63 protein-coding genes (2 of these 63 cut by a window edge) are annotated in these 57,671 nt (G+C 37.9%); 4 read left to right on the top strand and 59 right to left on the bottom strand.

The window, feature by feature from the left end:
- The 42 genes from KI343_RS02780 to smc all read right to left on the bottom strand — a co-directional run.
- A protein-coding gene (locus KI343_RS02780) for a flagellar biosynthetic protein FliO (protein WP_212924916.1) crosses the window boundary here: on the bottom strand, window positions 1-436 show its 5' portion. The gene continues 182 nt to the left of window position 1, outside the view; the window shows 436 of its 618 coding nt (coding positions 1-436); its start codon is at window positions 434-436; its stop codon lies off the left edge, out of view.
- A gap of 252 nt (window positions 437-688) precedes the next feature.
- On the bottom strand, window positions 689-1,051 hold the full coding sequence (locus tag KI343_RS02775; RefSeq protein ID WP_212924915.1) for a response regulator: 363 nt from the start codon (window positions 1,049-1,051) through the stop codon (window positions 689-691).
- Window positions 1,052-1,079: 28 nt separating this feature from the next.
- Window positions 1,080-2,273: a flagellar motor switch phosphatase FliY gene (gene fliY, locus KI343_RS02770; protein ID WP_212924914.1), complete on the bottom strand. Its 1,194-nt coding sequence runs from the start codon at window positions 2,271-2,273 to the stop codon at window positions 1,080-1,082.
- Window positions 2,270-3,256 (bottom strand): flagellar motor switch protein FliM, encoded by a 987-nt coding sequence (gene fliM / locus KI343_RS02765; protein WP_212924913.1) that lies wholly within the window; start codon window positions 3,254-3,256, stop codon window positions 2,270-2,272. The genes fliY and fliM overlap by 4 nt, the downstream gene beginning before the upstream one ends.
- A gap of 31 nt (window positions 3,257-3,287) precedes the next feature.
- A complete protein-coding gene (fliL, locus tag KI343_RS02760) occupies window positions 3,288-3,710 on the bottom strand; it encodes a flagellar basal body-associated protein FliL (protein WP_212924912.1) in 423 nt (140 codons plus the stop codon).
- Window positions 3,703-3,921, bottom strand: coding sequence for a flagellar FlbD family protein (locus KI343_RS02755; protein WP_212924911.1), 219 nt, complete (start codon window positions 3,919-3,921; stop codon window positions 3,703-3,705). The genes fliL and KI343_RS02755 overlap by 8 nt, the downstream gene beginning before the upstream one ends.
- Window positions 3,922-3,988: 67 nt before the next feature.
- Window positions 3,989-4,783, bottom strand: a complete 795-nt coding sequence (gene flgG / locus KI343_RS02750; protein WP_212924910.1) for a flagellar basal body rod protein FlgG — start codon at window positions 4,781-4,783, stop codon at window positions 3,989-3,991.
- An 87-nt stretch (window positions 4,784-4,870) separates the two neighbouring features.
- Window positions 4,871-5,236, bottom strand: coding sequence for a TIGR02530 family flagellar biosynthesis protein (locus KI343_RS02745; protein ID WP_212924909.1), 366 nt, complete (start codon window positions 5,234-5,236; stop codon window positions 4,871-4,873).
- The gene (flgD, locus tag KI343_RS02740) at window positions 5,236-5,727 is read right to left on the bottom strand and encodes a flagellar hook assembly protein FlgD (RefSeq protein ID WP_306432535.1); all 492 of its coding nucleotides are present in this window, start codon (window positions 5,725-5,727) and stop codon (window positions 5,236-5,238) included. The genes KI343_RS02745 and flgD overlap by 1 nt, the downstream gene beginning before the upstream one ends.
- Before the next feature lie 42 nt (window positions 5,728-5,769).
- Window positions 5,770-7,305 (bottom strand): flagellar hook-length control protein FliK, encoded by a 1,536-nt coding sequence (locus tag KI343_RS02735; RefSeq protein ID WP_212924908.1) that lies wholly within the window; start codon window positions 7,303-7,305, stop codon window positions 5,770-5,772.
- Between the two features lie 31 nt (window positions 7,306-7,336).
- The gene (locus tag KI343_RS02730) at window positions 7,337-7,969 is read right to left on the bottom strand and encodes a MotE family protein (protein WP_212924907.1); all 633 of its coding nucleotides are present in this window, start codon (window positions 7,967-7,969) and stop codon (window positions 7,337-7,339) included.
- Between the two features lie 5 nt (window positions 7,970-7,974).
- Window positions 7,975-8,421 carry a flagellar export protein FliJ gene (gene fliJ / locus KI343_RS02725; protein ID WP_212924906.1) on the bottom strand — a complete coding sequence of 149 codons (447 nt, stop codon included), beginning with the start codon at window positions 8,419-8,421 and terminating at the stop codon, window positions 7,975-7,977.
- Between the two features lie 28 nt (window positions 8,422-8,449).
- On the bottom strand, window positions 8,450-9,760 hold the full coding sequence (gene fliI, locus KI343_RS02720; RefSeq protein ID WP_212924905.1) for a flagellar protein export ATPase FliI: 1,311 nt from the start codon (window positions 9,758-9,760) through the stop codon (window positions 8,450-8,452).
- Complete coding sequence (fliH, locus tag KI343_RS02715) at window positions 9,757-10,494, bottom strand: flagellar assembly protein FliH (RefSeq protein WP_212924904.1); 738 nt, start codon at window positions 10,492-10,494, stop codon at window positions 9,757-9,759. Before fliH ends, fliI begins: the two co-directional genes overlap by 4 nt.
- A complete protein-coding gene (gene fliG, locus KI343_RS02710; RefSeq protein ID WP_212924903.1) occupies window positions 10,487-11,497 on the bottom strand; it encodes a flagellar motor switch protein FliG in 1,011 nt (336 codons plus the stop codon). Before fliG ends, fliH begins: the two co-directional genes overlap by 8 nt.
- A 12-nt stretch (window positions 11,498-11,509) precedes the next feature.
- On the bottom strand, window positions 11,510-13,108 hold the full coding sequence (gene fliF / locus KI343_RS02705) for a flagellar basal-body MS-ring/collar protein FliF (protein ID WP_212924902.1): 1,599 nt from the start codon (window positions 13,106-13,108) through the stop codon (window positions 11,510-11,512).
- 48 nt (window positions 13,109-13,156) lie between these two features.
- Window positions 13,157-13,459 carry a flagellar hook-basal body complex protein FliE gene (gene fliE, locus KI343_RS02700; RefSeq protein ID WP_212924901.1) on the bottom strand — a complete coding sequence of 101 codons (303 nt, stop codon included), beginning with the start codon at window positions 13,457-13,459 and terminating at the stop codon, window positions 13,157-13,159.
- A gap of 26 nt (window positions 13,460-13,485) precedes the next feature.
- Complete coding sequence (flgC, locus tag KI343_RS02695; RefSeq protein ID WP_212924900.1) at window positions 13,486-13,941, bottom strand: flagellar basal body rod protein FlgC; 456 nt, start codon at window positions 13,939-13,941, stop codon at window positions 13,486-13,488.
- A 2-nt stretch (window positions 13,942-13,943) separates the two neighbouring features.
- Window positions 13,944-14,336 (bottom strand): flagellar basal body rod protein FlgB, encoded by a 393-nt coding sequence (gene flgB, locus KI343_RS02690; RefSeq protein WP_212924899.1) that lies wholly within the window; start codon window positions 14,334-14,336, stop codon window positions 13,944-13,946.
- Between the two features lie 616 nt (window positions 14,337-14,952).
- A complete protein-coding gene (gene codY, locus KI343_RS02685) occupies window positions 14,953-15,732 on the bottom strand; it encodes a GTP-sensing pleiotropic transcriptional regulator CodY (protein ID WP_212924898.1) in 780 nt (259 codons plus the stop codon).
- A gap of 32 nt (window positions 15,733-15,764) precedes the next feature.
- Window positions 15,765-17,162, bottom strand: coding sequence for an ATP-dependent protease ATPase subunit HslU (hslU, locus tag KI343_RS02680; RefSeq protein ID WP_212924897.1), 1,398 nt, complete (start codon window positions 17,160-17,162; stop codon window positions 15,765-15,767).
- A 209-nt stretch (window positions 17,163-17,371) separates the two neighbouring features.
- Window positions 17,372-17,917, bottom strand: a complete 546-nt coding sequence (gene hslV / locus KI343_RS02675; RefSeq protein ID WP_212924896.1) for an ATP-dependent protease subunit HslV — start codon at window positions 17,915-17,917, stop codon at window positions 17,372-17,374.
- A 13-nt stretch (window positions 17,918-17,930) separates the two neighbouring features.
- Complete coding sequence (xerC, locus tag KI343_RS02670) at window positions 17,931-18,824, bottom strand: tyrosine recombinase XerC (RefSeq protein WP_212925035.1); 894 nt, start codon at window positions 18,822-18,824, stop codon at window positions 17,931-17,933.
- Window positions 18,825-19,185: 361 nt separating this feature from the next.
- Window positions 19,186-21,264 carry a type I DNA topoisomerase gene (gene topA, locus KI343_RS02665; protein WP_212924895.1) on the bottom strand — a complete coding sequence of 693 codons (2,079 nt, stop codon included), beginning with the start codon at window positions 21,262-21,264 and terminating at the stop codon, window positions 19,186-19,188.
- An 84-nt stretch (window positions 21,265-21,348) separates the two neighbouring features.
- On the bottom strand, window positions 21,349-22,248 hold the full coding sequence (gene dprA / locus KI343_RS02660; protein WP_244856681.1) for a DNA-processing protein DprA: 900 nt from the start codon (window positions 22,246-22,248) through the stop codon (window positions 21,349-21,351).
- Between the two features lie 212 nt (window positions 22,249-22,460).
- Complete coding sequence (sucD, locus tag KI343_RS02655; protein WP_212924894.1) at window positions 22,461-23,363, bottom strand: succinate--CoA ligase subunit alpha; 903 nt, start codon at window positions 23,361-23,363, stop codon at window positions 22,461-22,463.
- Between the two features lie 51 nt (window positions 23,364-23,414).
- Window positions 23,415-24,575 (bottom strand): ADP-forming succinate--CoA ligase subunit beta, encoded by a 1,161-nt coding sequence (sucC, locus tag KI343_RS02650; protein ID WP_212924893.1) that lies wholly within the window; start codon window positions 24,573-24,575, stop codon window positions 23,415-23,417.
- Window positions 24,576-24,661: 86 nt separating this feature from the next.
- Window positions 24,662-24,943, bottom strand: a complete 282-nt coding sequence (locus KI343_RS02645) for an EscU/YscU/HrcU family type III secretion system export apparatus switch protein (RefSeq protein WP_212924892.1) — start codon at window positions 24,941-24,943, stop codon at window positions 24,662-24,664.
- Complete coding sequence (locus KI343_RS02640; protein ID WP_212924891.1) at window positions 24,940-26,643, bottom strand: hypothetical protein; 1,704 nt, start codon at window positions 26,641-26,643, stop codon at window positions 24,940-24,942. Before KI343_RS02640 ends, KI343_RS02645 begins: the two co-directional genes overlap by 4 nt.
- Before the next feature lie 21 nt (window positions 26,644-26,664).
- Window positions 26,665-27,435, bottom strand: a complete 771-nt coding sequence (locus KI343_RS02635) for a ribonuclease HII (RefSeq protein WP_212924890.1) — start codon at window positions 27,433-27,435, stop codon at window positions 26,665-26,667.
- A gap of 178 nt (window positions 27,436-27,613) precedes the next feature.
- Complete coding sequence (ylqF, locus tag KI343_RS02630; protein WP_212924889.1) at window positions 27,614-28,453, bottom strand: ribosome biogenesis GTPase YlqF; 840 nt, start codon at window positions 28,451-28,453, stop codon at window positions 27,614-27,616.
- A gap of 112 nt (window positions 28,454-28,565) precedes the next feature.
- The gene (gene lepB, locus KI343_RS02625; protein WP_212924888.1) at window positions 28,566-29,114 is read right to left on the bottom strand and encodes a signal peptidase I; all 549 of its coding nucleotides are present in this window, start codon (window positions 29,112-29,114) and stop codon (window positions 28,566-28,568) included.
- 258 nt (window positions 29,115-29,372) lie between these two features.
- Window positions 29,373-29,717, bottom strand: a complete 345-nt coding sequence (gene rplS / locus KI343_RS02620) for a 50S ribosomal protein L19 (RefSeq protein ID WP_040980074.1) — start codon at window positions 29,715-29,717, stop codon at window positions 29,373-29,375.
- 129 nt (window positions 29,718-29,846) lie between these two features.
- Window positions 29,847-30,590 (bottom strand): tRNA (guanosine(37)-N1)-methyltransferase TrmD, encoded by a 744-nt coding sequence (trmD, locus tag KI343_RS02615; RefSeq protein ID WP_212924887.1) that lies wholly within the window; start codon window positions 30,588-30,590, stop codon window positions 29,847-29,849.
- On the bottom strand, window positions 30,591-31,103 hold the full coding sequence (rimM, locus tag KI343_RS02610) for a ribosome maturation factor RimM (RefSeq protein ID WP_212924886.1): 513 nt from the start codon (window positions 31,101-31,103) through the stop codon (window positions 30,591-30,593).
- A gap of 14 nt (window positions 31,104-31,117) precedes the next feature.
- On the bottom strand, window positions 31,118-31,507 hold the full coding sequence (locus KI343_RS02605) for a YlqD family protein (RefSeq protein ID WP_212924885.1): 390 nt from the start codon (window positions 31,505-31,507) through the stop codon (window positions 31,118-31,120).
- A 137-nt stretch (window positions 31,508-31,644) separates the two neighbouring features.
- Window positions 31,645-31,872, bottom strand: a complete 228-nt coding sequence (locus KI343_RS02600) for a KH domain-containing protein (protein ID WP_212924884.1) — start codon at window positions 31,870-31,872, stop codon at window positions 31,645-31,647.
- Between the two features lie 13 nt (window positions 31,873-31,885).
- Window positions 31,886-32,158, bottom strand: a complete 273-nt coding sequence (gene rpsP / locus KI343_RS02595) for a 30S ribosomal protein S16 (RefSeq protein WP_212924883.1) — start codon at window positions 32,156-32,158, stop codon at window positions 31,886-31,888.
- Between the two features lie 243 nt (window positions 32,159-32,401).
- Window positions 32,402-33,748 carry a signal recognition particle protein gene (ffh, locus tag KI343_RS02590; RefSeq protein ID WP_212924882.1) on the bottom strand — a complete coding sequence of 449 codons (1,347 nt, stop codon included), beginning with the start codon at window positions 33,746-33,748 and terminating at the stop codon, window positions 32,402-32,404.
- 13 nt (window positions 33,749-33,761) lie between these two features.
- Window positions 33,762-34,079 carry a putative DNA-binding protein gene (locus tag KI343_RS02585; RefSeq protein ID WP_212924881.1) on the bottom strand — a complete coding sequence of 106 codons (318 nt, stop codon included), beginning with the start codon at window positions 34,077-34,079 and terminating at the stop codon, window positions 33,762-33,764.
- 81 nt (window positions 34,080-34,160) lie between these two features.
- The gene (gene ftsY, locus KI343_RS02580; RefSeq protein ID WP_212924880.1) at window positions 34,161-35,177 is read right to left on the bottom strand and encodes a signal recognition particle-docking protein FtsY; all 1,017 of its coding nucleotides are present in this window, start codon (window positions 35,175-35,177) and stop codon (window positions 34,161-34,163) included.
- A 12-nt stretch (window positions 35,178-35,189) separates the two neighbouring features.
- Window positions 35,190-38,759, bottom strand: coding sequence for a chromosome segregation protein SMC (smc, locus tag KI343_RS02575; protein WP_212924879.1), 3,570 nt, complete (start codon window positions 38,757-38,759; stop codon window positions 35,190-35,192).
- Window positions 38,760-39,140: 381 nt separating this feature from the next.
- On the opposite strand from smc, the gene KI343_RS02570 reads away from it, so the two are divergent.
- Complete coding sequence (locus KI343_RS02570) at window positions 39,141-39,362, top strand: DUF1128 domain-containing protein (protein WP_212924878.1); 222 nt, start codon at window positions 39,141-39,143, stop codon at window positions 39,360-39,362.
- A 108-nt stretch (window positions 39,363-39,470) separates the two neighbouring features.
- Here KI343_RS02570 and rnc read toward each other — a convergent pair whose 3' ends face one another.
- From rnc to sdaAB, 9 genes are all read right to left on the bottom strand, one after another.
- On the bottom strand, window positions 39,471-40,157 hold the full coding sequence (rnc, locus tag KI343_RS02565; RefSeq protein WP_212924877.1) for a ribonuclease III: 687 nt from the start codon (window positions 40,155-40,157) through the stop codon (window positions 39,471-39,473).
- Window positions 40,158-40,255: 98 nt separating this feature from the next.
- Window positions 40,256-40,489, bottom strand: coding sequence for an acyl carrier protein (acpP, locus tag KI343_RS02560; protein ID WP_212924876.1), 234 nt, complete (start codon window positions 40,487-40,489; stop codon window positions 40,256-40,258).
- A 57-nt stretch (window positions 40,490-40,546) separates the two neighbouring features.
- Window positions 40,547-41,287 (bottom strand): 3-oxoacyl-[acyl-carrier-protein] reductase, encoded by a 741-nt coding sequence (fabG, locus tag KI343_RS02555; protein ID WP_212924875.1) that lies wholly within the window; start codon window positions 41,285-41,287, stop codon window positions 40,547-40,549.
- Window positions 41,287-42,225, bottom strand: coding sequence for an ACP S-malonyltransferase (fabD, locus tag KI343_RS02550; protein ID WP_212924874.1), 939 nt, complete (start codon window positions 42,223-42,225; stop codon window positions 41,287-41,289). Before fabD ends, fabG begins: the two co-directional genes overlap by 1 nt.
- Window positions 42,226-43,224 (bottom strand): phosphate acyltransferase PlsX, encoded by a 999-nt coding sequence (plsX, locus tag KI343_RS02545; protein ID WP_212924873.1) that lies wholly within the window; start codon window positions 43,222-43,224, stop codon window positions 42,226-42,228.
- A gap of 4 nt (window positions 43,225-43,228) precedes the next feature.
- Window positions 43,229-43,801 (bottom strand): transcription factor FapR, encoded by a 573-nt coding sequence (gene fapR, locus KI343_RS02540; protein WP_212924872.1) that lies wholly within the window; start codon window positions 43,799-43,801, stop codon window positions 43,229-43,231.
- Window positions 43,802-44,090: 289 nt separating this feature from the next.
- Window positions 44,091-46,127 carry an ATP-dependent DNA helicase RecG gene (gene recG, locus KI343_RS02535; protein ID WP_212924871.1) on the bottom strand — a complete coding sequence of 679 codons (2,037 nt, stop codon included), beginning with the start codon at window positions 46,125-46,127 and terminating at the stop codon, window positions 44,091-44,093.
- A gap of 96 nt (window positions 46,128-46,223) precedes the next feature.
- Entirely contained in the window at window positions 46,224-47,099 is an 876-nt protein-coding gene (gene sdaAA / locus KI343_RS02530; RefSeq protein ID WP_212924870.1) for an L-serine ammonia-lyase, iron-sulfur-dependent, subunit alpha, read from the bottom strand.
- Window positions 47,100-47,119: 20 nt separating this feature from the next.
- Window positions 47,120-47,782 carry an L-serine ammonia-lyase, iron-sulfur-dependent subunit beta gene (gene sdaAB, locus KI343_RS02525; protein ID WP_212924869.1) on the bottom strand — a complete coding sequence of 221 codons (663 nt, stop codon included), beginning with the start codon at window positions 47,780-47,782 and terminating at the stop codon, window positions 47,120-47,122.
- A 147-nt stretch (window positions 47,783-47,929) separates the two neighbouring features.
- Between sdaAB and KI343_RS02520 the strand changes: the two genes are divergently transcribed.
- Window positions 47,930-48,142, top strand: a complete 213-nt coding sequence (locus KI343_RS02520; RefSeq protein WP_212924868.1) for a hypothetical protein — start codon at window positions 47,930-47,932, stop codon at window positions 48,140-48,142.
- A gap of 99 nt (window positions 48,143-48,241) precedes the next feature.
- The gene (locus KI343_RS02515) at window positions 48,242-49,498 is read left to right on the top strand and encodes an NCS2 family permease (protein WP_212924867.1); all 1,257 of its coding nucleotides are present in this window, start codon (window positions 48,242-48,244) and stop codon (window positions 49,496-49,498) included.
- A 140-nt stretch (window positions 49,499-49,638) separates the two neighbouring features.
- Here the strand turns inward: KI343_RS02515 and KI343_RS02510 are convergent, their stop codons facing one another.
- Window positions 49,639-51,297 carry a DAK2 domain-containing protein gene (locus KI343_RS02510; protein WP_212924866.1) on the bottom strand — a complete coding sequence of 553 codons (1,659 nt, stop codon included), beginning with the start codon at window positions 51,295-51,297 and terminating at the stop codon, window positions 49,639-49,641.
- Between the two features lie 19 nt (window positions 51,298-51,316).
- On the bottom strand, window positions 51,317-51,679 hold the full coding sequence (locus KI343_RS02505; protein WP_212924865.1) for an Asp23/Gls24 family envelope stress response protein: 363 nt from the start codon (window positions 51,677-51,679) through the stop codon (window positions 51,317-51,319).
- A gap of 661 nt (window positions 51,680-52,340) precedes the next feature.
- Between KI343_RS02505 and rpmB the strand changes: the two genes are divergently transcribed.
- Complete coding sequence (gene rpmB, locus KI343_RS02500) at window positions 52,341-52,529, top strand: 50S ribosomal protein L28 (protein ID WP_212924864.1); 189 nt, start codon at window positions 52,341-52,343, stop codon at window positions 52,527-52,529.
- Between the two features lie 180 nt (window positions 52,530-52,709).
- On the opposite strand, the gene spoVM is transcribed toward rpmB, so the two are convergent.
- The 6 genes in view from spoVM to KI343_RS02470 are tightly spaced (at most 43 nt apart) and all read right to left on the bottom strand, a layout consistent with a single transcriptional unit that may run on beyond the window.
- A complete protein-coding gene (spoVM, locus tag KI343_RS02495) occupies window positions 52,710-52,793 on the bottom strand; it encodes a stage V sporulation protein SpoVM (protein WP_212925033.1) in 84 nt (27 codons plus the stop codon).
- A gap of 43 nt (window positions 52,794-52,836) precedes the next feature.
- Entirely contained in the window at window positions 52,837-53,484 is a 648-nt protein-coding gene (locus KI343_RS02490; protein WP_212924863.1) for a thiamine diphosphokinase, read from the bottom strand.
- Complete coding sequence (rpe, locus tag KI343_RS02485; protein ID WP_212924862.1) at window positions 53,481-54,137, bottom strand: ribulose-phosphate 3-epimerase; 657 nt, start codon at window positions 54,135-54,137, stop codon at window positions 53,481-53,483. The genes KI343_RS02490 and rpe overlap by 4 nt, the downstream gene beginning before the upstream one ends.
- Before the next feature lie 2 nt (window positions 54,138-54,139).
- Window positions 54,140-55,021, bottom strand: coding sequence for a ribosome small subunit-dependent GTPase A (gene rsgA, locus KI343_RS02480; RefSeq protein ID WP_212924861.1), 882 nt, complete (start codon window positions 55,019-55,021; stop codon window positions 54,140-54,142).
- Window positions 55,022-57,169 (bottom strand): Stk1 family PASTA domain-containing Ser/Thr kinase, encoded by a 2,148-nt coding sequence (gene pknB, locus KI343_RS02475; protein ID WP_212924860.1) that lies wholly within the window; start codon window positions 57,167-57,169, stop codon window positions 55,022-55,024.
- Window positions 57,166-57,671, bottom strand: partial view of a Stp1/IreP family PP2C-type Ser/Thr phosphatase gene (locus KI343_RS02470; protein ID WP_212924859.1) — the 3' portion only. 256 nt of this gene lie beyond the right edge of the window; the window shows 506 of its 762 coding nt (coding positions 257-762); the start codon falls outside the window, past its right edge; its stop codon occupies window positions 57,166-57,168. The genes pknB and KI343_RS02470 overlap by 4 nt, the downstream gene beginning before the upstream one ends.

Below are 57,671 nucleotides of genomic sequence, written 5' to 3'. Positions count from 1 at the left end.
CAATTGTTTCAGGATCATTAATCTCCTCTAAAAGCTCCACATTATCTCCAACACCAACAAGGTAATATTTTTTTCCTACGCGGATAATTTGAATAGATTTATTTGAACCAACGGAAATCCCGCCCACATTGCGAAGGATATTTGTTTGCTGATTAAACCCATTTTTCTTCCCCAGCAATTTCAATACCACGTAAACTAGTCCTAATACAAGCACTAAACCAACAATCAGCCTGACGATTTGTCCGAACATAGAAGGATTTGAAGTATCATCTTCTATCAACAATTCTCCATTGTTCTCCTCGCTATTATTTTGATCGTTTCTATCAGGCTGTTCACCGTTATTATTTAATGGTTCGGTACACTCCTCATCATTTTCAAGGCATTCTAATACATTTGCTTCTGCGTTTGCAGGAACTGGGAGCAGCATATAAATCATTATTCCTGCTCCCAATACATACATAAGCCATGATAGCTTCTTCAATTTCGTCAACTCACTTTTTAATACGTTTCATACATCTGTAAAACTTTCCTCATATAGAAAACATAGCAAACCAAGCCTTCAAAAGCGCAGGGTTGGCTTGGTTGGGGCCTGGACTGGGATTACTCATCCCTGCGAAAATATTTGCATTTACTTGTCCTATTCACCAGTGAGAAAAGAGTGCATCGTTTCACTGAATGAAGTTGTCATTTATCCTAATACTTTTTGAATTGCTTCAATTACTCGATCTGCTTGGAATGGTTTAACAATAAAGTCTTTCGCTCCAGCCTGAATTGCGTCAATAACCATGGCTTGCTGTCCCATTGCGGAACACATGATTACTTTTGCGTCTGGGTTCACTTGTAGAATTTCTTTTAAAGCTGCTAAACCATCTTTTTCCGGCATCGTAATATCCATGGTAACTAAATCAGGTTGACACTCTTTATATTTTTCCACTGCCTCATTACCATCTTGTGCTTCAGCGGCTACTTCATATCCATTCTTCACCAAAATATCCTTAATCATCATTCGCATAAAAGCTGCATCATCTACTATTAAAATCTTTTTACCCATTTTGTATTCTCTCCCTCATCTTATAAATCTATTTTTTTAAATGTTGAATTCTATCTGATTGACTAACTACATCCGTTACACGGACGCCAAAGTTTTCATCGATTACAACGACTTCCCCTTCAGCTACCAATTTTTCATTTACAAGAATATCTACCGGTTCACCAGCTAGTTTATCTAATTCAATAATAGAACCTGCTGATAGCTCTAAGATTTCCTTGATTGACTGTTTTGTTCTTCCAAGCTCCACAGTAACTTTTAAAGGGATATCCATTAACATATCTAAATTTCGCTGCCCTTGATTGCTCAATGGAGGCTTTTCAAACTCTGAAAAAGCAGCTTCTTGTACGTTTACGTCATGTGAACTGAACGGTCTACCCAAAATATCATCATTCGTCTTCTGTTTTTCTTCGGTCATTTGCGTTCGCTTATCGTTTGTTTCAATATGATTATCTTGACGCACATTCGACGTTATATTTGTATTTACACTAGTGCTTTCAGCAGTTAGCTTGTCTGCTGTATTCGCTTTTTCCTCCGTTGATGGAGCTGGATTCATTAATTGCTGTACTAATTCTTTTGCAAAGTCTAATGGAACAAGCTGTACCATATTAGAATCTATTAAATCACCAACCATTAACCTGAAAAACACTTTGACATAGACATTTTCATCAAATATAACTTCTTTTTTTTCATTTTCCAGACCATGAATAATTTCTGGTGGAGATATATCTATTTTTTTATTAAACACCGTAGACATACTTGTTGCTGCAGACCCCATCATTTGATTCATTGCCTCTTGAACTGCGCTCAGATGGATATCATTTAATTCTGTATCAGGAGTTTTCCCGTCACCCCCGAGCATAATATCAGCAATGATTGCTGCATCGTCTGCTTTAATGACAAAAACATTATTACCAGTAAAACCTTCTATGTAATTTACTTGAACACTTACAGGTTTAAATGTAACTTCTTCTTCTAGATTTTCTTTTCTGATCGTTGTAACTACCGGTGTAGTAATTTCCACCTTTTGATTTAAAAGTGTAGACAGCGTAGTTGCTGAGCTTCCAAAGGAAATATTTCCAATTTCTCCTAAAGCATCCTTTTCTATCGGCGTTAAATATTCTTCATCGTTTGCTTGCTCTTGTTCATCATCCATCTGATTATCTTCCGTTACGTTGAGCAGTGCATCTATTTCTTCTTGCGACAGCTTGCCATCATTCATCAATTTCCATCACCCCATTCTAGTTCCTCTAATACTTGAACAGACATTTTTTGTCTGAATTTACCTGGTTGCACAAGAAACTTAAGTTCGTCATTCACCGCCATCTTTAATGGCGAATCAATTGGTTGATCTAGAGCAATAATATCTCCAACAGCGAACTCTAAAAATTCATCAATATGAATGGATGCTTCTCCAAGTATTGTTTTAACTTCCACATCTGTATTTTGCAGATGTTGTGACATTCTTTCTAGACTTTTTTCATCTTTATTTTTATTTGATTGCATCCAGTAATGGGCAGAGAGCTTTGGTATGATGGGTTCTAAAATACCATGCGGGATACAAATATTAATCATACCAGATTCTTCTCCAATCATAGCTGTCAAGGAAACAACCACTACCGTTTCAGTCGGAGCAACGATTTGCATAAATTGGGGATTCTCCTCAAATTCTTCTAAAACTGGTTCAATATCAGCAACAGATGACCAAGCATTTTTTAAATTATCCTCTGCCTTCTCAAACAATTGGGTGAGTAAAATCTTTTCAATTTCTGTCAGACTGGTTGTTTTTGCAGTGGTAGAGCCTTTTCCCCCAAGCATTCGCTCCAGGAGCGCAAATGCAACATTCGGATTGATTTCCATAATCAAATTCCCATTCAACGGTTCTAAACTATAAACATTTAAGATTGTTCGCTTAGGTACAGAACGAATAAACTCTTCGTACGGTATTTGGTCCACTGAAGTAACAGTAATATTTACATATGTCCGCAGTTGAGTAGCAAAATAGGTCGTAAGCAATCGCGCATAATTTTCATGAAGTCGTGAAATGCTTCTTATTTGATCTTTTGAAAAACGTAATGCTCTCTTAAAATCATATACTCGAATACGCTTTTCGTTCTCTTCCTTCTTTAATTCTTCAGCATCCATTTCCCCTGAATTTATCGCTGAAAGCAAGGCATCAATTTCATTCTGTGATAAAACCTCATCCATAAAATTTGGTCACCTCCTAGCGTGATCTAATCTATTGAAGTATCTTTTTAATTGTATATACTTCGGTAACCGTTCCTTCTGTCATTATCTCATTTAATTTATTCTTCAGGGTTTCCTCTAAATCACCCAGACCTGTTTGAAAATCATCCTCATCCATGACTGCCAATTCTTTAATAATTACATTACTAATTTGGAAATCTCTTTTTTCTAATTCTTCTAGCGCTTTTTTATCGTCTGTGATTACTTGAAACTGAACTTGAACAAACCGGCCATTCTCTATATCTGTCGTCACCTCTGACGTTTCATATGCATTGCTGATCATTTGATCGATGGATTGTTCTTCTCCGGAAGTTTCCTTAGGTTCGTTCACGTAGATGACAACAATAAGCGTTGCAATAACAACTACAAGTAAAGTAATTATGGTAGTCACCGCAATTTTTACTATTTTACTCATCTTTTTCACCTGCCTTCAAGGGGAGCACTGGAAACCCAATTTGATGATAAAAGGCTGTTACCTTTTTAATAATTTCTTCTTCACTTTCTTTAACAAATACCTTTTTTCCATTTAATAATGAAATACTCGTATCTGCATGCGCTTGGATTTGCTCAATCATAATTGCATTGAGAACAAAAGGCTCATTATTTAATCGGGTTAGCCGGATCATAATTATGCGGGACTAACCTAACCAGTTGATTTTGATTTTAGCTTAGGCCAGTCCCTTCCTCCCTTGCTTATCGTTTTAGATTAACAAGCTCTTGTAAAATTTCATCAGAGGTTGTAATAATTCTTGTGTTCGCTTGGAATGAACGCTGTGCTGTAATCATCTCAGTGAATTCCTCAGACAAGTCAACATTAGACATTTCTAGAGCACCACTGATGATTTCACCTGATCCATTTTCCCCACCAGGCTCACCTATATTCGGCACACCAGAATTACCAGTTTCTGCGTACAAACTACCCCCAACCTTTTCTAAACCGCCCGGATTAGAAAATTTTGCTAATGCAATTTGTCCTGCTTCTTCCGGATTCCCATTTGCATCAATATACGTCACCGTTCCATTCGGCTGTACACTAAAACTCTCAGCATCCTCTGGGATTACAATGTTTCCTCCCCCTACAGCTTGTAAATAATACCCGTCCGCATTTACAATAGCCCCTGTATTATCTAGGAAAAAGTTCCCTGCGCGCGTATAGTAATTGGTGTTATCTCCTTGAACAACAAACATGCCGTCACCTTGTATTGCAAAATCTAACGGGTTATTTGTGGTTTGTCTAAAACCTTGTGTATGTGTATTGGAAATTGCACCTTCTTGCGACCCAAGACCAATTTGGGAAGCATTAATTCCGCCTCGTCCATTTCCAGCCCCTTGTGCTGCTGTTGTTGTCTGGCTCAGCATATCCTGAAAATTAATATTTGCTTTTTTATACCCGGTTGTATTTACGTTAGCGATGTTGTTACCGATAACGTCTAATTTTGTTTGTGAATTTTTCATTCCTGAAATACCTGCATACATTGAACGTAACATGATTACTTCCCCTTTTCATTTTCATTTGACCGTTTCTGTCATTCCACAGTCATGGCCTCCCCTAAAGGTCCAGCCTTCGTTTATCAATTAAAGTAAAATTGTTCCATTAATATTTGTAAATACTTTATGATCTGCTTCTGCCTGATTTAAAGCAGTAATAACAGTATTGTTCTTTACACTTACCACCATGGCACTTCCGTCAACAACAACCAGTGCATCCGTAACACCCTTTTGCTTTGCCTCTATCACTTTTTCTTGGATAGACTGCCATTCTTGGCTGCTGAATTGGATATTGCGTTCTTTCATGCGATCTGCTGCATGCTTACTGATAGTCAGTGATTGCTGATGCTTTAGAATATCTTTAAAGCCTGACTCTCCCTTATTCGTCCCTGTTTTCTGTATAGGCTGCTCTTTGGGTATGACTGGTGCGATTGGCTGAATAAGACGAGCCATTATTTTTCTCCCTCCTCATTTTCAGAAGGGCCATTCTCTGTTTCATTTTCCGCTTTCCCTACTTCAATTACTGTGTCAGCGTAGATTTTTTCGCCATTATCTAGATGAAAGACTGCCCAACCATCTTGCTGTGAAACAGAAACAACTTTACTTGATGTAATACCAGTTTCTTTTCCTGTCTCTTCGTCAAATGTCCTATAATTCACGGTTTGGCCAATCATATGACTATATTGTATAGCTGGAGATACAAGCTGATTATTTACCAAGAGTTCCATGGATTTTGACATGTTCATCATTTGTTCTAATGAAGAAAAAGTTGCCATCTGTGCTACAAATTCTCCTTCATCCATTGTATTCATCGGATTCTGGTTTTTGATTTGAGCCATCAAAAGTTTTAAAAACTCGTCTTTTCCTAAATCCGGAGAAGGTGTCCGTTCCTTTGGTTGATTAGTTAAATATAAAGATGGATCGATAGAAGTTATTGTTGTCACCGCCTTTCAAAATCCAGTCATGCTTATCAAGAACATCCTCTATTAAACCTGCTCTTCTATCGTTTGTGATAATAATTCTTCCATAAAAGCTTCAAACGAATCTGAGTCAGATGTTTGTTTCCCTTGATGGGAATCAGAAGAGCCCTCATGTTGACTGGATTGCTGTTGTTCATGTTGATTTTCTTTCGAGCTTTTTGATGTCTCCGTATTAGAAAGTAATAAATTATCCTGTTTTTCGACTGTCACCTGATGAGGAGAAAATACGTTTCTGAGTTGATGCATGTTTGACTCTAGTAATTCCTTAACAAATTTAGAAGAAACTAGCATCTGCACCGTCACTTCACCATCAACTTGGACGAAACGAATCGTCATATCACCTAAATTCTCAGGTCTTAACTGAATAGATATCGGATTTTGTCCTTGAATAAAGCCTTGCATACGTTGTGATTGGACAAGGGTTTCTATTTTGTCAATCAATTCTTTACCAGATAACATTTTTGCTGAATCAGCCTGTCCAGTATGGAGGATATATTGCTCAACTCTTGAAATAGGTAAGCTATCTTGTTTAAAAACACCAGGTGATGCTCCTTGAAAAGCAGATTGTAACCAAGTTGCCACTTTGGACTCCAAATGCTTCTGGCCCTCTGCGTCCACCTTAGGAACTTGTCTAAGCCTATTTGCGTCTTGCTCGGCTGCTTCATCGTTCAAGCCATTCCTTTGTTGCCTCTCTCCCTGCACATTTTCCATCAAACCTTCGTCTAGCAGGTTCGACTTAACGAATTGATCGGTTTGTTGATAACCTGACTTTCCGTTAATTAGTGAGCCTGCTGTCATCAGCTGCTGTTTTATGTAGTCTAATATCTTTTGCTGATTAGGCTGCACACTTTCCCCTTCCGCCTTTGGGCTCTGGCTCAACTCTAATAATTGATTGGTTTGTTGGTAAGCTAATTTATCAGCAATTGATGCGTCTGCGCTTATTACTTGCTGATTTATATAACTTAATACCTGTTGCTGATCAATCGGAGTTTGTCCTTGTACAAACTGATTCCATTCTTGAAGTAATTTCGTTAATGAGTTCGCTATGTTCTCTATATCTTCTTCCGTTTCTATAGATTGCATAAGTTCCGTCATTTTCATATAAATGTCTTTTCCGCTTTGTAAATCTAATTTGGAATCTAAAGCACTTGCTTCTAACGGATTTATCTCCTTCTGTCCTACAGCCTGGTTATGGCCAAGTATATCCTCCGTTGAAAACCCAAGTTTCGGCTCATTCTCTTGCATCGGAAATTCATTTTGCATAGCGAAAGCAAATAATTCCTGCTGCAATGTCTCATTATCCTTGACAATATCAAGTACCTCACTAGGAAGTAATTTTTCAAATTTGTCCATCATTTCATCCAATTGACTATCTTTATCGTCCGATTGACTTAAAGGTATATCCGTTTGAAGCCAGTTAGCATTCCCTTTTAATAAATCTTGAAAACTTAAGTTGGAGGCCTTCGTTTGCAAAGCTTTTGTATTCGGTTGCTGCTGGTCAAGGAATTTTACGTTTGGCATCGTTAATATCATTGAATTCATTCTTTTCACCTCCTTCAATAGGTTCTTCAAATCACTTCATTAGCATTTTCGTATATGTTGTCGCAACTTCCACGTCCATTTGTTGCAGAATATCACCACGATCATCGGTAGACATCTCTTCTAAGATACTGACTGCCAAATCATCTTCTAAATTTTCTAAGATTGCTGCAGCCTCTTTGCTCTTCATACCCTCTAAGGTTCTTGTCATCGTGTTTTTTTCCTGTGAGGCAACTGCTTGTCCTTCATTTTTATTCTGCGCGCCATTTTCTTCCTGATCTTCACTTTCGTTATCACTTTCTATTTGTTCAATATCCGCTTGTAATCCATTAACCTGACTTTCTAATCCAGAAATGGTTTCTTCTAGCTCTTGAATTTGTGCATCTTTTGCTTCTAAGGCCTTATCTTTACTTTCCAATTGATTTTTCATAGCTTCCAAGTCATTCATCTCATATGTTCCATCTTCATCCTCAAACATTTTCCCAATGACCGGGATTGATTTTCCTTGGTCCTTTACCCAATCCAATGCACTAAATCCAGCAATATGTAAAACAAAAACAACAATGACAGCTAGGATAAAAAGTGGCATAATGATTAAAAATAGTTTCATGAACCAGCCATGTGAATTATTCTTGACTTCCTTTTCATTCTGGTTATTATTTTTCATTTTTTTCACCTTTGCTTTTGTCTTAGGTACTGTTGCATTGACATTTCATCCATAAAATTTGCTTCCTGCTTTCGTACAGTTTCTTGAGCCTCTTCTTGTTTTAGTTCAACAATTTTGTCATATTTTTTGTATTCAATATACACTTCAGATAACTTATTCTGTTTCGTATTCATATCATTTCTCGCTCTTTGGACTAATAATTGCACGGTTTGAATTTGGTTTGTTAATTTTTCAATATAAGCAGATTGTTCTTTTATTTTCTCAATTGATGTCGATGTTTGAATTGCATTATCAAACGTGTTTTCAGCAACCTCTTTTTTCTTCAACAAATTGTACAACTCCATAGCAATCTTCTCGAACGTTTCTTGTGATTCGGTATAAGCCTTTTGAGCTATTTGTCTCTCATTATCATGCATATCTCGAATTTTAACCAAACTAGATATTCGAGCCATTTAAAACAACTCCTTTATAAACACCTTCTTATTCAATCAGGTTCCTCATCATTTGTATGCTCTCCTCAAGTCCCACTCGTTCATGGACGCCTTGTTTTAAGAAAGAAACAATTTTTGGATAAGAAGCAACAGCCAGATCCACCTCAGAATTCGTGCCTTTTTTATATGCTCCAATGGAGATTAACTCATTATTTTCTTCGTAGGTCGCAAGAAGAGTTCTCAGCCTGATTGCAATTTGTTTATGTTCGTCTGTTGCGATAGCATTCATTACACGACTAATTGACTTTAAAACATTAATTGCAGGATACTGACCTCTTTCTGCAATTTTACGATCTAAAACAAAGTGGCCATCCAAAATACCTCTCACCGCATCCGCAATCGGTTCATTCATATCATCTCCGTCAACCAATACCGTATAAAATCCAGTTATCGATCCATTCTCATCGGTTCCTGCTCTTTCTAAAAGCTTAGGTAAAATGGAGAAGACGCTCGGAGTATATCCTTTGGTTGTCGGAGGTTCGCCTACAGCTAAGCCAATTTCCCTCTGTGCCATGGCAACTCGTGTAACGGAATCCATCATTAAATTCACATTAAATCCCTGTTCCCGAAAATATTCGCTGATAGCTGTTGCTGTATATGCTCCCCGAATCCGCATAAGCGCAGGTTGATCGGACGTTGCTGCGACGATAATCGACTTTTTTAAACCATCTTCCCCTAAATCGTTCTCTATAAATTCTCGGACTTCTCTTCCACGTTCGCCAATTAGAGCAATTACATTCACATCCGCACTACTATTCCTTGCAATCATTCCGAGAAGTGTGCTTTTTCCTACTCCACTCCCGGCAAACAAACCAACACGTTGACCAATTCCCATTGTCAAAAAACCATCGATAGCACGAACGCCAACTTGTAGGGCTTGTTTAATTCTTGGGCGGGAAAGCGGATTAGGCGGATTTCTCTCCGTCTGATAACTTGTTAAGCCTTTTGGTAATGTCTCTGCGTCAGAAAGGGGTTTCCCCAGAGGATCTAATACATGTCCAATCAGGCTTCTTCCTACTTTTACTTTCAATGGATTTCCAGTAGCTTCTACTAAGCAGCCTGATCCTACTTCATTCACTTCTCGATAGGGCATTAAAATAATTCTTTCATTTTGAAACCCTACGACTTCAGCTATAATAAGTTCTCCGTCCTTTGTGCTGGTGTGAATGTAACAAACTTCTCCAATATTTGCAGCGGGACCCTCTGATTCAATCATTAAGCCTACCACGCGAATGACTTTACCATATCGCTTATAAGGGTCCGTTTTTTCAATAACTGAGATAAGCGCTTCTTTATTCATTGCACATCCTCCATAACATACTCCATTAACGCTTCTCTAATCTTTTCCAACTGTGTATCTATACTGGTTTCCACTTGCCCATGAGGATGTCTGATAATACAATCTGTTGGTTGAACAAGGGCATCCGCATGGATAGACAGCTTTGTTTCGTCACCTACCAAGCGCTGCAGCTCTTCTTGATGAGAGTGAACTTCCCCATAGTAATCAGGATGAATAATGATCGTAATGCAAGGCTGCGCTTTTACATCTTCCAAAGCAGCTGTTACCAATTCCATAATATAGGATGGTTGTTCTTTTAATGCTTGCTGCAAAACCTTATTCGCTACGGACATGGATATTTCGACAATACTTTCTGTATGTTTTTCTAAAGTTTGATGGTAATCTTCTTTTGCTATATCAATAATATGATTTGCTTCTTTTAATTTGTTTTCATATTGCTGATAAGCCTCTTGATTTCCATCTTCATAACCCTTTTGAAATCCTTGCTGTTGAGCTTCTTCTATCCATTTTTGTTTTTCTGTTTCCCATTGATTACGTGCTTCTTTTATCTGATTATTCGCTTCTTCTATTCGCATTTGCTGCTGCTCTTGAATCGTTGCTAATTCTTTTTTCTGCAGCGATATGGATTCAGATAATTGATGATGCTCTTCCATTACATCCGCATGGTTCGTATTTGCCATTGGGAGAATTGTTTCAATTGGTTTAATCGATATTTGTTTTTTCTGATTAGACAATAATATCGTCTCCTCCGCCTCTTGCTATAACAATTTCCCCCTTGTCTTCTAATCCACGTATTACATTCACAATTCTTGTTTGTGCCTCTTCTACATCTTTCAATCGTACTGGTCCCATATATTCAATTTCTTCTTTGAAAGTGGATGCCATTCGCTCAGACATATTTTGGAATACAGTATCTTTAACTGCATTGCTTGCTACTTTTAGTGATAAACGTAAGTCCTCGTTGTCTACTTCTCTGATGACACGTTGAATTGCACGATTATCAAGTGTAACAATATCTTCAAATACAAACATTCTTTTCTTAATTTCTTCAGCAAGTTCTGGATCCTGAGACTCTAAAGCTTCTAAAATGGTTCTTTCTGTAGAGCGGTCCACGCCATTAAGAACTTCTACCACAGTCTGAATACCACCAGTTTGTGTATAATCTTCTGCCGTAGATGCAGAGATATTTTTTTCTAATACTTGCTCTATTTGCGTAATAATTTCTGGCGATGTTGAATCCATCACCGCTATTCTGCGAGCCACGTCGGCTTGAACATTTTTTGGCAATGCAGAAAGAATTTGACCGCTTTGTTCTGCATCCAAATAAGAAAGAATAAGCGCAATTGTCTGGGGGTGTTCTCCTTGAATGTAATTCAATACCTGCTGCGGGTCTGCTTTCCTGGCAAAATCAAATGGTCTGACCTGTAAGGAAGAGGTTAACCGATTAATAATACTCGAAGCCTCTTGCTTGCCAAACGCCTTTTCCAAAACCGTTTTTGCATATCCGATCCCGCCTTGTGAAATATAATCTTGTGCAACCACGATTTGATGAAATTGGTCTAACACCTCGTCTTTTAGGGCTGAATCAACCTTTTTCACCGAAGAAATCTCTAAACTTAGCTTTTCTATTTCTTCTTCAGATAGATATTTATACACTTGAGCAGAGACATCTGGGCCTAAGGAGATTAAAAGAATGGCTGCTTTTTGTTTTCCAGTTAACGAACCTTTTCTTGCCATAAATAATACCTCCTAATCCTCATTCATCCAGCTTCGTAATAACTTCGCGAATTCTTCTGGTTTGTCATTCGCAATCTTTTCAAGTTGTTTTCTTCTAATCACTTCTTCTGATTCTTCTGTTTGCAGATCAGGAATAACTGTTTCTTTATCCTCATAAACAGCTTCTTCTTGCTGTTCTTCCTCAAGCCATTCTTCTTCCGCTCTATTTCTGCGTAACATAACTATTAATATAATAATAACGAGTAACAATACTCCTGAAACAATATAGAGCCATAACGGGATTCCTCCTGTTTCTGGTTGCGTTTCTCCCTCAGTGGTTGTACTGAATTCTTGAAAGACAATAGACGTATTTGCATCCGTTACTTCATTCTGTAGATCGCCGTCAACCGAAGTTTCAATGATAGAGTTTAATATGGAATCAATACCTTCTTGCACGGATGTTTGTTCTTGCTGGTTTAGGTATTCTACTTCTCCATCTGCCCCTTGTCTTACATTATTTACTGCAACCTGTATACCAAGGTCTCGCACTTTGTAAGGACTTTCTACTATCTCACGTCTGACTCGGTTAAACTCATAATTTATGGTTTCTTTATCTAATTCATATTCTCCGTCTTCTCCTTCGCCAGCAGGATAATTTGCAATATCCTCTTCACCAGTTCCCGCTACATCATCCGGGTTACCTTGACCTGTATAAGACTCTTGAATAGACTCTAAACTTACCGGTATACCTTCCATCGATTCCATATCGACTGGGTCTACTAATTCTTCTGTGCGATTTTCTTGAGAAAAATCAATATCTGCTGTTACAGAAACAACAATATTTTCATTTCCAACCATGGTACCCAGCATTTGTTGCAATCTGCGTTGAATATCTTTTTCTACTTCTCTCTTAATAGTTTGCTGATTAGAATATGTATCTCCGCCTCCAGCGAACTGCGTATCTCGATCATAATATTCAAAGTACTGATTCATTATAATAATATCTTCAGGTTTTAAATTCGGAACCGCCTTGGACACAAGGTGATAAAGTCCTTCAATTTGATTTCCTTCAAACTGGTAGCCTGGCTGTGTATCTATCATAATAGCTACACTTGTTTCACCTGTTACATCATCAGCAAACACAGGCTGTTCAGGCATATTGATCATCACTTGTGCATCTTGAATCCCATCAATTGCTTTTATTAGCTTACCTAGTTCTGTTTGCATCGCATCGAGTTTCATGACACTAAATTCGTTCTCTGTAACACCCCACGAGGCATTTTCACTGAAAAAAGAGTAATCAATACTTCCACTGCTTGGAAGACCCATTGAAGCAAATTCTAGTAACAAAGAATCAACATTCTCTTCTGGCACCATGATGGAACTTCCTCCGTTCTCTAGTTCATATGGCACAGATTTAGCATCTAATTCTTTTGTAATTTGACCAGCTTCCTGTACAGATAAATCATTATACAAAGGAACATATTGCGTATTTGTCGTAAAGAAAATCACTAAAACAATCAAGATTAGAATCAGAAGTGTTCCGCCAAGAATTGTTCCTTTTTGCCCCTTAGACCTGGATCCCCAAAAATTAGAAGTGGATTCTCTCCATTTCTGTAATCTCTCTTTCATATACACTACCCTCACTAATTATAAAACTGTCTGTCGTTTTAATTCTAATTACACTTGCATTCGCATTATTTCATTGTAAGCATCAATTACTTTTTTCTGTACTTGCACACCTGTTTCTAGCGTAATGCTTGCTTTCTGTGCTGAAATCATTACATCATGAAGATTTTCCACGTTCCCATTTGCCAAACCTTCTGTTTTCATATCCGATTCTAATTGCGTATGATTTAAATCCTCTATAGCATTTTTTAGCATGGAAGAGAAATTGTTATGTACCTCATATGGAGTTGTATGTGAAGGTTTGTTCTGTTCTGTCTGGTGTAATGAAGGAAGATAAGTTCCAATTGTATTCATTTACTCTAACCACCTTTTAAATCTTGTTATTTCCCTATTTCTAATGCCTTCATAAGCATCCCTTTACTTGCATTAAAAGCTGTGACATTTGCTTCATAGGATCGGGAAGCACTCATTAAATCTACCATTTCTTTCAAAGGATCTACGTTAGGCATTTCCACATAACCATCCTCATTTGCATCCGGATGTTCGGGGTTAAAAACAAGTTCAAAAGGAGATTGGTCTTCTACAATGCTTGTAGCCTTTACACCAGCAACAGTATTGTTCGTCGTTCCTTCTGCGTATTTTAACATTTGTTTAAATGATGGTTGCCCCGAACCAAATGTAGCCATTTTCCGACGATAAGGTTCATATTCCCCTTGTTCATTCTGTGTTGCCCGCGTTGTTTGCGCATTAGCTAAATTGGAAGAGACCAAGTCCATACGCAATCTCTGTGCAGTTAATCCACTTGCACTCGCATTCATCGATTGAAAAATAGACAATTTTAATTTCCTCCTCGAATAACGGATTGTAAACTATTAAATTTCCCATTTATACGGTCAATAAGACTATTGTAATAGATTTGGTTTTTAGCCAGTTCCGCCATCTCTTTATCGATATCCACGTTATTCCCATTGTGATTATATGTAGTAGACGAATCTCCAACTATACGGTAGGCTCTATTATCCGCTTCTTTAAAATTTATATGACGTTGATTTGTTATTTTTGCTTGAAGCGTATCTAATTCATTTTCTAATGCAGATTTAAAACTAACTTTTTTCGCTTTATAATTCGGTGTATCGACATTTGATATGTTGTTTGATATAACATTATTCTTTGCAGAAGCATACTGTATCGAATTTTCTAGCTGACCAATCGTTCCACTAAATAAATCCATTTGTATTTCTCACCTCTTTTTTCATGAACACCCATAAAATACTTTTGATGGACGAACTAATTCTAAACTAATTAATCAACAAAGTCTACGGTATTTGGGCATTATTCTTGACAAAATTAAAAACAGTTCAACACAACTAGGTCTATATACCCTCATATTGTTGTCAGCAAAACCACTGATACCGGCATTAATCGTCAAATGACGATTCAAATGACATCATTGGAAAAACAAGGAAAATAGCATATTCTTTTTAATTACATACTTTTTTCATAGGGATATCTATTGTATGCCCCCTTCTAAACAAACAGGCATTTTGACCCCCGAAACACATTCTACCCTTTCTAATAGAGAATTTCAATAGGCTCACTTTAAAATTCATATGAACATAAAGAACTATTTATCTTGTCAAAGGGCTCGTATAAATTGGCGCCTAACCAATTTTTCTGATTGTCAAATCAATTTTTAAAAACTACTTATTTTTAGTTTGAAGACAAAAGAAGCACTTTTTCCGGATTGCACACTGCGTTTCTCGGGTGCCCGCAACGTGCTTTTGGCGTGCAAAAAAAAAGCTGTGATGGAATAAAATATCCTTCACAGCTTTTTGATACCATTTATATTAGCGTGTACGAATTTTTTCTAGTTCTACTAAGAACTTATCGTTCAATACTTTAATATAAGTTCCTTTCATTCCTAGAGAGCGAGACTCGATAACACCCGCGCTTTCTAATTTACGTAGAGCATTAACAATAACGGAACGGGTAATTCCTACGCGGTCAGCAATCTTACTAGCTACTAGCAAGCCTTCTTTTCCGTTTAATTCTTCAAAGATATGGTCAATAGCTTCTAACTCACTATAAGATAGAGAGCTGATTGCCATTTGTACAACAGCCTTGCTCCTAGCTTCCATTTCAATTTCTTCTGTTTTTTCATGAAGAATTTCCATACCTACCACAGTTGCGCCATATTCCGCTAATAATAAATCATCATCATTAAATGTATCATTCACTCGTCCAATAATCAATGTACCTAAGCGTTCTCCGCCTCCGATAATCGGAACGATTGTAGTATATCCATCTTTAAATAAGTCTTTATTTTCAATAGGAAATACAGTGTGTTTATTATCAATATCAAGATTTGCAGTTGTCTCACGAATTTCGTGCAAGCCTTCTGTATATTCTTCAGGAAATTGCTTTTCTTCCAGCATTGATTTCATACGATCATTTTCTACTTCTTGATTTACTGCTACACCCAATAATTTTCCGCGTCTGCTTACGATGTATACATTCCCGCGAATAACATCACCTAGTGAAGCCGACATTTCATTGAAGTTCACTGACTTTCCTGTTGCTGTTTGTAACATCGCGTTAATTTTTCTTGCTCTAGTTAATAAATCCATTTGATATTCCTCCATTCAAAAATTTTAAATTATTATAGTATAAATTGACTCAAATCTTTGTTTTGTGCAATCGTCGAAAGCTTTTCGTTAACATAGCCTACTGTAATTTCAATTTCAGCCATTGAAATATCAGGAGCTTCATAGGACAAATCTTCTAATAATTTTTCTAAAATAGTGTGCAATCTCCGCGCTCCGATGTTATCCGTATTCTGATTTACATCATGGGCTATTTGTGCAAGTCTTTCTATAGCATCGTCCGTAAATTTAAGTTTTATACCTTCTGTTTCTAGCATTAATTGATATTGCTTTAACAATGCGTTAGATGGCTCTGTTAATATCCGCTTAAATTCATTGATTGTCAGCTTTTCAAGTTCTACACGGATAGGGAATCTGCCTTGCAGTTCAGGGATTAAATCAGAAGGTTTAGACATATGAAAAGCTCCTGCTGCGATAAATAAGATATGGTCTGTCTTTAATGTTCCGTGTTTAGTCACAATCGTGGATCCTTCCACAATCGGCAGGATATCTCTTTGCACACCTTCTCTGGAAACATTTGCAGATCCTTCTTGCTTCCCGGCTACTTTATCAATCTCATCGATAAAAATAATACCTGTTCTTTCTGAGCGCTTAATTGCTTCCTGTGTAACTTCATCCATATCGATAAGCTTTTGAGCTTCTTGCTGGATGAGAACTTTCCTTGCCTCCGAAACTGTCAATTTACGCTTCTTTTTCTTTTTTGGCATAAATTGTCCGAAAGCGTCCTGCATGTTCATCCCCATTTGTTCCATTCCCGAACCTTGCAGCATGTCAAACATAGAAGGGGGGATTTCTTCGATTTCGATAGAAACATAATGATCTTCTAACTCGCCTAACGCTAACTGATGAGCGATTCGTTTTCTTTTTGATTTAATTTCTGACTCTTCATTGGATACATCATCTTCATGATCTTCGTCCTGGTCAGAAGCCTGGAATAGCATTTCAAATGGATTTTTTACAGAAGATTTGGTTTTTGTTTGCGGGACAAGCAACTTTACAAGTCTTTGATTTGCTTCTTTCTCAGCTAAATCCATCACATCTCCCATTTTTTCTTCTTTCACCATTCGGACAGCCATTTCTACTAAATCACGAACCATTGATTCTACATCTCTTCCCACATAACCAACTTCCGTGAATTTAGTTGCCTCTACTTTAATAAAAGGCGCGCCCACTAGTTTTGCGAGACGTCTTGCAATCTCCGTCTTTCCCACACCAGTCGGTCCGATCATTAAAATATTCTTTGGCACCACTTCATCTTGAAAATCCTCATTCAGTTTCATTCTTCTATAGCGATTTCTAAGAGCAACGGCAACAGATTTTTTCGCCTGATTTTGCCCTATAATATATTGGTCTAATTGATTCACAATCTGCTTTGGTGTTAAGTCCACCTTCATCAAAAATATCCCCCTTTATCAAGGTCACTAGAATCTGAAAACACTTTAAAGTGCGTGTTCAAAAAGGGCGAAAAAAAAGGATTAGGAAGTTCGGGAAGCGCGGGCTCCCGATAGCGGAATGAATGCCTTTAAAACATGAGCGGTTAGAAGGTTCCTATCTTAATACACCATTTTTATGGAACTTTTTGAACACCCTAATGAAAGAAACTTTATTCCAACACTTCTAATGTAATCTGGTCATTGGTAAACACGCAAATATCTCCGGCCACTTCTAATGCTGTTTGCGCAATTTCAGCAGCAGTTAATTGAGGTGCTTTTTGAAGTAATGCTCTACCGGCACTTAACGCATAATTGCCTCCAGAACCAATCGCTAAAATTCCATCATCTGGTTCAATCACTTCGCCTGTGCCAGACACTAAGTACATACTTTCTTTATTCATCACAATCAACATAGCTTCTAGTTTTCTGAGAACTTTATCAGAACGCCATTCTTGCGCTAATTCCACAGCGGCTCTTGTTAAATTGCCATTAAACGCTTGAAGCTTACTTTCAAATTTCTCAAATAGGGTAAAAGCATCCGCTACAGAACCAGCAAAACCCGCTAGAACCTTCCCATTATATAAAGTTCTTACTTTTTTTGCTGTATGCTTCATAATAACAGCATTGCCTAAGGTAACTTGACCATCACCGCTCATAGCACATTGCCCTTTATGCTGCACTGCAAATATAGTTGTGGCATGCATCTGCGAATCCATATATCCACCTCACCTATTTATTGTCATTTGCACGCGGATGGCTTTTCATATAAGCCTTCTTCAAATGTTCTTTAGAAACATGCGTGTATATTTGTGTAGAAGATAAACTTTCATGTCCTAAAAGTTCTTGAACAGACCTTAAATCAGCCCCCTCATTTAACATATGTGTGGCAAAAGTATGCCTAAGCTTATGAGGATGCACTTGAATATTTAAAGAAGCTTTTTCTACTATCTTATTTAATATAGTACGAATGCCTCTTGTCGTTATCGGATTTCCTCTCGCATTCAGAAATACATTCTCTGTTACGTTATGTGATTTATTAAGTAAATTTTTTCTTCCATCGAGCAAATATTTTTGTAATGCTGCCTCAGCAAAACTGCCAAAGGGGACATAGCGTTCTTTTCGTCCCTTTCCCGTCACAAAGATTGTTCCTATTGAGAAGTCAATGTCTTTTACCCGAAGTTGTTGACACTCACTAACACGAATCCCCGTTCCGTATAAAATTTCCAGCAGCGCTTGATCTCGTTGCCCTAAATCCGTTGATACATCACTCACACTAAAAAGCTTTTCCAGCTCCTCTTTATATAAGAAGCTCGGGACCGGTTTCTCCGCTTTAGGAAGTGTAAGCTGTGTAAATGGATTCTCCACAACCATCTTTTCCCGCTCTAAAAAACGGTAGAAACTCCTTAGTGAGGATATCTTTCTGGAAACAGATCTTCTGCTCAACGCATCATTATATAATTTTGTAAGAAATACTCGTACTTCTCGATAACTTACATCCTTTAAACCATTTACGTTTTCTCTATTCATAAAAGCTTCGAATGTTTCTAAATCCGTCCGATAAAATTGAATGGTATACGGTGAGGCATTTTTTTCAATTTGTAAATACTCTATAAATTTATCCATATACGGTTTTAATTCCACGCAGAAATCACCTCATTATCGTATAACGGATAAAGCATAGCATAATACATATAAGAATGCAATGAATTTAACAAAATTGCAATAAAATTCTGAAAGGTGCTGACGGTTAGGAAAATTCAATTAAGTGAAGAAGGAGTAGATGGATACTTGGAAGCTAATTACTGTGCCGTGATAGCTTTATTGATCCTTAAAGAACTGTCAAGGGTATTTCCTTACCAAATAGAGATTATAATGACTATTATATTTTTAGTCAACTTTAACGTACTTTATACATAATATAGTATTTCCTTTAAAGCCATCATCGATTATCGCCCACAACAAAAATAGCTAATCAAATGACCAGCTATTTTTGTGCAACTTCTTTATATTCACAATTAGAGCATTGAACCTGTGTTTCTTTTTTAGTTTTCTTTTCAACTAGCATGGAATCACATCGCGGACAGGTTCTGGCAATCGGTTTATCCCATGAGACAAAATCGCAGTCTGGAAAACGATCACATCCATAAAATGTTCTTTTTTTCTTCGATTTTCTCTCTACCACTTCACCTTTATGACATTTTGGACAGGTGACACCTATTTTCTTTAAGATAGGTTTGGTATTTCTGCAATCAGGGAAGTTGGAACAGGCCAGGAATTTCCCGTAACGTCCCATTTTATAAACCATTTCGTGCCCACATTCCTCACAAGTAATTCCAGCAGGTTCATCCCGTATTTCTACTTTTTCCATTTCAGCGTCTGCTTTTTCGAGGCGTTTACTGAAATCCTGATAGAAATTATCAATGATTTGAATCCAAGCAGTCTTCCCTTCCTCGACGGAATCTAAATCTGTCTCCATCTTTGCAGTAAACTCTGCATCAATAACTTCCGGGAAGAACTCTTCTACAAGTTCACAGACAATTGTGCCCAATTCAGTAGGTATAAATCGCTTGTTATCCATAGATACATAGCCTCTACGCTGAATTGTGTCTAATGTTGGAGCGTAAGTAGATGGTCGGCCGATACCCATTTCTTCCATTGTTTTTACCAATCTTGCATCGGTATAACGTGGAGGCGGCTGTGTAAAATGTTGGTTCGGTTTGACTTCTTTGGAATCGACTTTCATTCCTTCCTCTAGCTCTGGCAATAATTTGTCTTCTTCTTTTTTGTTATCATCATTACCCTCTACATAAACCTTCATAAAGCCTTTAAATTTTATTTTTGAACCGGTTGCACGGAATTCAACACCGTTATTTGTTAAGTGTACCGTCATCGTATCCATTACGGCTGGTGACATTTGACTGGCAACAAAACGCTCCCAAATTAACTTATACAATCGTAACTGATCTCTTGATAAAATATTTTTTAATTCTTTTGGATCTCGGAACGTTGATGTTGGACGAATAGCTTCATGGGCATCTTGAGCACCGCTTTTATTCTTTGTAGCACCTTGCTTGCCAAGATATTTGTCACCATATTTATCTTGAATATAGGACTTTGCCTCTTCTTTCGCTGAATCGGAAATTCGGGTAGAATCTGTACGCATATAAGTAATTAAACCTGTAATTCCGCCAGAAGAGCGTCCTAAGTCAATACCTTCATATAATTGTTGCGCAATCATCATCGTTTTCTTTGCTCGGAAGTTTAATTTTCTTGCTGCTTCCTGTTGAAGCGATGAAGTTGTAAATGGTACGGCAGGGTTTCGTTTCCTCTCCCTTTTTTTCACACTTTTAATTGTGAACTCTTTTCCATCTAATTTCTTTTTAATTTCTTCTACATCGTCTTTTGTTTTAAGCTGCGTTTTCTTGCCGTCTACCCCATAGAATGAACCTTCAAAGGTTTCATCATCCTTAGCAAAAATTGCATCAATGGACCAGTATTCTTCTGGTTTAAAGTTCTCAATTTCTTTTTCTCTATCGATAATCATTTTTAAAGCAACAGATTGCACACGTCCAGCACTCAGCCCTTTTTTCACTTTTTTCCATAATATAGGGCTAATATTGTAACCTACTAATCGATCAAGGATACGACGGGCTTGCTGCGCGTCAACTAAGTCTAAATCTATCGGACGAGGATGCTTAAAGGATTCTTTAATGGCATCCTTTGTAATTTCATTAAACACAACACGGCATTTTGATTTCTCATCCACATTTAACATATGTGCTAAATGCCAAGCAATTGCCTCTCCTTCACGATCGGGGTCGGCTGCAAGATAGATTTTCTTTGCTTTTTTGGCTGATTTTTTTAAGTCTTTTAGTATATCCCCTTTTCCGCGGATAGTTATATATTTGGGTTTGTAGTTTTCTTCTACGTCTACCCCCATTTGACTTTTGGGCAAATCACGGAGATGTCCCATAGAGGCTTTCACTGTATATTTTTTTCCTAAATATCGCTCAATCGTCTTAGCTTTTGCTGGCGATTCAACGATAACGAGATAATCTGACATGTACCTTCCTCCCATAATGAGGTTGACAATTTTCGAATAGAAATCTTTCCTAATACTATAGATAGAAAACGTTTTTGTCAATCACTACTTATTGAATAATTTAAAACAATAATTCCACTCTGTAAAAATATCTTCGGCAGTTTGGATCAATTTTGCGCCATCTTGGATAAGTTCATTGCATCCAGTACATTGCTCTAAAAGTGGATTACCTGGTACTGCAAATACGTCTCTTCCTTGATCAAGAGCTTGCTCCACAGTAATCATCGTTCCACTTTTTCTCATTGCCTCAATAACTACGGTTCCCATTGTCAAACCGCTTATAATCCGGTTTCTTTCAGGAAAATGATATCTTTGAGGGTTTTGATCAGGCGGGTATTCTGACAGGACTAAGCCTTCATTTACAATTTGTTTATATAGAGAAATATGTTCTCTCGGATAAATGGCATGAAATCCGCTGCCTAAAACAGCAATCGTATTCCCTTTCCTTCCTAATGTCAACCGATGTGCCATACTATCAACCCCTCTAGCCATCCCGCTGACAATGACCCATTTCGCGTCTACAAGTGGGGCAATTGTATAGGCAAGTTTTTTATATGCTTCATTGGATGGATTTCTTGTACCAATGACACTTATGGTCGGTTGCATTTTTAAAAGATCAAGGTTCCCTGCTCCATACAAAACTATCGGGGCATCTTTAATTGTATTTAACATACTAGGATAATATTCGTCAACTATTGTGATGATATGGAAATCTCTTGATTCTTCCAAAATTTTCTTTTTCAACGGATTATGATGGAGGTCATTAAGGAGGATTTGTGCTTTTTGTTGAGGAATTCGAATAATTTTTGACAATTCTTGAGGTGTCATTTGATATATTAACCTTAAGGTTGGATCTATTTTCAACCATTTTCGAATAAATGCACGCGTTGCATACCGGCATCTTGTGAGATGAATCAAATCGAATCGATCTAAATTATATTCCACTTCTATAACTCTCCTTTCAATAGTAGAGAAACTTCATTTGACAAGCCTATTAGTAAACCCTTTGTTTTCTTATACACGTACCATTAACTTTCCATCGTTTTCTCCCATGTAAAAGAAGAAGCCTAGAGAAAAATCCGCTTCCATCCTCAGAGATGAAAAAACTCTCCATAGAAAGAAGTTGCATTTTCTTCCAGGCTTCTATTAAATATAGCTTAGTGTGTTTTACATTTCTCTTCTAAACCATTTTCTTTTAAAGCTTGAATCATTGTTTCCCCCATAACAGCTGGAGTATCAGCTACTTTAATACCGCAAGATTCCATGATACGGATTTTCTCATCGGCTGTACCTTTTCCTCCTGAGATAATAGCACCAGCATGTCCCATACGTTTTCCTGGAGGCGCGGTAACACCGCCAATAAATCCTACTACTGGTTTTTTCATGTTTGCTTTCACCCATTCAGCAGCTTCTTCTTCAGCAGTACCGCCGATTTCACCAATCATGATAACCGCTTCTGTTTCTGGATCTCTGTTAAATTCATCTAGCACATCAATAAAGTTTGTTCCATTGACAGGATCTCCGCCAATCCCAACAGCTGTTGTTTGTCCATAACCAGCCTGTGTTAATTGATGTACTGCTTCATAGGTTAATGTACCTGAGCGAGAAACAACACCAATATGCCCTTTTTTATGGATGTATCCTGGCATAATGCCAATTTTTGTTTCATCTGCTGTAATCACACCAGGGCAGTTTGGTCCGACAAGCCGGGTTTTCTTGCCTTCCATATAGCGTTTTACTTTGACCATATCCATTACTGGAATATGCTCTGTAATACAGATAACTAAGTCAAGACCTGCATCTGTTGCTTCTATAATTGCATCTGCAGCAAAAGGAGCTGGCACATAAATAACAGACGCAGTTGCTCCAGTGGCTTTTACAGCGTCATCAACTGTATTAAAAACAGGTACGCCTTCTACTTCTGTGCCTGCTTTTTTTGGAGTAACACCGCCAACAATTTTTGTACCATATTCTAGCATTTGTTTGGTATGGAAACGTGCTGTCCCACCTGTAATTCCTTGGACGATTACTTTTGTATCTTTATTTATATAAACGCTCATCCTAAGTCCATCCTTTCCTATTTGTAAGTCAACAACATAACGGTAACTACTTTATTTAACTGCAGCAACAATTTTCTCCGCTCCATCTGCCATAGAGGATGCAGATGTAATATTCAAGCCGGATTCATCTAAAATCTCTTTTCCGCGATCTACATTTGTACCTTCTAGGCGAACAACTAGCGGAATCGTTAAGCCCATTTGTTTTGTCGCTTCAACAACGCCTTCAGCAATGACATCACATTTCATAATTCCACCAAAAATGTTTACAAAAATACCTTTCACATTTTTATCTGAAAGAATGATTTTAAATGCTTCTGTTACTTTTTCGGCTGTAGCACCGCCCCCTACATCAAGGAAGTTAGCCGGATCGCCGCCATAATGTTTAATAATATCCATCGTAGACATCGCCAACCCAGCACCGTTTACCATACATCCGATATTTCCGTCTAAGGAAACATAGCTTAAGTCATACTTAGAAGCTTGGATTTCTTTCTCATCCTCTTCCCCTAAGTCACGCAGCTCTGCTATATCCGGATGACGATAAAGAGCATTATCATCAAAGTTTAATTTTGCATCTAATGCAAGCACTTCATTATCCCCTGTTGTTACAAGCGGATTAATTTCTGCGATAGAACAGTCTTTCGACACAAATGCTTCATATAATGCGGTCATAAATTTAACTGCCTTACCTATTAATTCATCTGGAATATTAATATTAAATGCGAGTCTTCTAGCTTGATAAGGTGCTAGACCAACCACCGGATCAATTACCTCTTTAAAGATTTTTTCAGGTGTTGCTTCTGCTACCTCTTCAATTTCTGTGCCACCTTCTTCAGATGCCATCATTACAACCCTTGACGTCGCACGGTCAAGGACTACCCCTACGTAATATTCTTTTTGAATATCACAACCTTCTTCAATAAGTAAACGTTTTACTACCGTGCCGTCTGGGCCATTTTGATGTGTTACAAGTGTCTTTCCTAAAATTTCATCCGCATATGTACGAACTTCCTCTAAGCTTTTTGCAACCTTAACCCCGCCGGCTTTCCCGCGTCCACCCGCATGGATTTGCGCTTTGACAACGGTTACAGATGAGCCAAGCTTTTCTGCTGCTTCTACAGCTTCATCTACTGTATAAGCGACATGGCCGTTCGGAACTTTTACACCAAATTCTCGTAAAACTTGTTTACCTTGGTACTCATGAATGTTCATCTTCCATCCTCCTATCAAAATCAGTGCAACTCTATTGTATTAAAAATACATAAAATAAACAAGAAATAGGAAATATAAATTTAATATTATTTCCCTATTCCTTCTCCAGTTTGTTTATCTGCATGATAAATAAACGCAAATACTTCAGAAACGACCTGAAATAGTTCCTCAGGTATCGTTTCATTCACCTTTAATTCTGCTAATACTTCTACTAAGGAAGGGTCTTCTAATATAGGAATATGATGCTCACGAGCACGATCTAATATTTCTTCTGCCAAAACCCCTTTACCTGATGCGGTTACTTTTGGAGCATCCGCTACATTTTTCTCGTAACTTAGGGCAACTGCTTTTTTTCGTTTTTCATTCATACTCGAAAATCCACCTTTCTGTAATTGGCTTTCTCGTCTGAGGGTTTTACGAATTGCTGCTTATCTACTTCTGTAAACGGCTTACAAACAATTGTTGTCAGCTCATAATTCAACTTCAGTAAAGCTTCTTGCAGGCTCGGCCGAAGTTTATCGACAACAGCCGGTGTAGTAGCTTGATCATTATAAATCGTAATGGCTAATGCCTTCCTTTGAACATGTAAATCAACAATTGTTTCTTTCATACGTTGCAGCTCCAAATCGAAAATAATACGGCAACATTCTGGATCAATCTTCCCATCCCTTGTTTTCTTACCTTCAAACTGTAAATGAATATCCTTGGATAAACCGAACTTCTGACTGGGTAGCTGTATATTCGCTTGAATAAAATAATTGCTGTCATGCATATTATTTAATTGCATACCATTCAAAAAATGGACGACCTGCTGTGCATTTTCTTTGCCACTGCCCCCACTGCTGGCTTGAATCATTTCTAACAACAGATGCTTGAAATGCATACCATTCGCTCCTTCTGTTTTCAGTGCACTCTCCGCATGGATGCCGGCATCATGAAGCACCCATCTGAGCTGCTGCAAAAATTGCTCTTTTGGATTATTGATAATATTTTCACCTGAGGCTGTCCAAATCTTTATGAGCCGTTCTAAGGCTTGATAGTTCTTTGGCTCCATGAGAGGTTCAACTAAATGACGATCCTGCTCTTTATATCCTTGCATAACTTGTGGATTATTTGAAAAATGCGCTTCTAAGCTTGTCTGCATCTTAGAGGAATTACTCTGTGGTGTATCCATTCCATGCAATGCATTTGCTTCTGACATCCATCGCTTATGATTTGTTAAAATAGGCTGAAGCTGATCCTTTAGCCCTTCGAAACTCGTTGTAAATGGTGGATTTATTGTTCCTTGGGTTTGCGAAGATGACGGATTCCACTGTTGTAAAATTTTTGCCCATGCCTGTTTATCCATCGCTTTAGAAATGAAACCGAGGTTTTGCAAGAGTGGGAATAGCATTGGCTTGGCCTGCTGCACATCAGCAATAAGCATCGCTCTTACAGCACTTTCTTGAGAGGGAAATCCTCTTAAAACATGTTCTAATTCTGCCCTTATTATTGGTTGCTGATTTGGTAATAAAGAACGTTCCAGCGCCTGCAAATTCTCACTGAGACTCCCATTTTGAAATGCTTGTAGCGCTTGGAAAGTTGCATCTGTAACTGGAATTCGCGATTTCATTAATTGCATCACAATCGGCTGGGCTTGCTGAAAAGACATCTTATTATCCTGTAAATATCGAATAACTTGCATTAATTGAGGTTGCTGTATCGGAACTTGCTCTTTTACAAGCGAATTTACTATTTGAGAAGATAGCTTCGATTCTTTTATCCCTAATTGCTGCAGAAGATTACTTACCATATGATTCCCATTTTGCTGCTCACCTGTAAGTACTTGTAGCTTGGGCATTTTCCCTTCATTTGATGTTACTTGAAAAAAATATTTTCCTCCGACAGAAAGAGAGGCCTCAAGCTGAGCAATAAGCTGATTTCCTTGCATGTGAATAACCGCTTTATGATTTGGGTAGAGCTGCTTCACCGTGCCTTGTAAAATATCTCCCGATTTCATATTACGAAGCAAACCGGCTTTCGATGATTGCGATAGCTTACCCACTGCTATATTCTCTTGAATTCTCATGGTTTCCCCTCTTTTTCTATATCATTTTCCAAGTGTTTTAACAGGTGCAAAAGATGTTCGGTGATAAGGTGTCGCACCATATTCTTCCAACCCTTTTAAATGCGCTTTCGTTCCATAGCCCATATTTTTATCAAAACCATAACCAGGATATTTCTTATCCAGTTCCTTCATAAATTGGTCACGTGCTACTTTTGCCAGGACACTGGCAGCAGCAATACTAATACTAGAGGCATCCCCTTTGATGATAGCTTCTTGAGAGCAATTTAGATTAGGTAAGTGAAGTGCGTCAACCAGCACATGGTCAGGTGGTGTCGTTAACCCAGCTAATGCTTCATACATTGCCTGCTTTGTCGCTTCATAAATATTAATTCCATCAATGATTTGATTTTCTATAAAGGAAATATGATAGCAAATGGCATGCTCCTTAATATATGTACTATATTCTTCTCTTACCTCTTCTTTTAATTTTTTAGAATCATCTAAACCGATTAGACGAAAATCTTTAGGCAGAATCACCGCAGCCGCAACAACCGGTCCTGCAAGCGGTCCTCTTCCAACCTCATCTACACCAGCAATCCACTCGAAACCATTCTGATAGGCTTTATTTTCATAGTGACGCATCTCTTCAAACCGTTGAATCAAACGTTTTTCTCGCTCCTTTTTACGATGATACGATTTCAAAAGAGTCTGTACACCTTTTCTTTCATCCTGGAGCAAGGCTTCCCATTTTTCTGGTGTTAGATTATCTTCGTTTAATAATGCTTTAATTTCTGTAATAGATTGCTTTTTCATACCTATCCTACTTTCTTTTATTATCGTCATCTCATCTAGCATGTTAAGTAATCGTTTTTCTTAAAATATAAAATGAAAATAGCCTACAAAGAAAAAATCCCTTGCAGGCTGTTAATTGTTGGACATGCGAGTATTTCACTTTTATGCACGTATTTTAGCGAACTTTTATAAAATATTTTTAAGGCTGTTCTAAGGTAAATTTACCCAGCTTTCCTGAGCGCAGGTCCTGCAATACGATATCTGCTACTTTGTCAAAATTAACATGACCTCCACTTTCCAATGCGCCTCTTTTTCTTCCTATTCCTTCAAATAATTCTACCATATCAGAACTATCCTCGATCTCATAGCGTTCTTTTAAACGATTCGGGTATTCCTCAAATAAAAACCGAATAATAAAAGCTGTTACATCTTGAAGCGGGAGTAACTGATCTTTTATCGTTCCAATAGCCGCAAGTCGATACCCAACTATTTCTTCTTCAAATTTCGGCCATAAAATACCAGGTGTATCTAATAATTCAAAGTCTTTCTTTATCTTTATCCATAACTGCTGTTTTGTAATTCCCGGACGGTCCCCTGTTTTAGCTATCTTTTTATTCGCAAGCCGATTGATTAAAGTAGACTTGCCAACGTTTGGAATACCAACAATCATTGCTCTGGCTGGTCTCGGTTTAATCCCCTTTTTTCGGAGTTTATCCATTTTTTCTTGCCCCATTGCTTTAGCTAATTGAATAACCTGCCCTATATCTCCTTTTTGATTCACATCAACCGCTGCTGCTTGCACACCCTTTTTGCGGTAGCTCGCTATCCATTCCGCTGTTTTTTCTGAATCAGCTAAATCCTTCTTCATCAGCAAGATAAGCTTTGGTTTTTGCCCTAAAACTTCTTGCAGCATGGGATTTTGCGATGAGTATGGTGCTCTGGCATCAACTAATTCAATCACGAAGTCAACTAATTTTAATTGCTCCTGTACTTCTCTTCGTGCTTTCGCCATATGACCTGGAAACCATTGTATAGGCAAAAAATCACAACTCCTTTCATATCGAGTATTCTCTCGCTTTTTCTCTATCGATTCACAAATATAGTAATTTAAGTTCCAAGTAAAACGCATGTACAGACCTGTTTAATCCTGCTCATTTACTGAAATGTATTCGATCCAATGGCCAGTAGACGAAACTTGCTTCCCCAACCACTTCATCCATTGGCACAACGCCAATAATACGACTATCTGTTGAATTACTTCTATTATCTCCTAAAACAAACACGGAGTCTTCTGGAACGACCTCATATCCTTCTTCTAAATCCTCTAGTGAAAAATCATTTGTAAAAATTTGATCGTTTAAAAACGGTTGGTCCACAGGCTCACCATCTATATAAAGTACATTATCCTTCACAGCTACATGTTCGCCTGGCAGACCAATAACACGCTTAATAAAATCACTTTGCTCCGGTGCATGGAAGACAATAATGTCAAAACGATCCGGTTCCCCGAATGTATATTTGATTTTATTTACAATCATTTGGTCACGATCGTGCAAGGTTGGCAGCATGGATGGTCCCTCCACTACGATGGGTGCAAATAAAAACATTCGCACTAGGAACACTAAAGCCACAGCAATTAATATTGCTTTTATCCACTCCAACCATTCATTTTTTTTCTTTTCTTGCTCTTTCTCTGTCATCTGACTTCCTCCGATAACTTCAGTCTATCCTTTATTGTAGCTAGTAAACAATAGATAAACAACTTCTAAGTATTATTATTTTTGACACTGCATCAAAATTGGTTGATTAATTATCTGGGTACTGACGCTTTGTCTCAGCTATATCTGCATTCTAGAATAAATCTACTTAAAAAGTTGCATTTTCTTCAAAAATGAAAAAGAGCTACTGCCAATATTGACGTAGCCCTTTTTATTCGTTTCATATTTTTCAATCGTAGATTAGCGACGTTCTTTGATACGCGCTGCTTTTCCACGTAGGTTACGTAGATAGTAAAGCTTCGCACGACGTACAATACCACGACGAGAAACTTCAATTTTATCAATTCTTGGTGAATGTAATGGGAAAGTACGCTCTACACCAACACCATAAGAAATTTTTCTTACTGTGAATGTTTCGCTGATTCCACCGTTTTGACGTTTAATTACAACACCTTCAAATACCTGGATACGTTCACGATTACCCTCAACAACCTTTACGTGAACTTTTAAAGTATCACCAGGTCGAAAATCAGGATGATCTGTACGTAATTGATCTTTTGTTACGTCAGCAATAATTTGTTGCATGATTTTCACTCCTTCCAAACTAATGCTCATGCCCTTATATGTGAACAGCGGAACATCGTTTTACATGCTTACACGCACATAAGCACAATAAATAATATAGCATATTCTTTATCAATGCACAACCACTTTTTACTTTTCTTCTGCTTCTTTTGTCAATTCATGCAGTATTTCTTTATCTACATCATTTAATTCTGCGCTTTTTAATAAATCTGGACGTCTATTTAACGTACGTTTTAACGATTCTTTTCTTCTCCACGCTTCAATATTGGCATGATTCCCTGATAATAAAACATCCGGTACCTCAAACCCGCGAAAATCTGAAGGACGTGTATAATGAGGATGTTCTAATAAGCCTGTTGAAAAAGAATCTTGCTGCGCTGAATCCTCATTCCCCAATACTTCTGGTAAGAGCCTGACAACACTGTCAATAACAACCATTGCCCCTAATTCTCCACCTGTCAGGACATAATCCCCAATGGATATCTCATCCGTTACAAGCTGCTCACGAATACGTTCATCATAGCCTTCATAATGACCACAAATAAAAATAAGATGGTCTTCTTCCGCTAATTCTTCCGCTTTTTTTTGCGTGTACGGTTCTCCCTGTGGACACATCAAAATAACTCGCGGACGGGATGCTTTTTCTTTTTGCACTGCTTCAACAGCATCAAATATAGGCTGGGGAGTAAGTACCATCCCTGCTCCTCCACCATATGGATAATCATCTACTTTTTTATGCTTATGGGTGGAATAATGACGGAAATCGACTAACTGATACGAAAATTGCTGTTTCTCTACTGCTTTATTTAAGATCGAACTCTCCATCACACCATGAAACATTTCAGGAAAAAGGGTTAGTATATCGATATGCATCTAGTCTAACATCCCTTCCATTAATTCTACTGAAATAATACCAGTGTCTGTGTCTACTTTTTTAATTACATCTTCAATGTAAGGTAATAATAAATCTTTCTTGCCTGGTCTTTGCACCACCCACACATCATTTGCCCCAGGGGATAGTATTTCTTTTACTTTTCCTAATGTTTCGCCTTCCGTTGTCTGGACCTGGCAGCCAATAATTTCGTGGTAATAATAAGCGTCCTCTTCCAGTTCGGTTGCTTGATTCTTATCAATAAACAAATTCAAGCCTTTCCATTGTTCGACCTTATTAATATTTGTATAGCCCTTAAATGTAATAAGATCAAATCCTTTATGGATACGATGCGAATCAATCGTTAATGTGATATCGCCTTGATCTGCAGCTATAATAACTTCATTTCCTGGTGTAAAACGCTCTTCAAAATCCGTAATACGCAGGATTTTCACTTCGCCGCGAATACCGTGTGTATTTATAATTTTACCTATTTTTAATTTCTGTTTACTCATTTCTCTCACCTATTCTATTCATCAATTCGGATAACCTTATCATCTTTAATTACGATAGCTTGCTCTTTCATAATATGATTCCAATCAGAGCCAACTTCGACTTCAACAAGAGCTTCAACCTCTTTTTCAACGATTTCGCTACCCATTTTTAATTCATCTAACTGTGCTATCTTAAAATCTAATAGCTTCATTTTTTCTTGACGATTTTTAATTTCTTGATTAAATCGCGTTTCCATATCTGAACGAATACTGGCATTTTTGTTTTTTAATTTGCGCTTCTCAAATTGGAATTGTTGACACTCTTGTTCAAGACGTAATTTATGATTATTAAAATTTTGACGAATCTTTTCTTTACTATCTTCTGTCACTACTAGCTTGATGGGAACTTTTTTAATTAATTTCATTCAGATTCAGCTCCTGCCTCATAGATTCGGAATCAAGATGTGTAAAAAGGGAAAGTTGAGCCCCAAAACAGGGTCAGCTTTCCCTTTCCTAAGTTGTTCAAAAAGGCTAATTTTATCCTTCTTTTTGAACACGCACCTTACATAATATCCAAAAAAATACGTTTATTACCGTCCGTATTGGCTGCATATACAACAGTACGTATTGCTTTTGCAATTCGACCATTTTTTCCTATGACCTTTCCGACATCATCGGGATGTACTGTTAAATGATAAATAACTTTCGAATCTTCTTCCGTTATTTTAATAACAATATCATCCGGATAATCTACTAACGAGGTAACAATCGATTTAATTAGGGCTTTCATGATATCACACTACTTATTTTGAATTTTTTTGTTCGTGAAATTTCTTCATGATGCCTTCGTTTGAGAATAGATTACGTACTGTGTCACTAGGTTTTGCGCCTTTTGACATCCAATCAAGAGCTTTTTCTTCATCTATTTTAACCTCAACTGGATTAACTACAGGGTTGTACGTACCGATTTGTTCGATAGAGCGACCATCACGCGGAAAACGAGAATCTGCTACTACAATACGGTAGAATGGATTTCTTTTAGAACCCATACGTTTTAATCGAATTTTTACTGCCATGCTTTGCACCTCCAATAAATATGTTATCACAAGAATTGATTCTAACAGATAGTTTTTAGTCTGTAAAGTATTTTTCCATTACAAGCATATTTTATTTCAACAAAACGGAAAAATCAAGTCCTAAAACGAAAAGTGCATAGCTCCCGTTCAACAACTACAAATTCTGAGGCAGTTGGGGAACAGGGGCTAGACGCAGCTATTCGCAATAAGAATTAATTTATGCGAATTTTATACTTACGGATTCTACATGAAAGGTAATTTAAATCCGCCTTTTCCTTTTTTGCCTTTTTGCATATTTGTCATTTGCTTCATCATTTTTTTCATCTCTGAAAACTGCTTTAATAAGCGGTTAACGGCTGCAACGGAAGTTCCCGAGCCTTTTGCAATACGTTTTCTTCTGCTTCCATTAATGACACTTGGATCTTGGCGTTCTTTCTTCGTCATCGATTGAATAATAGCTTCCACCTGCGTCAGTTGACTTTCATCTAATTGCGCGTTCTTCAATCCTTTCATCTTGTTCGCACCAGGAATCATTGCCATTAAGTCATCCAACGGTCCCATTTGGCGAACCTGACCCATTTGTTCTAAGAAATCATCAAAAGTAAAGGACATCGTACGCATTTTTTCTTCTAATTCTTTAGCTTGTTTCTCATCGACATTGGTTTGTGCTTTTTCAATTAAAGAAAGCACGTCACCCATACCTAGAATTCTAGACGCCATGCGTTCAGGATGGAATGCCTCTAGTTGATCTAGTTTTTCACCCATCCCGGCAAATTTAATTGGTTTATCTGTGACAGCTTTAATAGAAAGTGCAGCACCGCCACGGGTATCACCATCTAATTTAGTCAGGACAACACCAGTAATATCGAGCTGCTCATTAAAACTTTCTGCTACATTGACAGCATCCTGACCTGTCATCGAGTCAACTACCAAGAATATTTCATCTGGTTTTACATCTGCTTTAATTTGTTGCAATTCTTCCATCAAATTTTCATCGACATGTAAACGACCAGCTGTATCAATAATGACATAATCATTATGATTTTCTTTTGCCTGAGCAATCGCCTGATTGGCAATATCAACCGGATTTGCTTCTGTCCCTAATGAAAAAACAGGCATATCCAGCTGTGTACCGAGTGTTTCTAACTGTTTTATTGCTGCAGGTCGATAAACATCACATGCAACTAATAAAGGATTACGATTATGCTTTTTACGTAAGTGATTAGCTAATTTCCCGGTTGTCGTTGTTTTCCCAGCACCTTGTAAACCAACCATCATAATAATCGTTGGGGCACGGTCAGCTACAACAATTTTACTTTGTTCTCCACCCATTAAATTCGTTAATTCATCTTTTACAACTTTAATAACCTGTTGTCCTGGCGTTAAGCTCTCCATTACATCTTGACCAACAGCTCTTTCTTTTATCCGAGCAATTAACTGTTTTACAACTTTGAAGTTAACATCAGCTTCTAAAAGTGCTAAGCGAACTTCTCTGGTCATTTCTTTTACATCTTGCTCAGAGACCTTACCCTTACCGGTAATTTTCTTTATCGTACCTTGGAGACGGTCCGCTAATCCTTCAAATGCCATAGAAGGTATCCCCCTAATCTAAATCTTGTAATTGTTGAACATACTTTTTTGCTTCTGGATCCTTCACAAATTCCGAAAGCTTTGTAATTATTTGTGTGCGCCTTTCAAACTTCGAGAAAAGATGAAGTTTATCTTCATAAGACTCTAACATTTTTTCCGTTCTTCTAATATTATCATATACAGCTTGTCTAGAAACCTCAAAGAGCTCCGAAATTTCACCTAAAGAATAATCTTCTAGATAATACATTTCCATATAACTACGCTGTTTTGGTGTCAACAGTGATTGATAAAAATCAAACAAATAATTGATCCGATTCGTCTTTTCTAACAACGGACACACCTCTTGTTAAGTGATTTTCCTTTACATTCATCATAGCGAACGAAATCGGGAATTGTCAAGTTGTCAAGCAGCTCAAGCCCCTTCATTTTCTTCTGGTTCTTCATCCATCCCCAAATCAGCAAATAATCCATAGACAAACGCATCTGCTTCGAATTGTTGAAGGTCATCAATACCTTCACCCAATCCAACAAACTTCACCGGAATTTGTAATTCATTACGAATAGCTAAAACAATTCCACCCTTTGCGGTGCCATCCAATTTCGTTAAAACAATCCCTGTAACATCCGTTGCTTCAGAAAAAGTGCGTGCCTGCGTCAATGCATTCTGCCCGGTAGTAGCATCCAAAACAAGCAGAACTTCATGGGGAGCACCAGGAATTTCGCGTTCAATAACACGTTTCACCTTAGAAAGCTCATTCATTAAGTTTACTTTATTTTGAAGTCTTCCCGCAGTATCACATATTAGAATATCAGCTCCACGAGACTTCGCAGCCTTAATGCCATCGTATATCACCGCTGCCGGATCGCTTCCTTCACTATGTTTAATGACTGGGACGTTTGCGCGTTCTCCCCAAACCTCCAACTGTTCAATTGCGCCAGCCCGGAAAGTATCCCCTGCTGCTAAGACCACATTTTTTCCATCTGCTTTTAATTGATGAGCAAGTTTACCGATACTTGTTGTCTTTCCAACACCATTCACACCAACAACAAGAATAACTTGTAACCCTTCTCCTTCTACTTGAAGATGCTGAATCGAGGTATCTTCTTCCCCATAATAAATTTCTACCAGTTTTTCTGAAATAACATCTTTCATTTCAGATGTATCCTTCATCTTTTGCCGCTTTACTTCCATTTTAAGTTCTTCAACAAGGTCCATTACTGTCGATACCCCTACATCTGCGGTGATTAAGACTTCTTCTAATTCTTCAAAGAAATCTTCATCAACTTTACGATAACGTGCGATTAAATCATTCAGCTTACCAGAGAAGGAGTTTCTAGTCTTTTTCATACCTTCTTGATACTTCTCTGAAACTTCTGCCGTTTCTTCGTTTTGTTTAAAACGTGCTTTTAGTTTATCCATAAAACCCATATTGGTTCCCCCCTATGATTGAATCAATTCTTTCGTGTCTTCTAAACGAACAGAAACCAGTCTTGATACACCTGATTCCTGCATTGTCACACCGTAAAGTACATCTGCTTCCTCCATTGTTCCTTTTCGGTGTGTAATAACAATAAACTGCGTTTCACTACTAAATTGCTTCACGTACTTCGCAAACCGAATCACATTTGCTTCATCTAACGCAGCCTCTACCTCATCTAATATACAGAAAGGAACTGGACGGACCCGCAAAATGGAAAAGAGAAGCGCAATGGCTGTTAACGCGCGTTCTCCCCCTGATAAAAGGCTTAAATGTTGCAGCTTTTTACCAGGCGGCTGAGCAATAATGTCAACGCCCGTTTCCAATAAATTAGTTGGGTCTGTTAATTTTAACTCTGCATGGCCGCCGCCAAACAAATGAACAAACACTTGCGAGAATTCTTCTTTTATTTTTGAAAAAGTAGACTGGAATCTTTCCTTCATTTCTACATCCATTTCTTCAATTACAGTATATAGCGTTCGCTTTCCTTCTACAAGGTCATCTCTTTGTTCCTTTAAGAACTGGTATCGCTCCGAAATACGATCGTATTCATCAATGGCACCTAAATTAATTGTACCTAATTGATTTATTTTTTCTTTCAATTGACTGACAACCACTTTTGCCTCTTCCATATTTTCAACCTTGGAATAATCCCGTTTTGCCATTTCATATGTCATCATATATTCTTTTTCAAGCTGTTGCAGCCGATTCTCCAGTTCCACATCTAAGCGGTTTGACTTCACTTCTTGTTTTTGATAATGCTCATTTGTAATCGAAAATTGTTCCTGTGCCCTTTTCAGCTTTTCTTCCAACCCATGCTGTTTATCCAAACTTTCCTTTCTTTTGTGACGAAGTTTCTCAATACTTTCTGTCAGTTCTTGTTTGGAAGCTCTTGCTTGGATAATATTTGCTTCAATTTCTTCTTCTGTTTCTTCTTGGTTTCTGATTGCTGTTATTGTCTCTAACTCTTCATGCACTTGTTTCTTCTCATGCATTGCTCGCTCAAGCTGTGTCTGTAAAGCTTTTGTATTAGCTTGCTGATTTTTAAATCGTTCTTCTTGCTCAGCTAAGGTTACTTTGACTTCATAAAAAGTATCCTGCAATTTAGCACGTGATTCTTTCAATTTTGATTCTTCTTCTGTTAATTCATCCACTTCTTTTTGGACGCTTTGAAGCTGCTTACTAATTCCTTCTAACTCCTTGGTAAGGACTTCATTTCGATCTGCTAACTCTGTATGGCTCTTTTCATTCTGCTTTTTATCCATATCATAAATCGATAAATTATCATTAATCGAAGTTAGTTTCGCCTGAAATGCCTGGAAATTGGACTGACTTTCTTGAACATCATTTTGTATTTTCTGTACTTCTTGTTCGGTCAGGCTAATTTTTTCCTCTAATTTTCGTAAATAGTCTCTCTTTTGTTGCACACCCTTCTCGAATTGATCTGTTTTTTGCTGATATTCAGCTAAACGAGCACGCAACTCCTGTAAATCTTTTTCACGGGTAAATAAAGACTGATTTTGCTTCTTTTGTGCTCCGCCAGACATCGATCCGCCAGGGTTTACCATATCTCCATCCAACGTAACAATTCGATATCTGCGGTGCAGTTTTATTGCAATATCATTCGCATCTCTTAATGTTTTGGCGATAACGACATTTCCAATTAGATGTTGAACAGCCTTTTCATATTTTTTAGCTTTGGGGCGTACTAGTTCCGATGCTATACCGACAAAGCCGGGATGATTTTTTAATTCCTGCTTTCCTTCACCTGATATAAATCGGGGTTGAATAGACTGCAGTGGTAAAAATGTCGCTCGTCCACTATTATTTTTTTTCAACCAATTAATTGCCGCTCTTGCCGCCTGATCTGTATCCACAACAATATGCTGCGCTTGTCCGCCTAGTACGGTTTCGATTGCTATAATGTAGTCTTTAGGTACATCAATTAACTCAATGACCGCGCCGTCAACATTCGTTAACTTCCCTTGCTCTCTTGCCCGTAAAACTTGACGAACTCCCTGAAAGAAACCTTGAAAATCTTCTTTCATTTCTTCGAGCATTTCCTTTTTTGATTTTACTTTTTCAATATATTGATAGCCTTGATAAAGCTTAGACTGCGCTTCTTCATAACCCGCCCGCTCCGACTGCATTTCAAGCTTTAAAGCCTTTAATTGTTGCCTCTTCGCTTCTAAATTCGCCTGATGGGATTGCAGTACGTCTTCTACAGATGCTTTCTTATCTTCTAATTCATTTCGCTCAGCTAACATATCTTTAAACTTCATCGATTGAGAAGCATTTTTTGCATCAATTTGCTCTTGTTGACGATTTATAGATTGTTTTTCATTTCGATAGGCAGCTTGCTGATTTAATAACTCAATGTATTCCGCCTTTAAATCCTCAATACGATTTGCTACATCCTCTGGGCGCATTGCTAATTTCTTCTCTATTTCTTTTTTGCGGGCTAATGTAGCAGCTTTTTCAGTTTCTAGTTGTTTCAGTTTTTCCTGCTCTTTTTTCCTTTGTTCCTCAAGTACCCTTACATTCGAAGTAACTCGGTCTAATTGTTGGCTAAGCTTCTCTTTATTTTCATCAGCATGTTTTGACCGTTCATCAAATAATTGTTTTTTTCCCTCAAGCTTCTCCAACCGCTCTGTTACATCTAATAAATCAGACTGTAACGCTTCTATCTCTGTTTCATCATGCTGTACATTTTCTTTCTCTTTCGCTAAATCCGTTTCAATAAGGTGGATTGTTTTCGATTGCTCTTCTTGTTTCTTTTTATTTACTGCTAAACTTTCCAGGACCCGCTGCCACTCGCCATGAATTTGTTCCATTTCGGTTATAAGAAGAGAAATCTCTGCTTCTTGAAGTTCTGCTTGCAAACGCTGATATTCTTTTGCTTTTTTAGATTGCTTCTCTAAAGGCTCTAACTGCTGTTCAATTTCATAAACAATATCTTCAACCCGGTTCAGATTCTCCTGTGTTTCAGCCAGCTTATATTCCGCTTTTTTCTTACGCTGTTTATATTTTAAAACGCCTGCTGCTTCTTCAAAAATTACCCGGCGCTCTTCTGCTTTTGAACTTAGAATTTCTTCTACCCGCCCTTGGCTAATAATCGAGAAAGCCTCTCTGCCTAGTCCTGAGTCTATAAAAAGATCAACAATATCTTTTAATCGACACGCTTGTTTATTAATATAAAATTCACTTTCTCCCGAACGGTAAACTCTTCTCGTAACACTTACTTCTTCATAGTCTAATGGAACACGCTGGTCTTTATTATCTAATACGAGGGTTACTTCAGCGACATTCAATGGAGACCTCGAGTCACTCCCTTGAAATATAATATCTTCCATTTTTGTTCCTCGAAGTGATTTCATAGATTGTTCCCCTAGCACCCAACGTATCGCATCCGTAATGTTACTTTTCCCACTACCATTTGGGCCGACTACTGCTGTTACACCAGGTACGAAATCTACATTAATTCGCTCTGCAAAGGATTTAAATCCAACACTTTCTAATCGCTTTAAATGCATAATCATTCTCCTAAAACTTTCTAATCATCTTATTTCAAAAAATTATTCTCTTCTTTATAGGCTCTTTATCAAAACGGTGGTATACAAAATGGCTGTAGCATAATAATCCCAACCACTGCTTTGATGTGTCTCCTGCTTTACTATATCTTAAATTCTATGTAGAATATTATTCTCTTTTCTCTAACACAACTTTGAATCCTTTAGCTAATACATTTTACCATACAATTAGCCTTTTAGCCTATGTACGCGTTCCGTTTTTAAAAAGAGAATGCATTAACGAGTTTGAAAACATATGCTATAATATACATATAAAATGGGGAGAAATACAAGAAAAAAACCATTTATGAATTCCTAATGAGGGACAATTATGAGGAGGATATGATGCAGTTAGAACAGCCTAGTATTGAAAATATGGAATTTATGCTTCAAACTTTAGCTGAAAAGCTACAAGTAGTCAACCGAGCAATTATGGATGTGGAGGATTATAACATAGAAAAATATGAGGATTTAAAATGGATGTATGACCTTGTCATCAGCAAAGGCCATTTAAGCGCTTCAGAAACGCAAGCCTTTATTAATGAATTAGCAGCTATTCGAAAATAAAATATCAGGAAGATAGCAATTATAATTTCCTGACTGCCAAAAAACGTTACGCAAGAACAAGCAATCTGATTATTCTTGCGTAACGTTTTTTATTTACTCTTTTAAATTCTATTCAGGAAGTTTTTTCTCTAATGCTGCTTTTGCTGCCTTTTGTTCCGCTTCTTTTTTTGTTCTTCCGTTCCCTTTTCCAACGGGCTGGCCTTGAATCATAACTTGAGCAACAAATTCTTTGTGATGGGAGGGCCCGCACTCATCAACAATATGATATTCAATTTTTCTATCTTTATGTTGTTGAACAATTTCTTGAAGGTGGCTTTTATAATCGATAACACTTACCGTTGCGTCTACTGTTAACGTAGGAAAAATATGTGTATTTAAAAAACGCAACACAGCATCAAAACCTTGATCTAAATAGAGAGCTCCTAAAAATGCCTCAAATGCATCAGCTAAAATAGCTGGCCTTTCTCTTCCGCCAGTCTTATCTTCACCCTTGCCTAAAAGAATATATTTCCCAAAATCAAATTGCTTTGCAAAAACTGTTAATGATGCTTCACAGACAATTGCCGCTCGTAATTTTGTCATCTCTCCTTCATGCATTTGTTGATTATTTCTAAACAAATATTGCGAAACAGCTAATTCAAGTACAGCATCTCCCAGAAATTCTAATCGCTCATTATCCTTGAGCTTGCTTTTCTTATACTCATTCACATAAGAAGAGTGTGTAAATGCTTCTTTCAATAATTCCTTTTGTTGAAAAGTTATTCCAAGTTCTTGTTCTAGCTGACTTAATTCCATATTGACCTCCTTCATTTCATAAAATTTTTCGGTCTTCCTCTTTAAACAAGATAAGGAAAGCTTCTTAATTAAGAAGCTTTCCCCCACTCATTTATTTGTTAAGCTTTGCTGTTTATGTAGTCTACAGCATCACCTACTGTATTAATCTTTTCAGCATCTTCATCAGCGATTTCGATATCAAACTCGTCTTCTAATTCCATAACAAGTTCCACAACGTCTAATGAATCTGCTTCAAGGTCATCTTTAAATGAAGCTTCTAAAACTACTTTTTCTTCGTCTACATCAAGACGATCTACGATAATTGATTTTACTTGATCAAACACATCTGCCATTTCCGTTCACCTCCTTTCAAGGTTTCATTTTCTTTTTATTTTTGTTCTGCAATTGTATTACATCACCATTCCACCGTCAATATGAATCGTTTGTCCCGTAATATAACTTGCATCTTCACTTGCTAAAAAGCGAACCACTCTCGCCACATCTTCCGGCTTGCCCAAACGCGCTAACGGTACAATTTGTAATAAAGATTCCTGCTGTTCCTCACTTAATTGATCCGTCATATCTGTAGAAATAAATCCAGGAGCAACTGCATTTACTAATATATTACGTGATGCTAGCTCTTTAGCTGTTGTTTTGGTCAAACCAATAACGCCTGCTTTAGCTGCAACATAATTGGCTTGTCCAGCATTTCCACTCACGCCGACAATAGACGCTACATTTATAATGCGTCCTGATTTCTGTTTCATCATTTGGCGGGTAACTGCTTTTGTACAAAGAAAAGTACCTTTAAGGTTGGTTTGGATAACTTGATCGAATTCGTCTTCCTTCATTCGCATCAATAAGTTGTCTTTTGTAATACCGGCATTATTGACCAGAATATCGATCGAGCCAAATTCTTTTACAGTTTGCTTCATTAATTGCTTAACAGCATCACCATCAGCAACATTTGCTTGAATTTTAATTGCTTTTACTCCAAGCGCTTGAACCTCTTTGACAACTTCTTCAGCTCTTGCTTCACTTCCTGAATAATTCACAACCACGTTTGCTCCATTTTTGGCAAGTTCTAATGCGATTGCTTTACCGATTCCTCTAGAAGCTCCTGTTACCACAGCTGTTTGACCTTGTAACATTATTCTTCCTCCTTATACCAACGAATAAACGCTTCAAGTGACTCTTGATCTTGCACAGCAAATGTTTTTGTTTTCCGATCAATTTTTTTCAATAATCCGCATAACACTTTGCCTGTGCCGACTTCCACAAAAGCATCGATATTTTCTTCTAACATTTTTTGGATAGACTCTTCAAATCGAACGGGTGAATAGAGTTGCTTTATTAATAATTCTTGAATTGTTTCTTTTGCTGTAACTGCTTCTGCAGAGACATTTGCATACACTGGCATCTTAGCATCTTCAAAAGCTACTTCACTTAAATGTTTTGCAAAAGATTCATTTGCTTGTTTCATTAATCTAGAATGAAATGGACCGCTCACATTTAAAGGAAGGACTCGTTTTGCTCCTGCTTCCTTTAAGACTGCTGTCGCTTTTTCAACACCTGCCACAGAACCAGAAATAACAATTTGTCCCGGACAATTTAAATTTGCCAGATCAACAATTTCGTCTTCTACTTGATTAATTGCTGCTTGTACTTTTTTTTGACTGAGACCCAATACAGCTGCCATGGTTCCTTGACCCTTAGGAAATGCTTGTTCCATTAAACGGCCTCTCACTTTGACAAGCCGGATAGCATCCTGCCATTTTATCGCACCAGCAGCAACAAGTGCACTATATTCACCAAGGCTGTGTCCAACAACCATAGAAGGTTGGATTCCATTTTCCTCTAATAAATGGGACACAGCCACACTTGATAGCAATAATGCAGGCTGTGTATTCTCTGTTTCGGTTAATGTTTCTTTGGGACCTTCAAACATAAGTGTTTGTAAATCCATCCCTAAGACTTCATTTGCTTCCTGATATAATTTTTGTATGGCAGGGTAGGCATCATATAAATCTTTTCCCATGCCTACTGCTTGCGATCCTTGGCCTGGAAACATAAATGCAATACGCTTCATTTATTTCTCCTCCTTATCCATTGACTCCATCGTAGTTTGAATGGTTGCTGTCACATTATTTTCGGTCATATAACCAGCTTGTTTTACTGCATTTGTAATTGCCTTTCTTTTAGAAGAGCCGTGCGCTTTAATTACCGGGGCACGCAATCCAAATAATCCTGCACCGCCATACTCCGAGTAATCTAATTGATTCTTTATACCTTTTAAATCATTTTTAACAAGGGCAGCAGCAATTTTTGTTTTGGCAGATGACATAAAAACGCCTTTCAAAAGTGAAAAAATAGCCTCCGCAACGCCTTCCATTGTTTTTAGGGCTACGTTTCCACTAAATCCATCGGTGACAACGACATCTGCCACGCCATTCAAGATATCTCTGGCTTCAACGTTTCCAATAAAATTAATTGGGGCATTTTCCAGAAGCTGAAAAGCTCTTTTTGTTAAATCATTCCCTTTTCCATCTTCTGTTCCCACGTTTAATAATCCAACTCTAGGATTTTCAATCTTCCTTACACGCTCTACGTATATAGAACCCATAATGGCATATTGAAGCAGATGTTCCGGTTTGGCATCCACATTCGCTCCAACATCCAGCATTAAAAATCCTTGTCCATCAAGAGTTGGAAAAGTAGGACTTAACGCAGGACGATCAATTCCTGGGATACGCCCTACTACGAATAGCCCTGCACTCATTAATGCACCAGTATTTCCCGCAGAAATACATGCATCTGCTTCGCCTTCTTTCACAGCCTTAGCCATTAAGACAAGAGAAGCATTCTTTTTGCGACGAACTGCTTTTACTGGCTCATCCTCTGATGTAATCTTTTCATCTGTATGTATTATATTAATTTGGTGATCATTTGTTAGAATTGGCTTAATTTGGTTTTCATCACCGTATAATGTAATCTGTAAATCTTTATTTTCTTTCACGGCATCCATCGCACCTAAGACGATTTCTTTTGGTGCGTGATCGCCGCCCATTGCATCAATAGCTATTCGCATTCGTCTATTCTCCTTTGCTTTCACTAGAATGAAACATAAAAAATTCTCCTGTCAGCACAGGCTCGTTGTTGACAAAGCTATTCACATCCACAATCGTATGTCCACGATTATCGTTCCCCTTTACGACTGCTTTGGCAATAACTCTTTCTCCCTCTCTAACCTGTCTCTTAAAGCGCAAATTGGACTTTGCTGTTAAAGCAAGTTCATCATTAATCACTGCGACAGCCAATGAATTAGCTTGGGCAAACAGATGATGTCCTCTAGCAATCTTATTTCTAGAAAAAACAAGCTCCGGCGTTATATCGAGCATGGAGATTGCTCGATGATCTAATTCCAAATCAATGATATCCCCAATAACTTCTTCAACTGGCAAAGCTTTAACAGTCTCATCCCATTGCTTCGTAGCAACATGTTTAATCCGTTCTCGAAGTTCAGGAATAGACAGCTCCATCCGGTCCAATCGAATTGTTTGAATACTCACTTGAAAATCTTTCGCAAGCTGCTCATCGGTTACAAATGGAGAGTTTTCAATTTTTTCTCTTAATAACGATTGTCGTTCTGCTTTTGAGCGTCTCATTCTACCATCAAACTTTCATTTCATATTTGTTTTTTAAGAGGATGTTCAAAAAGTCCGGTAAAAATGACACTTCGGTAAAAGGAACTTCTACTAAAACCGCCCACGTCATGTGGGCAACATAGAAGCCACCACATCCTGTGGAAGTCCGGTACTCAAAGCTACGCCGCCTCGAACTTCTTGGTCCTTTTTATCCTCCTTTTTGAATATACATTTTAAGAGATGCCATTACTTTTATGACTTGGTACTAATAGTAATATATAATAGTGCTCTTATTTATGCAAGTAATCTATTAGTCCAATTTTTCTAAAAGAGCGCCTTCCTCCGATAACATTTCTTTCAAGTGTTTATAACCTTCTGTTTGCAATAAATTATTTTCTACAATTTTTTGGGCATCTTGGCGTGCTGTCTCCAACGCCCTGTAATCATGCACCATATCTGCAACTTTAAACTCTGGCATACCGCTTTGCTTTCTTCCAAAGAAATCACCTGGTCCACGTAATTGCAAATCTTGTTCCGATAACTCAAAGCCATCGTTGGTTTCGGCCATAATACGCATACGTTCTTTACCGACTTCCCCTTTAGGTTCTGCAATAAGTATACAATAGCTTTGTTTTTCTCCTCTTCCAACTCTTCCGCGCAGCTGGTGGAGCTGGGATAAACCAAACCGCTCTGCATCATAAATTACCATCACCGTAGCATTAGGAACGTTCACCCCTACTTCAACTACTGTTGTTGATACTAAGATTTTAACTTTATTATCTGCAAAGTCACGCATAACCTCGTCCTTCTCTGCTGCAGATAAGCGTCCATGCATTAAACCAACCTCGATTTGATTATCGTAATAAGTTAATAACTGGTGATGCAAATCAACTGCGTTTTGGATATCTAATTTATCCGATTCCTCAATAAGCGGGCTAATGATATATGCTTGCTCACCTTGTTTTACCCGTTCGTGAATAAAATCAAGAATTCGTTCAAACATATTTTCTTTCACCCATAATGTTTCAATTGTTTTTCTCCCAGACGGCAGCTGATCAATAACGGAAACGTCCATATCACCAAAAGTAGTGATGGCGAGTGTTCGCGGAATTGGTGTTGCCGTCATAAATAATACATCAGGGTCCAGTCCTTTGTCCCGTAAAGTTCTACGCTGAGCGACTCCAAATCGGTGCTGCTCATCCACAATTGCTAAACCTAAATCTTTAAAAAGAACATCCTCCTGAATAAGGGCATGGGTACCTATAACAATATCAATTTCTTGATTTTCAATTCGGTTTGTCAGCTCTTTACGCTTTTTTCCTTTTACAGATCCAGTTAACAATGCAATATTAGCTCTGCCCTCTAGCATAGATTGAAAAGATTGATAATGTTGCTCTGCTAATATTTCAGTAGGAACCATTAATGCTCCTTGTTTATTTGCCGTAACAGCAGCATATAAACAGATTGCTGCCACAGCGGTTTTTCCAGAGCCCACATCGCCCTGAAGCAATCGATTCATACGGTAGGCGCTTTTCATGTCTTTTAAAATCTCATTCAACGTTTTTTGTTGCGCATCCGTCAAAGTAAAAGGCAAGGATGCTATAAAGCGATGTACTTCTTCTTTTCGATAAGCCTGTGCATTTCCCTTCGTTGATTCACGATGAATTTTTCTTAGCAGCTGCATTTTCAACTGGAAAAGTAGAAATTCTTCATAAATAAATCTTCGTCGCGCATGCTTTAAAGCAACCCGATTTTTCGGGAAGTGCATTGTCTTTATGGCTTCTTTTCGCGTTGGTAACTTATACGATTCTAAATAAGAAACAGGGAGAAACTCTTTTATGTCATCTTCATGTGATTCAAGTACTTGTTTTAAGAGTTTCTGAAATTTATAAGAAGTCATCTCTCCTTTTAAAGAATAGATAGGCGTAATTGAATTATCCTCTTCCGTTTCACCTAGTTTATACTTACTTACTGTAATTTGTAGCCGGTGAGCATCCCATTTCCCAGTCAATGTAATGTCTTGCCCCTGATGAATTTGCTTCTTTGCAAACGCTCGATTAAACATAATTGCTTTTACTGCAACACCTTCCACTTCTACTGTGAAGTTCAATCTTGATTTTTGCTTTCCAAAAAAATGAAGAGAAGGATCGTAAATGACCTTCCCTTTAATCGTAACCTTTTCATCATGAATAAGTTCTTGTAAAGGTTTCTCTTCATAAATATCATATCGATACGGGAAATATTCTAAAATATCATTCGTTTGGTAAATGTTCATGGAAGCAAGTTGTTCTGCTACCTTTTCACCAACACCTTTAACTTCTAATATCGACTGGTTCATTTCCAACATCCTTTTTCTGCCAAGAGCTGTTTCTTGTTCGAGCTTGGGTTAATAAAACTTTTTTACTATCTATTTTCTATTTTATCCATTTTTTCAACACGCCACTTATACAGAAGCTCCAAATATTTTTTCTTTTAATAAGCGTCCTGTTGGTGTATCAGCTAAGCCGCCTTCTCCTGTTTCACGTAAGCTAGAAGGCATTTGTTTACCGATGCGATACATTGCGCCGATAACTTCATCACAAGGAATACGGCTCTCCACACCCGCTAATGCTAAATCAGCTGAGACTATAGCGAGAGACGACCCTGCTGCATTTCTTTTAACACATGGCACTTCTACTAATCCAGCAACGGGATCACATACTAAGCCAAGCATGTTTTTTAATGTGATGGCAAAAGCGTGGGAAGATTGTTTAGGTGTTCCTCCTGCCATTTCCACTATAGCTGCGGATGCCATCGCTCCTGCTGATCCAACTTCCGCCTGACATCCACCTGCTGCACCAGATATAAAAGCATTATTTGCTACCACAAAACCAAAGGCTCCGGAAGTAAATAAATAGCGGATCATTTCTTCTCTTGTCGGGTTTAATTGTTCTTTAACCGCAAACAAGGTACCTGGTACACAACCCGCACTTCCGGCAGTTGGTGTCGCACAAATAATCCCCATCGCTGCATTCACTTCATTTGTCCCCATTGCTTTACTTACCGCATCCATCATTAAATTACCTGACAAAGGGGACTTCTCTTTCATATATTTCTGCACTTTAACAGCGTCTCCACCCGTGAGTCCAGTTACTGATTGAACTCCTTTCAGCGCATCGTCAATGGCATTTTCCATAACAACAAGATTTTTCTCCATTTCTGAAAAAACTTCTTCTCTTGTTTTCTCTTTGACTTCCATTTCTTGACGTATCATTACCTCTGAAATGGGAATGTTCTCATTTTCTGCTTTCTCTATTAATTCCGCAACCGTTCTAAACATCATTTTACCTCCTTCTTTTCTTAACTTACAATCTTCGCTATCGAGATAATATGATCTGCAGCTTGAAGTTCTTGTAAAATAGAATCCTCTACATTTTGGTCTACTTCGATAACCATCAATGCTTCTTTGCCGACATCTTTTCGATTTACCTCCATATGCCCGATATTAACCTCATATTTTGCTAAGATTTTAGTTACCGATGCAATAGCACCAAAACGATCATTATGCATAATCAAAATCGCTGGATGATTTCCGGATAAACGCAATTCAAAGCCATTCAATTCGGTGATTTCCACTTTACCGCCACCAATAGATATCCCCATCAGCTCCTGTTGTTCTTTATCGTCTCCAATAATTAGCCGTACGGTATTCGGATGATTTGCTGAGGCACTGTCTTCTATAAATTCAACTTGCAAGCCCTTTTCTTTTGCAAGTTCTAATGATTTACTAATCTGCGGATCATCTGTTTCCATGCCTAACAGACCGCCAACCAGCGCAAAGTCTGTTCCGTGTCCACGATATGTTTTTGCAAAAGATTCATAAAGATGTATTTTTGCCCAGGTTGGCTGTTTACCAAATAAATTCCGAGCCGCTTTTCCAATTCTTGCCGCTCCAGCTGTATGCGAACTCGAAGGTCCTACCATGACCGGGCCGATAATATCAAATACGGAATTATATTTCATAGAATAACACCGTCCTAAAATTATTTAATTCAACTTATATCATTATAACAAAAATCCCGGTTCGATTCACAATTAATCTTAGGAAACTTAGCCTCTGACAAGTCTCAGTTGAAAAATACGAAGGCATACAGGACCTATGTCAGCTGGATGCCTAAGGCACGACGTCATGACGTTAACCGATCCTCCATCGTACCCGAATATGCAATTGTTATCGATGGAAAGACTGCTCACTCCGTCGATTACCGCAGCAGCTGCTCCATCAATTTTTCAGACGCAAATCTTGATGAAGAGCCTAGAAATACAATCAAAAGATTATCTTTGTATAAAACGATTTCCACGACGAATAATAAGATGGGATAATTGATTTTTCTGTATTTCTATCTTATAATATGCAATTGTGAATAAAGGTTCAGGACCTTTATTGGGCGGGAGAGGGGTAACAACATACTGAGGTTATTTATGAAACACGAAAATGAATTCAGAAAGGACATTGTTGCTGGTATTATAGGTTACCTTACAACCGTGTATATCGTTGTTGTAAATGGCACTATCCTAAGTGAAGCGGGAATTTCATTAGAATCTGGAATGATAGCGACCATTTTAGCAAGCTTTGTCGGAACCATGCTCATGGGTTTTTTCGGAAAAATGCCTTTGATTTTGATTCCCGGCATGGGAATCAATGCGCTATTTGCCTTTTCCATAGTCGGAAACAACGGTTTCACTTTCCATGAGGGATTAGCAGTTGTCTGTTTAGCAGGATTATTATTTATGATTACTGCTTTCACTAAACTCAGCGCTATCTTAAAAGAAGCTATCCCGGATTCACTCAAACATGGGATAACAACCGGTTTGGGCTTTTTCCTGATTCTGATTGGTGTCGAGAATAGCGGGATTATTACAAGTGGAGAGCAAACAGTCATTACGATTGGCGATTTCACCTCTGCATCTGTCATCGCAGGGTTAATCACCTTATTTATTGCTATTTACTTATTTGTAAAAGGCGTACCAGCTAACTTTTTAATTACCATGATTATTGGTACAGTCATTGCTATGGTATTAAATGTTCCAACTAATGGAGCTTCTTCCGTAAATTTCCGTCTCGATGAATTGATATTTATTCCTTCATTTACAGCAATCGGCGATATTGCTTTTTGGGTATCCGTATTTACTCTGACGTTGATTTTGATTTTTGAAAACATGGGTACTATATCAAGCCAGCTAGATATGCTGAAGCAGCCTGAAGCTTACCAAAAATCTTATCGAATTACTGCAACGTCAGCGCTTCTTTCTGGTCTGTTTGGAACATCTCCTACGATTTCAAGCGCCGAAAACGCAGCCGTGATTGCATCAGGTGGACGGACGGGCAAAGCAGCAATAACTGCTGGAATATTATTTTTAGCCACTACGGTATTTATTCCGTGGATTTCTATTATTCCAGCAACAGCAATTAGTCCAATTCTTATCATTGTTGGATTCTTAATGGTTCAAAACTTGAAGCATTTACCCTGGGATCAGTTTGCAGAATGCATTCCAGCATTGTTAATTATTGTGATGATTCCATTCACTTACAGCATCGGGGATGGAATGGCATTTGGCTTTATTGCCTATCCTATCGTGCAATTGGCTCTCGGACAACGAAAAAAAATATCCAAGCCAATGCTGCTTATCTCTATCCTGTTTTTTATTGATTTCGGATTAAAAATTATCGGTATATAAGATAAACAAAGCCCGACTTGATTATGACATCAAGTCGGGCTTTGTTTTGGTGTAGAAAATGCCATCTTCTGCTCAAGCACATGCAAATCCCTCTTCACGCGCTTAAATGGGATTCTCTGCACGTTTCGCTCTTCGTACCCTTATTCCACTGAAAAAATATAAGAATAAATTGGTTGTTCACCATGATGAAGTTCTACTTCGATATCCTCATACTTCTCTTCTACATAGGATTCCAATGCTTTAACCTCTTCTTCTGATATATCTTCTCCCGAAAGAATCGTTAAAATCTCACTGTCATCTGCTATCATCTTGTCGATGAGGCTTTGAGCGGCCTGTTGTTTATCTTTATGTGTTGTAACAATCTTTCCTTCATCTATTCCCATAAAGTGACCTTTTTCAATATCAATCCCATCAATTTGTGTATCTCTCACAGCATATGTTATTTGCCCACTGCGGACTTGCTTTCCAGCCTCTTCCATTGAAGATTTATTATCATCTAAAGATGCTTCTGGATGAAAAGCTAACATGGCACTAATCCCTTGTGGAATTGTTTTAGTAGGGACAACTCTAACATGGTCACCAGCGATTTCTGCTGCTTGCTCTGCTGCCATTTGGATATTTTTATTATTGGGAAGAATGATGATTTTTTCTGCATTTGCTTTTTCAACCGCATCAGTAATATCCTGTGTACTAGGGTTCATGGTTTGTCCACCTTCAATGACCACTGCAACACCTAAATTTTCAAATAGTTCCTTCAGTCCATTACCCATCGCTACTGTAACAATGCCGTACGCAGATTTTTCTTTTGGTTCCGCTTTTTTATCACCGACAATCGCAGTATGCTGCTCCCGCATATTTTCTATTTTTAAGTTAATCAAGCTGCCATACTGCTGTGCTAAGTTTAAGCATGTTCCTGGAGATTCCGCATGTACATGCACTTTTACAATTTCTTCATCCGAAACAACCAGAAGAGAGTCTCCCCATTCACTTAATTCATTACGAAAAACTGTTTCATCGAAAGGGTGTTCTTTTAATTTTTCTTCTTCCAATTTAACCATAAACTCTGTGCAGTATCCATATACAATGTCTTCCGTGTTCATAAAGTCCTGTGTTACTTTATGGTGTTCTGCATTAACCATTTCTTCCATTCGAATGTCCGATTCCGACTCCGCAGGGAGTTCTTCCCCTTTTAAAGCAGCCAAGAATCCTTCATAAATAGTTACTAAGCCTTGTCCACCCGAATCAACGACACCGACTTCTTTTAACACTGGCAATAAATCTGGAGTACGTTTTAAAGATGCTTTTGCTTCTTTTAGCACTTCTGTCATGAAGGCAACAATATCGAGACCATTATCTGAAATCTCCATTGCTTTTGCACCTGCATCTTTTGCAACAGTAAGGATTGTACCTTCTACAGGCTTCATAACTGCTTTATAAGCTGTATTTACAGCGCCTTCAAATGCTTCTGCAAGGTCTTTTACATAAAGTACATCTTTCCCTTCACAAGCTTTATCAAAGCCACGGAAAATTTGCGATAAAATAACACCCGAATTCCCCCTGGCTCCCATTAATAATCCTTTTGCAAATGCACTTGTCATTTCATGTACTTTGTCTGTTGTTTGTTTCTTCACTTCATTTGCTCCAGAAGTGATTGTTAAATTCATATTTGTACCTGTATCACCATCAGGTACAGGAAAAACATTTAATGCATCAATATTTTTTGCGTTATTTGAGAGATGGTTAGCTCCAGCCAGTACCATCTGTGATAATAACGCCGCATCAATTTTCTCAACTACCACAACTTTTCCTCCTTCTGACTTATTCCTTCTCTACCCGTACGCCTTGGATAAATATATTAACCGAATCAATTGCTAAACCTAAAGATTGACTAAGTGTATATTTTACTTGTGACTGTACATTATGCGCTACTTCCGAAATTTTCGTGCCGTAACTAACTATAATGTATAAGTCAATATGTAGCTTCCCGTCTTCTTGACGAACGACGATGCCCCTAGAATAATTTTCCTTGCGCAGGATCTCTGCTATATTATCTTTAATTTGGCTTTTTGATGCCATACCTACAATTCCATAGCATTCAACAGCTGTTCCTCCAGCTATTGTTGCAATAACATCTGTTGTTATCGTTACGAGTCCATCATTCGTATGTAACTCTATTGACATAACTACAGCTCCTTTTATTACAAAATATGATTCATAGAACAATGCACAGGCTCACTGTTCTTAACCTGTTCACAATCATGACACTACCTTCTTCAATCATACATGGTTAAGATTATACTATACGCTTTACTTTTTTAAAAGTAAGCTTTGCAGAACCACAGAAATTTGCATTTCCACAGCTTCTCTAAGCTTCATTTTTACGTAGAAGAAAAACTCCACTATTACAATGGATTATTTTCATTCATCTGTCAAGCAATTTTTCTTTATTCCACCTCTGACACAGTGGCACTTTATGGAAAAGAAAAAAAGATACAAAGAAAATGATCACTCATCCTGGGTCAAATCAATAGCAGCAGCTGTTAATAACGTAAAAATGGTAAAACAATTCAGGCTCTTCACACACAATTCATTAGCAAGTTTTTTCTAATATTGATACGAGGTTGAGACTGGAATGCGATGATTTGTCCTGTCGAGAGGCTTTGTAGTGGTCGCTAAAAGCATAACTACATACACTCTTTAACTATTGATTGGAGAAGCGCCTTGATTCTTCCATTTAATATCCTAAAATAACGTTTATGAAAAGATTCAATTGCAATATCAGGCAACTTATGATAAATTAAGTTAGTGGTATACTGATTTTGGAAGGTAAGGAGGGAATGACATGGCTAGAAAATGTGTTGTAACTGGACGCCAAACACGTAATGGAAACCAACGTTCTCACGCTATGAATTCCAACAAGCGTAATTGGAAAGCAAATGTACAAAAAGTACGTATTATGGTAGATGGAAAACCGAAGAAAGTATATGTATCTGCTCGTGCATTAAAATCAGGCAAAGTAGAACGTGTATAATATACGAAAAATATGTGCATATGCCTTAAAAACACCATGATTAGCATGGTGTTTTTTTGTATGTAATAAAGAAACATCTTCAAATAACAAATATAAAGCTAGGCCGCCACTGAAAAACGTTATCTCTAATTCAATCCTAAAAACGAGCCTTTGCCATCTATGACAAAAGCTCGTTTATCATCACTTATCTTTTTTAAATACACTGATGACTATCTTCACAAATCCACCTACAAACTTAGGAAGCTTAATTGTATAAAATTTCATTTATAAAGGCCCTCCCTGTTTTAACCATCCTGTTTGCATCCACTTAAACTGTATCAAAACTCTTTACTAGTATTAGTATGCCTTTACAGAAAGAAAAAGTACCTTTTTTTTGACTCAGCTCATTCGATATGCATAAAGATGATCCCCAATGTATCGTTTGATTTTCCAAAGGGTACAAAAAGCCCGATAATGTTAAGCCTGTTACCTCGGGAGTAAATGCTAAAAAGGAGATATAGGAGTAGCCAGCAGATTCAACAGAATAGGTGCCCGGCTCAAACATTTCCATTCGATTACCTTTATCTATGATAAAAGCACGCTTTCCTTTTCGTAGTAATGGATATAGTAATTGTATATTCATTAATTCATGATCTAACCTGTCACCAGTAACACCAAATAAGAAAAAATGACTTGCTTCATTTTCTAACCCCATATCAATAGCTATCTCTAAATCCGTTTGATTCTTCATCGAAGGATGTTTGTCAAACAGCTTTGCATGTTTTTCAATGATAGAAAGCTCCCTTTTTGAAACCGAATCGAAATCTCCCAGTGCTACATCTATTGTGATTCCTTGTTCCGCTAAAAAGAGTGCACCTCTATCAGCACCAATCCAAAAATCAATTTTCTCTTGATAATCTAAAAGATTGGGTAATTGTTCTTTGGGTCCATTCCCCACTATTCCAACACGTTTCATTTTTTATCTGCGCTCTCGCGAATCAAGTCAATAGCTTCTTTTCGATTACTATGATTAAAAACAGCACTTCCAGCTACTAATACATCAGCACCATTTTCCGTACAAATACGAGCAGTTTCCTGGTTAACTCCTCCATCAATTTCTATCTCAAAATCTAGGTTCATTTCTTCTCGCCATGCCGCAATTTGGGAAACTTTTGGAATAACCTCTTTGATGAAGGACTGTCCTCCAAAACCTGGATTTACTGTCATTAATAAAACAAGATCTACTTCCGTTAAAATCGGCTTAATTGCTTCTGCTGGTGTTCCTGGATTAATGACTACTCCCGGCTTGACTCCATGAGAGCGAATTAATTGGAGTGTACGGTGTAAATGAACACATGCTTCTTGATGTACTGTGATAATAGAAGCACTTTTAGCAAATTGAGGTATATATGCATCTGGATTTTCTATCATTAAATGAACATCCAGCGGCAGGTTTGTAATTGGTTTAATTGCATCTGCCACTAAGGGACCGATTGAAATGTTAGGAACAAAGTGTCCATCCATGACGTCAACATGAATGTAGTCTGCTCCAGCTTGTTCTACTTCTTTAATTTCCTCTCCTAGTTTCGCAAAGTCTGCGGAAAGAATGGAAGGTGCTATCTTTGTCATAATTAATACCTCGGCTTTCTTGATTTAATTTCTTCTAAAAATCGCAAATAATGATTATATCGAAATGCTGCTATCGAACCATTGGCAACAGCTTCCTTCACGGCACATTTGGGTTCTTTATCATGTAAGCAACCTCTAAACTTACAATCTTGCATTTGCGTTCTTATCTCTGGGAAGCAGACTCCTAAATCCTCTGCTTCTAAATCAGAGAATTCTAAGACACTAAACCCTGGCGTATCGGCTACTAATCCCTCTCCAATAGCTAATAACTCAACATGTCTTGTTGTATGCTTGCCCCGTCCAAGACTCTTAGAGATCTCTGCTGTCTCTAAATACAGATCAGGGTCTAATAAATTCAATAAAGATGATTTTCCAACCCCAGACTGCCCAGCAAAAACGGATACTTTATCTTTAAAATAAGGCATGATTTCAGTAATCCATTCTGGTTCTTTGGAGGATAATAGCTTTACTTCATACCCTAGATTTTTATAAATAGCTTGATATTCTTTTAATCTGTCCACTTCCTGGGAAGGAACTAAATCCATTTTTGTTATGAATATCAAAGGCTGGATATGTTTCGACTCCACTAGGACAAGAAAGCGATCAAGCAATAAAGGACTGAAGTCTGGAGATACCGCCGCGTTGACGATACATACCTGGTCAATATTGGCAATAGGAGGCCGAACAAGCTCATTCGACCTCTCCTTTACCTTCATAATGTACCCTTCATCTTCATTCCGGATATCGAATTCCACAAAATCACCAACTAATGGAGTGATTTTCTTATTTCGAAACACACCTCGGCCTTTACAGGCATAAATCCCTTCCTTTGACTGTACATAGTAGAAGCCGCTTAATGCTTTAATAATTCTGCCTACTGCCATCTACTCTTCCTCTCCCTCATAGGATACCGTCCTTTCTGTGATTACCTCATCATCCCTGGTAATCCGATACTCAGCATCTGTCCCAGGTGCAATGGTTAATGTAAATGTTACTTCCGTATCTTCTTTTATAGTCATGTCACGGTACACATCTGAAATATCATTATTAGCATCACCAATATAGATTCGGACTACTTGTTCTTCCGGCTCTGATGTTTCTGTCTCTTCTTCCTGTTCTTCCTCTGTGTTCTCTCCCTCAGCATTTCCGTTATCTGTATTCTCCTCACCTGTATCAGGTTCACCATTTTGATCTTCTTCATTATTCTCATTACCTGCAGATTCCTCTTGATTTGCGTCTTCATCCCCAGGATTTTCCTCATCGAGCGTGTAAGGAACCATGTAAGATACAGAATGAGAACGTGGCGGCTCTTCCTCTGGCCCAATGGAGAAATAAACATCCACTGTTGATCCTTTTTCTAAATCCGTTCCAGACTCAGGAGATTGCCTAATAACAAGTCCTTCACCTACATTATCAGAATGCTCTTCATGTTTATTCATCACTAATTCGTTGCGATCAAAATAGGCTTGTACTTCCTCCTCCGTCATTCCTGTAAGATTATTTAAACTCACCATTTCTGGACCAGTACTGACTTCAAAAATCACTTTCGTTTCACCCGGCACAACAGATGTCCCTGGGTCTGGCTGAACCTGAGAGATAATCTCTCCTACCGGCTGTTCTGAATTTTTGTCAATAGGAATAATATCTGTAAAACCTGCCTGATCCAATTGTTCTTTTACCTCTTCAAAGTTTTCTCCAACATAATCATCGAATTCAACTTGCTCTGGTCCTTGACTGACAAATAGGGTTACCGTTGCTCCTTCTTTAACCGTTCTTCCTGCCACAGGATCTGTCTTTTCAATATAACCTGTTTCGATTTCGTCAGAGTTGACCTCTTCTACTTCAACAAGAAGATTTTGACTCTCTAACACATCCCTTGCTTCATCTACTGGTTCATTAACAAAATCATCTATTGTAACATCTTGAGGCTGCATGGCATACACAGCGACAGCCGCACCGATACCAATTAGCAATAATAAAAGTATCGAGATCCATAGAATTTTTTTCTTTTTTCTAGCAGGTTTCTTTTTCTTTTCTTTTTTCTTTCCTTTGTTTCCATTAGGGTAATTTTTCGTTGGCTCCTGATCTGCCTGATGAACAATCGTTTGACCTGCTTCTTCCTGAGATAAATCTTCATCGGTGATAATTGGAATTGCCTTTGTCTCGTCCCCATCTTCATCCGGTATCGCAAAGGGTTCTTCGTTGATTTTTTCAGGCGAAAGTGCTGTTTCCAGAGCAGTTTCAAACTGATAGACATCCTCATAACGATAAAATGAATTTTTTGCCGTCGCTTGTAAAACAATATTCTCCACACTCTGAGGAATATCTGGGTTAATCTCTTTAACGGATGGCGTATCGTTTTGCAAATGCTTTAAAGCAATTGATACAGGGGACTGTCCTGAAAATGGAAGTTTTCCTGTTAACAATTCAAACAAAACGATTCCTAACGAATAAATATCCGATTTTTTCGTTGCCAGACCACCACGCGCCTGTTCAGGCGATAAATAATGAACGGAACCTAATATGGAATTTGTTTGCGTTAATGCGGTAGCACTAAGCGCCATAGCAATCCCAAAGTCTGTAACTTTCACTTCTCCAAAGTGATTAATTAATATATTCTGAGGCTTAATATCACGATGGATGATACCATTTTCATGTGCATGGGCAATTGCAGAGGCAATTTGTTTCATAATATCCAAGGCTAGAGGGACATCAACTGGTCCTGATTGCTGGATATATTCTTTTAAAGTCATTCCCTCTACGTACTCCATAACCATATAAAGCGTTTGATCGTCTTCTCCTACATCGTAGATATTTACAACGTTTGGGTGAGACAAGGATGTAGCTGATTGCGCCTCTCGATCAAAACGGGCAATAAACTCTTGATCATGTACATAATCTGTCCGTAATGCCTTTACAGCAACATCGCGCTTAAGAATGGTATCCCTGGCAAGAAAAACATTTGCCATGCCTCCTCCGCCGATTTTCCTCTCAATCTTATAGCGATCATTTAATAAGTGTCCATTATTCATGCAGGTTCACCTGCCTCCGAGTCTGAACCGTCATGTGTTATCAATATAAGCGATATATTATCTTCTCCTCCACGTTCATTCGCTATATCAATAAGCTCTTGCCCAATCTCTTCCATCTCTTTGTCTGTCCTAATTAATTGGCCTAACTCTGTTTGACTCAATTTGTCTGATAAACCATCCGAACATAATAATAATCGATCATCGATTTCCCAAGTAAGTGACTTTATATCCGTGTCCACTTCAGCTTCTGTTCCGAGCGCTCGAATGATGTAATTTTTATAAGGATGAAATTCTGCATCCCCTTCTGTAATTTCTCCTCTTTTAACAAGCTCATTAACAAAAGAATGATCTTCTGTCAACTGCTCAAAGCTATCCCCTCTCGCTCTATACAAACGGCTATCTCCAATATGGGCAATGGTTAGCAAATCCCCTGCCATAACTGCAGCAACAAGGGTTGTTCCCATCCCCTCAAGCTGTTTATTTTCCTGGGACTTCTGAAAGA

Source organism: Oceanobacillus sp. J11TS1, from assembly GCF_018333215.1.
Lineage (GTDB): Bacteria > Bacillota > Bacilli > Bacillales > Amphibacillaceae > Oceanobacillus.
This window is presented reverse-complemented; position numbering and strand designations above follow the sequence as displayed.

Bases quoted from the DNA above. Each gene is read 5' to 3' on its own strand.
- KI343_RS02735 (WP_212924908.1), bottom strand. From the start codon at position 7,305: ATGAATTCAATGATATTAACGATGCCAAACGTAAAATTCCTTGACCAG.
- trmD (WP_212924887.1), bottom strand. From the start codon at position 30,590: ATGCATATCGATATACTAACCCTTTTTCCTGAAATGTTTCATGGTGTG.
- fliJ (WP_212924906.1), bottom strand. From the start codon at position 8,421: ATGGCTCGAATATCTAGTTTGGTTAAAATTCGAGATATGCATGATAAT.
- flgB (WP_212924899.1), bottom strand. From the start codon at position 14,336: ATGGATTTATTTAGTGGAACGATTGGTCAGCTAGAAAATTCGATACAG.
- KI343_RS02520 (WP_212924868.1), top strand. From the start codon at position 47,930: ATGCCTAAGGCACGACGTCATGACGTTAACCGATCCTCCATCGTACCC.
- KI343_RS02505 (WP_212924865.1), bottom strand. From the start codon at position 51,679: ATGTCAATAGAGTTACATACGAATGATGGACTCGTAACGATAACAACA.
- fliM (WP_212924913.1), bottom strand. From the start codon at position 3,256: ATGGATGAGGTTTTATCACAGAATGAAATTGATGCCTTGCTTTCAGCG.
- KI343_RS02605 (WP_212924885.1), bottom strand. From the start codon at position 31,507: ATGAAATTAATTAAAAAAGTTCCCATCAAGCTAGTAGTGACAGAAGAT.
- KI343_RS02755 (WP_212924911.1), bottom strand. From the start codon at position 3,921: ATGATCCGGCTAACCCGATTAAATAATGAGCCTTTTGTTCTCAATGCA.
- hslU (WP_212924897.1), bottom strand. From the start codon at position 17,162: ATGAAGGTGGACTTAACACCAAAGCAGATTGTGAATCAATTAGACCAA.
- fliI (WP_212924905.1), bottom strand. From the start codon at position 9,760: ATGAATAAAGAAGCGCTTATCTCAGTTATTGAAAAAACGGACCCTTAT.
- rpmB (WP_212924864.1), top strand. From the start codon at position 52,341: ATGGCTAGAAAATGTGTTGTAACTGGACGCCAAACACGTAATGGAAAC.
- KI343_RS02515 (WP_212924867.1), top strand. From the start codon at position 48,242: ATGAAACACGAAAATGAATTCAGAAAGGACATTGTTGCTGGTATTATA.
- KI343_RS02775 (WP_212924915.1), bottom strand. From the start codon at position 1,051: ATGGGTAAAAAGATTTTAATAGTAGATGATGCAGCTTTTATGCGAATG.
- topA (WP_212924895.1), bottom strand. From the start codon at position 21,264: ATGTCAGATTATCTCGTTATCGTTGAATCGCCAGCAAAAGCTAAGACG.
- rplS (WP_040980074.1), bottom strand. From the start codon at position 29,717: ATGCAACAAATTATTGCTGACGTAACAAAAGATCAATTACGTACAGAT.
- rpsP (WP_212924883.1), bottom strand. From the start codon at position 32,158: ATGGCAGTAAAAATTCGATTAAAACGTATGGGTTCTAAAAGAAATCCA.
- flgG (WP_212924910.1), bottom strand. From the start codon at position 4,783: ATGTTACGTTCAATGTATGCAGGTATTTCAGGAATGAAAAATTCACAA.
- KI343_RS02490 (WP_212924863.1), bottom strand. From the start codon at position 53,484: ATGAAACGTGTTGGAATAGTGGGGAATGGACCCAAAGAACAATTACCC.
- fabD (WP_212924874.1), bottom strand. From the start codon at position 42,225: ATGAAGCGTATTGCATTTATGTTTCCAGGCCAAGGATCGCAAGCAGTA.
- KI343_RS02635 (WP_212924890.1), bottom strand. From the start codon at position 27,435: ATGAAAAAGCAATCTATTACAGAAATTAAAGCATTATTAAACGAAGAT.
- KI343_RS02730 (WP_212924907.1), bottom strand. From the start codon at position 7,969: ATGAAAAATAATAACCAGAATGAAAAGGAAGTCAAGAATAATTCACAT.
- KI343_RS02600 (WP_212924884.1), bottom strand. From the start codon at position 31,872: ATGAAAGCCCTAATTAAATCGATTGTTACCTCGTTAGTAGATTATCCG.
- rpe (WP_212924862.1), bottom strand. From the start codon at position 54,137: ATGACAAAGATAGCACCTTCCATTCTTTCCGCAGACTTTGCGAAACTA.
- plsX (WP_212924873.1), bottom strand. From the start codon at position 43,224: ATGCGAATAGCTATTGATGCAATGGGCGGCGATCACGCACCAAAAGAA.
- fliE (WP_212924901.1), bottom strand. From the start codon at position 13,459: ATGAATACAATTGGAACTTATCTTCCTTCATTACACCAGACAGAACAG.
- hslV (WP_212924896.1), bottom strand. From the start codon at position 17,917: ATGGATTCGCAGATGCATGCCACAACTATATTTGCAGTGCAGCATAAA.
- fliG (WP_212924903.1), bottom strand. From the start codon at position 11,497: ATGGCAAGAAAAGGTTCGTTAACTGGAAAACAAAAAGCAGCCATTCTT.
- spoVM (WP_212925033.1), bottom strand. From the start codon at position 52,793: ATGAAATTTTATACAATTAAGCTTCCTAAGTTTGTAGGTGGATTTGTG.
- sdaAA (WP_212924870.1), bottom strand. From the start codon at position 47,099: ATGTTTAGAACGGTTGCGGAATTAATAGAGAAAGCAGAAAATGAGAAC.
- xerC (WP_212925035.1), bottom strand. From the start codon at position 18,824: ATGGATAAATTTATAGAGTATTTACAAATTGAAAAAAATGCCTCACCG.
- codY (WP_212924898.1), bottom strand. From the start codon at position 15,732: ATGGATTTATTAACTAGAGCAAGAAAAATTAACGCGATGTTACAAACA.
- KI343_RS02745 (WP_212924909.1), bottom strand. From the start codon at position 5,236: ATGGCTCGTCTTATTCAGCCAATCGCACCAGTCATACCCAAAGAGCAG.
- KI343_RS02645 (WP_212924892.1), bottom strand. From the start codon at position 24,943: ATGAATGAAAAACGAAAAAAAGCAGTTGCCCTAAGTTACGAGAAAAAT.
- sdaAB (WP_212924869.1), bottom strand. From the start codon at position 47,782: ATGAAATATAATTCCGTATTTGATATTATCGGCCCGGTCATGGTAGGA.
- ftsY (WP_212924880.1), bottom strand. From the start codon at position 35,177: ATGGGTTTTATGGATAAACTAAAAGCACGTTTTAAACAAAACGAAGAA.
- rimM (WP_212924886.1), bottom strand. From the start codon at position 31,103: ATGAGTAAACAGAAATTAAAAATAGGTAAAATTATAAATACACACGGT.
- recG (WP_212924871.1), bottom strand. From the start codon at position 46,127: ATGTTGGAAATGAACCAGTCGATATTAGAAGTTAAAGGTGTTGGTGAA.
- fapR (WP_212924872.1), bottom strand. From the start codon at position 43,801: ATGAGACGCTCAAAAGCAGAACGACAATCGTTATTAAGAGAAAAAATT.
- sucD (WP_212924894.1), bottom strand. From the start codon at position 23,363: ATGAGCGTTTATATAAATAAAGATACAAAAGTAATCGTCCAAGGAATT.
- KI343_RS02640 (WP_212924891.1), bottom strand. From the start codon at position 26,643: ATGAGAATTCAAGAGAATATAGCAGTGGGTAAGCTATCGCAATCATCG.
- pknB (WP_212924860.1), bottom strand. From the start codon at position 57,169: ATGAATAATGGACACTTATTAAATGATCGCTATAAGATTGAGAGGAAA.
- fliL (WP_212924912.1), bottom strand. From the start codon at position 3,710: ATGAGTAAAATAGTAAAAATTGCGGTGACTACCATAATTACTTTACTT.
- fabG (WP_212924875.1), bottom strand. From the start codon at position 41,287: ATGTTACAAGGTCAAACAGCTGTGGTAACAGGAGCTTCTAGAGGAATC.
- rsgA (WP_212924861.1), bottom strand. From the start codon at position 55,021: ATGGCAGTAGGCAGAATTATTAAAGCATTAAGCGGCTTCTACTATGTA.
- fliF (WP_212924902.1), bottom strand. From the start codon at position 13,108: ATGAAAGAGAGATTACAGAAATGGAGAGAATCCACTTCTAATTTTTGG.
- KI343_RS02570 (WP_212924878.1), top strand. From the start codon at position 39,141: ATGCAGTTAGAACAGCCTAGTATTGAAAATATGGAATTTATGCTTCAA.
- lepB (WP_212924888.1), bottom strand. From the start codon at position 29,114: ATGACAGAGAAAGAGCAAGAAAAGAAAAAAAATGAATGGTTGGAGTGG.
- acpP (WP_212924876.1), bottom strand. From the start codon at position 40,489: ATGGCAGATGTGTTTGATCAAGTAAAATCAATTATCGTAGATCGTCTT.
- smc (WP_212924879.1), bottom strand. From the start codon at position 38,759: ATGCATTTAAAGCGATTAGAAAGTGTTGGATTTAAATCCTTTGCAGAG.
- rnc (WP_212924877.1), bottom strand. From the start codon at position 40,157: ATGGAATTAAGTCAGCTAGAACAAGAACTTGGAATAACTTTTCAACAA.
- sucC (WP_212924893.1), bottom strand. From the start codon at position 24,575: ATGAACATTCATGAGTACCAAGGTAAACAAGTTTTACGAGAATTTGGT.
- ffh (WP_212924882.1), bottom strand. From the start codon at position 33,748: ATGGCATTTGAAGGATTAGCGGACCGTCTCCAAGGTACGATAAAGAAA.